The sequence below is a fragment of the Ruegeria sp. AG1 genome (assembly GCF_056541705.1).
In genome coordinates this window covers 56,790-114,460 of the sequence record NZ_JBQFYU010000015.1, presented here as the reverse complement: position 1 = coordinate 114,460, position 57,671 = coordinate 56,790, and the positions used below count along the sequence as shown (strand labels likewise).

Genomic DNA, 57,671 nt, shown 5'->3' with positions numbered 1-57,671 from the left:
ACCGCAGGCTTGCGGCAGACGGTTACGCAGGAGGCCGAATTCGGCCGTGATCGAATTGTCCAATATGCATGTAAGAGCATAGATTTTTTTAAGGATGGCGCTTTGCAAGGCAATGCAATTGAGAATCTGCGCCATGTCGCCAAGAAGATTGGAGTGTCTGAATATAATGATGCCGGAGGAGTGCGAAACACGCGCCAATTAGGCCATGCCGTAATCGAAGCAATCAAGAATCGTACTGAGAGGCGCTAAAGCTATCCGTGGGTCAACATCCGATTTGGTTCCGCCGACGTTGACAGACATTCAGGAACTTTCCGTGAAAGGCAGTTTTGTCCGCATAGCGGCCTTTCAGGATATTCAGGCGAACTTTAGCATCGAGCCCAAAATTGACTGATGCTGCGCGAAGCTCCAATGACAGCAATGCGCAGGAAGCGGACTTTGCAAAGTCTTGATGCAAATCTTCCTGAAACTGACCAAAGCAAAAGAATAAGCGGTAATTCAGCCTCTTGATACGACAACATGACATTTGTCCCGAGATGTCGCATGAAACTCAAACGGGTTTTGGGTTGGTTTTAAGTGGTAGTAGTAGTTAAAGCCATGAATGTCTGGAGTGGACAATCTTAATTCGTAGCCGATAATCCCGCCGCTCAATTCACGGGCCCACCCACCCGTCCGCACGAGACTAGCAGAAAAGTTGGCCTCTGATGTGTTCCGTAGTTTCAACGAATTCACGATAACCATGTTGGGGTATGGACTGTTTTCAGGGCAATGCTCGACCAAACGCCATACGCCGTTTAGAATTTTCGGGTTTTCTGCTCCGCGCACAATTCCTGAACAAGCAAAGCTGGGAAGCTCTCGCAACGCGCTTAAAGTATCAATCGAGAAGGTCGTCGAGAACGTTTCCATGGAGCTAAACTGTTTTACCAACTCCAACAATGCGCCTCTTGTCTTGTTTCCAAGTTTTCCATCGGGTTCTCCTGCACCACAACTCAGCCTGTTGAGTTCCACCTGAATGGAGTAAACAACTTGTTCATCCTCAGACAACCCTGGCGGGCTTCCCGTCAAACCGACGAACCATCCTCTGTAGTTACGCGACAAACATTCCACGTCTTCGCCGCATGCGTCTCTACTTTGCTCATGCTCCAAATTGGTCAGCAACAATTCTCCCCAAGCGTCACCACCACCAAGCTCTTCGAGGCGCTCGTCAAATAGGACCTGAACCTGCTGCTGCTGGGCCAATAATTCGGGGATCGCGCAAATTTGAACATGAGCCGGTTCCTGAGGATTTTGGCACAGATCTGGAACATCAGGGTTTCCCAGGGCTCCGATTGCTTCAACTGGCTGGCCAGAGACTTCACGCGCAGGGGCTGGGGCAGCAACTTTAAGGGGCGGAACCAAGAAAATGTCCTCGCCCGGTAACGATCCGTAAGTGAATGGTTCTTGGTATCCTTCTGTGAGAGAAAATACTGTGTCACGAATTTTCCGGAACATTTTACCTAGTTCTAATCCTGGTTCCTCTATATGAGACAGAATGGCCTGTGCGTATGGGCTGTTGCGCCCCTTTCCATCAAGCGCCAGTGTTCCGTTTCGCGCGGCATATCCCACCAACACACCTCTTGGGTCGATGCGGCCCAACCCGCGTCCAATCGAGCGTGTCGCCGATGTTCGGTTCATGTCAGCGAGAAAAGGATTATTGCGGCAGGCGTCAACAAGGATGATCTTCATGCCTTCCACGCCGGACAACGCATTCACAACAGCATCAAGACGGATGGCCTCGAACTCGACATCTCGATCATTTACCAGTTCCGCGTTCACGGGTATCAAGTAGTTGGTGTTGTCGATCTCAATACCGTGACCTCCAAAATAAACGACAGCCATCGAGGCGCCATCAGCAGCTTCCGCAAAGTTACGAAGTGCCAGGCGCATACCCCGGCCATCCAAGTTTTGGCCGCGGGTCACTGTGAACCCTATCCGTTCTAGCGCCTCCGCTATGTCGGTGGCATCGTTTGCCGGATTCGATAAATTTGAAACGTGAGCATACTCGGAATTCCCGATAACCAGAGCTACGCGTTTGTCCGACGCATAGACAGCACGGCCAAAAGCAACCAACGCTAGAACAATAGCCGTTACCAAAACAAGAAGACGTTTATCCATAGCTAAACCACGGGATGTGTGTTTTGGAAGAGCTTAACACGAGGCGTTTCTATCGCGAAGAATAAGACTTTCACACGATTTTAGCATCAAAAAAGGTGAACAATGCGACCAAAGCAACGTTATTCCGTCCGAGTAGCTTGATTGCAATGGCAGCAATGTGCGCGCCGTTGTGTTCGAAAGCAGTTTGAACAAATGCGTTGGAATATAGACTGTGCTACCGGCTGACTGAGATGATGCATTTCGACCAATCTGAGCCTACAAACTTATTCGGAGAATCACTTGGTTCGAAAAAGTACGATTGTCTGCTTCCATTCGTCGTGACATGAGTGAGTGCAAGCGTGCGGTCAGACAGACGGGCGCCTATCGCTCGCTTAAACGCACCGTTTCCAAAAGCCAGCCGACCTGAATAGACACCGTCGCGTTCATAGCTGAGCTTTACCCGTCGCGAATTTCCTACCCCCATCTCTCCGGGGCATTTAACGGTAACTATTTTCCAAACGCCTTCCAAAAGGTCGGGGTTTTTGACCGCCCGCTTCAGAAACGAACAAGCTGCGGTTGGTTGAGCCCGCAGCAGGTTCAGCGTTTGGGTATCGTCCAAAGCGGCCCCGCCTTCGATCCCAGAAAGCAGAGATGCGGCCAAATCATAGGCGTTTCGTGTTTGGGCACCTATCACGCCATCAGGTTCACCTGCGCCACAGCTCAATCGATTGAGCTCTTCCTGAATCGAGCGGACAACTAAAACTGTTGGCATCACCGCGTCGCCAAACTCTGCTAACGCGATCTTTCGCAGCTTGTACGCCTGCGCGACGCAATTTGGATCGGCACCGCATTGATCGCGCGAATTGCGCCAGTTCATTTGTTCTACGAGGGCTTGCCCGCGGGCCGCGCCACCTCGGACAATCTCGAGACGCTTTTGAAACAGCTTTAAAACCTCGCTGTCATATGCAAGAAGGTCGGGATCGCGGCAGATCAGGGATTGTGTTGCGTTCTTCGGATTTTCGCACCATTTCGGCAGGCCGACGGGTGGAGGCGTCTGAGTTGCGCTTTCGCGATACCTTTCGGCGATAGACAAGGCCAGCGCAGCATAGGCTGTGTCTGGATAGGTATTTGCAAATGCCTCCAAGGCGTTAGGCGATGTGCTTTCGCGAAAACCATCCCAAGCTGCCTCGGCCTTTTCATAGGTTGACTGAGGCGTCGTAGCACTTTGTTCCTTTGCGATGACACGCGTCGGCTTTGGCGGGGACACAAGGTAGATATCATGGCCTGGTAACGACCCATAGGTAAACGGCTCCTGGTAGCCGTCTGTCAACTCGAATACGGTGTCCCGCACTTTGCGGAACATTTTTCCCAATTCCAGACCGGGTTCTTCGATGTGGCGCAGAAGTGCTTGGGCATAGGGGCTGTTCCGACCGCTGCCGTCCAACGCCAGCGTGCCGCTGCGCGCTGCATAACCCACCAAAACCCCGCTCGGATCTATGCGCGCCAGTCCGTGACCAATGGATCGTGTGGCGGACGTGCGCGTCATGTTGGGGACGAAGGGGTTATTGCGGCAAGCATCGATCAGAATGATCTTCAGACCGTCGCTGCCGGAAACAGAGCCGATCAGCGTGTCTAAACGGATCGCCTCAAGATCTATGTCCCGATCACTTTGCAACTCGGCGTCCACCGGTATCAGATAGTTGGCATTGTCAATCTCGATGCCGTGACCAGCAAAGTAGATGAGCACCACTTTGGCTTTTTCCGCGACTTCGGCGAAATCACGGATCGCGATACGCATCTCGCGAAAACTTAAATTCGACCCTCGGGTCACGTCAAACCCGATGCGCTCGAGCGCGTCGGCCAAGTCATGGGAGTCATTGAACGTGTTCGGCAAGCTTGACACACGCTCGTATGAGGAATTGCCAATTACAAGCGCAACACGCCCGTCTTTGGCGTTCGATGCCGCTGGAAAACATAAAAGACAAGCAATGACCAATAATTGCAGAAAAAACCTAGTGTGGCGAAAGACAACAATCATACTACAAAACCTGAACCAATCCCGTCGAACATTGCCATATTACAACATCATATCGCATTTTTCGATGGTGAGCGCTTCGTTGCGGAAACTGGACACTGTTCGAAATCAAATTTACATTGAACAAAATAGGGTTCTTTTGTCGGTAGGTTTTTTCGCGAGGCATCGTGTGTGGTGCACTAGGCTTTCAAAAAACGCGTTAATTGCTCTTTTGATCGCAATTCTTTTGCCTGGCGATAAACTTGCGGCTGCCAATGAAAACAATACCCCAGACACGACCGAGGAGGTCGTATTCGTACCTCCTAAAATGGGAGCTCCCAAAGAGCGTATGGGGGCGGGGACGCGAAACTCTGCTTCCAATGGCGAAAATGCCGGTCTGTTGTTGCTGGCGCCCGAAGACGGCGGTTTGACGACACTAGCGACGCCTCCGCTGGTTTGGCATTTGGAATCCGGCCACCGGGGTGATTTGGTTTTTGCGCTGAATCCGGTTGGGTCGCCGGGCGACCAGGTGCTGATCACCGGGCCATTCCCACCGGGCTATTACGGGTTGGATCTTGTTCGGCTGCAACAACAACTGGAAACCGGCAAGATTTACGAATGGCAAATTCTGCTTCTGGGCAGGAATACAGATACGGTGGAGGCGTGGTCGACGCGTCTTGTAGAACGTGTTTCTGAAGAGGTGAGTTCTGCGAACCCGTCCGCCGATGGACTGTGGTTTGACGCATTGTCGCCGCTGGTCGAAATCAGTCTAAGTGGTCGCGTTCGACCGGTGAATTCCAAGCAATTCGAGCAACTCTTGCGTTCAGCCGGAGTAGGTTATTGATACGTAAGGGCCGAAATAAAGCAGGCTCTATGACTTCATCGCTTTTGCCAAATTGGCAACGTTGGGCGCTGGTCGCATCGATCACATTGATCGCCGGAAGCCTGATAGTGGCCCTTCAGAACAAAGGGGTACTAGAGCCACTTGAGCTTGCTCAGTACGATTGGACCACATCGGCGATTGCGGAAAATACGCAGACCGAAGATGTCTATCTCGTTGCCATTTCAGATCAGGACCTGGGCCAATGGGGTTGGCCTATACCGGACGCTCAGCTTGCAATCCTTATTGATAACCTGCTTGAGGCTGGCGCAGCCGCGATTGGAGTGGATATTTATCGAGATGTTCCCGCTGGTTCTGGTCATGAGAGCCTGCTTGAGACTCTGGATGATCCCAAAGTTGTTGTGATTTCGAAGTTACCGGATGAAAGCGGTTCGGGCATTGCCGCACCACCTGGAGTGCGGACAGGATTTTCCGATATACCCATTGATCCTGACGGCGTCGCCCGCCGCGCCTTGCTGCTAGTCAGCGATGTAGAAGAGATTTTCCTGTCTTTTCCGGTGCTATTGGCGGCCGAATTTTCACGTCAGCCGGTGCTGCAAAGTGATCCGAACAATCCGCGCAATCTGATGTTTGGAAGCACGGTGGCACCCCCTTTGAAACCCGGTTCTAATCTGTTTCGAAATGTCGATACATCCGGCTATCAGATTATCATCGACTTTAAGAACGCGCTGCCAATCGTGAACCGGATACCTGCTTCGGAAGTACTAGCTGGGCGCGATCTGGAACCTGTCCGCGAAAAAGTGGTAATCATCGGCTTGACCAGCCAGTCGGTAAAGGACTATTTCGGGACACCCCTGAACCGCTCGACCGGAGCGAATTTTACCTATGGCGCTGAAATACATGCGGCCATTGTTCAACAACTGGTTGACTACGCAGAAGGCAAACTTTCGCCGCTAAACTCTTTGGGCAGTTCTCTGTCCTCAATACTGATCTTTGCCGCGGTTTTTGTCGGCGCATCAATCGCATTGTTTGTTCGGGTCACAGCAAATTCCATCGGTCTTGCCGTGTTTGGTTGCGCTGCATTGATCGTTGTAATGTCGCTAATTCAAAAAAGTGCCCTTTTGATGCCCGTCGTACCATCCGCGTTAGGTTGGTTCTTGGGATACCTATCTGCATTTGCGATCATCTCGGGGATTTCGCGCAATCAACGACGTGCGATTGTACAGGTCTTTTCCTCTCATCTGTCAGATGAGTTGTCTGCAGAGATTTGGAAGCAAAGGAAAAACCTGTTAACCGGCGGCAAACCGAAATCCCATCGATTGTTCGTTACAGCACTTCTTGCTGACATCGAAGGTTCAACACGGATTGGAAATTCGATGGATGCTGAAAGCTTCATGAATTGGATGTCCCGCATTCTGGACAAACTGGGTGAGATTGCCCGAAGACACGGAGGTTTCGTCGAGAAATATACCGGTGATGGCATTCTTGTGATCTTTGGAGCGCCCATACCCAGTGATACTCACGAGCATAGACAGGACGACGCCATTTCGGCCCTACGATGCGCCCAGGATATGCGCGTTGCTACACTGGATCTGAATCGCAGCGCTGATGAGCGCCAAAAATATAGATTGCGAATTGCGCTGAACAGCGGAGAAGCATTGGGTGGAACGTTGGGAGTAAGCGGCTCTATGCGTTACAACGTTATCGGAGACACAATAAATGTGACTGCAAGACTTGAGAACTGGATAAAAACGCTGGATGCGGAGGCCGACGGAATGCGCCCCGTTTGCATGTCACTACAAACTGCAACGATGATAGACTCTCAAAAAGAATGGCCCGTCTATTCCACTTTTGTGCACGACGACGGTGTCACGAAGATCGGGGTTATCAAAGTTCTTCAGGTTCCAGACTGATTTCCGTTTGACCAAAAGCACGGTCACAGCGGCCAGTTTTCGAAATTTCTGAACCCGACCTACAAATGTGCTGGTTCCGAATTTTATTTTCGACGTGAAGCACATTGTGAGGGATTCGATATGACCTCTTTGAAAGGCTGCCGCATTTGTGCGCCGAACGTCCAAAAAAATGTCACGAACGAACAATCCAGCTCTCTACTCGCTTGGTATTTGCTGATGAAAGCACATGTGCAATTACCGTTTCGAAGAAAGTGTCAGAAGAATTGGGTGTTCGCTACATTGTTGAGGGGAGCGTTCAAATTGCCGGTGAGCGTTTGCGCGTGACGTCCCAACTCATTGACGCGACAACGGGCCAGAACATTTGGGCAGACAGCTATGACCGAGACCTACAGGACATATTTTCAGTACAGGATGAGATAACGCGAACGGTCTTGTCAGAAGAACTTGTCTTGAGGCAGGCAGGACGGTTGCGTAGCTTTTGCCCATGACCAAACCTGCCTCTTTCAAGTACTTCAAAACCAGTCCCGAGGTCATCCGCCTTGCGGTGATGCTGTACATCCGTTTCCCGCTCTCGCTTCGAAATGTCGAAGATCTGTTGCACGAGCGAGGCATCGACGTGAGCCACGAAACCGTCCGATATTGGTGGAACAGGTTTGGTCCAATGTTTGCAGCTGAGATCCGACGGAAGCGTGTGCAGCAGCTGCGCGCGTTCTCGAAATGGAAGTGGCACGTGGACGAGGTTTTCGTAAAGGTGAATGGCAAGCGACATTATCTGTGGCGTGCAGTAGATCACGAAGGTGAAGTGCTGGAAGCAGTTGTCACCAAGCGCCGAAACAAGGCTGCAGCACTAAAATTCCTCAGGAAATTGATGAAACGGCACGGTTGCGCCAAGGAGGTCGTCACAGATCGCTTCGCTTCCTACAAGGCTGCGCTCAGAGAAATAGGCGCGTTCGAAAAACAACAGACGGGCAGGTGGCTCAACAACCGCGCCGAGAATTCACACCTGCCGTTTCGACGACGCGAACGCGCGATGCAGCGTTTCAGGCGCATGCGAAGTCTACAGAAATTCGCCTCCGTCCATTCCTCCGTCTACAATCACTTCAACCAGGAAAGATCGCTCGCCAGTCGAGACACCTTCAAGCTGACCCGCGCCGCCGCTCTTAGCGAGTGGCGTCAGCTTTGTTCCGGATAGGTTCGCGGTTTCCGCGGCAAACTGAGACTGGTTCGAATTCGTCTGACAGCACCCAAATTGGGATCCCAGAAGCCTGCGATTGAATTTTGAGTTCAATGTTGAATGCTATCATCGAGAGCTGTCGGAAGAACTCCATGCCATACTTGACTCAAAAGCACTTGGCGCTCGAGAAATCAGCCTCGAAGAGATCAATGATCTCCCGCTTTTGGCCAAATTGCGCAACGGTTTCGCCCGGCTACTTTCCCCTTACCTGTAGGCAGCCAAACTTAGCCTTACACCCGAACGTCCAAGCGAGCGGTCTGAGAGGTAGTTCTTTTTTGGTATCCGCAACGCCCTTAAAAACTTGACCCAAAATGGACAATGCAGAGGGTTTGTCCGAAATTGAAAGGGAAGGCTGAACGTCCCTTTGTCTATTTCGCCGTGTTGAAAAGTTGCGCCAACAAGCTCGTGTGGCTATCATCTTGATATGGAATTTATTGTGGGTGGCATAGTTACGGTTGTTCTGGTGATTTGGGGCGCGGCCTCATTTTGGCGAGCGCCCTCAAATGACCAAAAAAAGGAAAAAGACAAAAAGTAGCGGCATCGTCTGCAAGCACTTTGAGCACGCCTCATGGGATGCATCATCATCCAATTCACCAAACAAACGTATTCGCCGACTTTATGGATAGCGTTGCAGCGACGACAGGGTGGACATTGCCCCCTTTCTCAATAGACATTACCCATCGAATACTCGCGACCAGGTCTCCTGATCCAAAAGCGAAACGAGTTGATCACGTGAGTCGATTACCGCGCTTATCGCTCGATCTCTTTCCCGATCCAGTTCACTAAAAATGGCTCTTGTGGACGATGCCGATGCTGATTTGTCCGTGGAACCGAGAATGGCATTGTCCGCAGAACCTTCGACCGTGGCACGGAACCGATCAACGGCAACTTCCAAGTCGCTCACAATTTTCAAGGCCGCGGTCCGGACATCGCTGTCTGCGGGCGAAATAGCCTTATCCAAGGCGGGTCTCAGCGTATTGGGCTCCAGAAATGATGGTGCTAAATCAGACGATCCGTCCAAAAAGAAAGTGACCGCCGTTATCGTCGCAATTACTGGCATATCATAACTCCAAGCTGGCTCCCAAAGCGACTAAGTCTGCCTTTTCGTACGAAATTTCAGCAACTTCCGGCCAGTAGTCTTCCGGGACTGCTGCCTGCAATTGCCCCTGCAATACCAGCAGGTTATCGCGTTGCGAACGGCGTTCGGTGTCATATCTGTCTGAAACAGCTACCAACTTGGAACGTTTTACAGAGCGGTTGGCGGACAACCGGTTGAATTCTTCAATAAAGGCCGCGTGCGCCTGGATCATCAGTGTTGAATTCGCCTCAATCTCCCGGGCGACCTGAACCAGATCTGAGCCATCATAAGAAGGTATCCGTTCCAACGCGGCTGTGAGCTCAGAATTTATGTCGCCGATCGAACTACTGCGGTCGAACGGGGCACAACTTGAGATGCAACAAAGAGAAGCAGCAGCGGCCAGATTGAAAAATCTCGCCTCGACAGAGAGGCATTGCAGGTAGCTGCCATCGTGTTTCCCCCTGATCTGTGATCCACCTATTTTTAGATCGCGTCCTTTGTTGCCGTGCTCACTGAAGACGGCCCAATCTTCAGAAAACACTCAGGTATTCAATACATCCGCGAGCCATGCTGGATAATGAGCCGCGCAAGACTGCCTAAATCTTAATCGTTCCACAATGACATTTAAATGTTAGGATGTGAGGCACTGCTTTTCAGACAATTTTATCAATAGGGGGGAAATACGATGGCACCTAATCGGCGCGACTTCATGAAAACTGTTCCAGCAATTGGGGCCGCGTTTGCGGTAAGTCCTACTTTTTTGTCGGAAGAAGCAGCAGCACAAACCACATCGACAGCCGCGCCATTAGAAGGCCACTTTCACCCTAAAGGAAAAGCACCGTCCGAGCACACGCTCAAAATCCTGGCCGAAGCGAAAGAAACACTGCCTTTCTCAGACACTCAGGACTTTGACGAAGTTGCCAAGGGTTTCATTGCCCAGATGCCGGAGCCACAGATCATGGCGGATGCGGGGAATGTTGCCTGGGACCGGGGTGCATTTGATTTCATCGACGAGCAAGACGAGTACGACAGTATCCACCCGTCATTGATGCGTATCAGCAAGCTGAATCAGAACTATGGTCTGTACGAGGTAATACCCGGCATCTATCAGGTGCGCGGGTTTGATTTGTCCGACATCTCATTCGTGCGCGGCAAAACGGGTTGGATCGCCATTGACCCACTGGTTTCGGCCGAAACGGCGCGAGCCGCATGGGAATTGTTCTCGGAACACAAAGGCGAAGGGTTGCCGATTACAGCCGTGATCTATTCACATTCCCATGGCGATCACTGGGCAGGAGTTCGCGGCATCGTTTCGCAGGAGGACGTCGATTCCGGGAATGTCGAAATCATTGCTCCGCGCGATTTCATGGAACACACAATTTCCGAAAACGTGTTCGCGGGCAACGCAATGAACCGCCGGCTATTTTACCAATATGGTCTGTTGTTGCCCGTGGCCCCGCATGGGTTCGTCAATCAGGGTCTCGGCAAGCGCGTTTCAGCAGGTGCCACTGGCCTGATCGCGCCAACCCGGATTGTCGAGGACGACATCGAAGAGTTCGAAGTCGACGGCGTGCGGATGATCTTCCAGAACACACCTAACACTGAAGCGCCGTCTGAGATGAATACTTACATCCCAGACATGAAGGCCCTGTGGATGGCAGAAAACGTGACGGCCACGTTGCACAACATTTATACATTGCGCGGCGCGCCGGTACGTGATGCCCTTCGATGGTCAAAATACATCTCTCGTGCCCTGTTCCTGTTCGGGCAAGAGGCAGACGTCATGTTCGCTTCGCACCATTGGCCGCGCTGGGGCAATGACCGCGTGCAGCAGGTTCTGAGAGATCAGCGCGACCTTTATGCCCATATGAATAACCAGACCCTGCATCTGGCCAATCAGGGCGTGACGATTAACCAGATACATCACCACTATGAACCGTCACAGGGTTTGCAGCAGACATGGCATACACGTGGCTATCACGGCTCACCTCAGCACAATTCGCGCGGCGTTGTTCAGCGGTTCCTTGGATTCTGGGATTGCAATCCCGCGACCCTGATACCGTTAGAACCAGAAGCTTCCGCTCCGCTCTACGTCGAGATGATGGGCGGCAAAGATCCAATTATGGCCAAGGGTTTGGAACTGCACAATGCAGGGCAATATTTCGAAGCGTCCGAGATTCTGAACAAACTGTTCCTGTCGGATCCATCAGATCAGGAAGTAAAAGATTTGTTAGCCGACGTTTACGAACAGCTTGGCTACCAGCAAGAGAACCCGGGCCTGCGGAACAGCTTCCTGTCCGGTGCCTATGAACTTCGCTCAGGCATCCCCACCGGTGAAACGGCCGACACGTCCAGCCCAGAGGTGATACGCGCGATGTCGACTGAGCTCTTCCTTGATTTCCTTGCGATCAAGATGGACAGCCGCAAGGCCGAAGGCATCGAGTTTACGATGAACCTCAGCACGCCCGACAATGGTGAGATGTTTGCGATCGAACTGGCCAAGGCAACACTCACAAATGTCGAAGGTTTCGCCTTCGATGAGCCAGATCTGACTCTGACCTTGAACCGATCCGATCTGGAACTTGTTATGACCGGAGAGGCTGATTTTGAGGATTTGCTGGCCGACGGTCGCGCGACGGCTGATGGTGACGTCAGCGTTCTGATCAAACTCGCTGGCGCCATGGTTGAGTTCGATCCTCTGTTCGAAGTTTTGCCTGGCACAAGTACCGGTCCAACTGAGGTAGCAGAGGCCGAGCCGTTGCAGGCAGTGACTGGTCAGGTCGTTATCGAATGATGTTTTGCGCGGGTCCCTTCGGACCCGCGTTACCCACTTTTACACTCCAATACGATTTTGACGATGTAATCCAAAACACCCGAGGAGACTTTGATGGCTGATCTTGTTGTTCTTTCATTTGATGGTGTCGACAGTGCAGATGCTGTTTTGACAAAACTACGACAACTCAAAAAACAGGAATTGATCGACCTGCTGGATGCCTGCGTGGTTGTGCGGCCCGAAGAGGGAGACATACACATTAAGCAGTCAGTGAACATGACCCGAATTGGCGCCAGTACCGGCCTGAGCACCGGTGCAATAGTGGGTATGTTGGCTGGTATTCTTGTTCTCAACCCACTCGCGTGCATGGCCGTGGGCGGTTTGGCTGGGGCGGCAATGGGCGCGCTTGGCGGATCCCTTTCCGACTACGGCATCAATGATGATTTCATCAAAGAACTGGGCGAGACCATCCAACCAAATTCATCGGCTCTGTTTCTGCTTGTCGCCAAGGCCACACCGGACAAAGTGATCGCCGAGATAGAACAATACGACCCGAAGATACTTCAGACGTCCCTATCGCAGGAACAAGAAGACAAACTTCGCGAAGCACTCGCCGCTGCGCATAGCCAGTAATTTTTTGATTCAGATCGATGGCCAAGCTAAAGCGTGGACGGCCTTCTTCAAATCATAGGGCTTTGGTTGGGAGCACAGCAATATGGCAGAAGAATCAGTTAATTGGCATGACGAAAATTCCGGGCGCGTCGCAGATGCGCTCGTCAAGCTTGGCCAGATTGGTTTCTGGGTTCAACTGGTTTTTTTGATCATTGTCGTTGTACTGGGCGGCGTTGTCCTTGGCGTTGTCGGAGGCGGCGCAGGCGTGGGCAACGTGCTGTCCTTCTTAGGTTTGATCCTGCCCGCTTTCACCACATTTTGGTGTTGGCATTACTTGTCTTTGGGGCGAAAGCTGAAAGAGACTGGAGATGACCCCTCAGCCGCCCGGCTTCAAAGTCGCGTGTGGATCGGCGTTTGGGTCGGCACAATCGGCGCTGTTCTGACAATCGTGTCATTGTTCGGAGCCGCATTTGCGCTTTTGGTCACAATGCTTGCCAACCCTCAAGTCGGCTTGCAGATATCCGCAGCTGAAACCGGTGCCAGCCCCTACACGATTTCGGCGGTTGATGCCGTCAGCATCATGACCCTACTCTTGACGCTGACCGCTGAGCTGCTTGTTGTAGCGATTTCTTTGCGTATCGTTTTCCTGATCTCTCGTTCTCTGGGAGGAGAGGATGCCTGAAACCTTTAGTAAGGGAACAGCATTGGAGCGATGATCACCGCGACAGTGCCGGTCAGTATTGTGAGCGGCACACCGAGTTTGAGGAAGTCAGCAAAACTATACCCCCCGGGAGCAACGACCAATGTGACCACAGGTGTTGAGATCGGAGTCGAAAATGACGCGGATGCAGCGATCAGAACACACAGCGCAACTGGGTATGGTGAAATCCCAAGTGCTTCGGCGGCTGAAATTGCAATCGGCGCAACAAGTACCGCAGAGGCAGTATTGGATAAGACTAAGCCCAATAGGGCCGTTAAAACAAAGATCGCCGCCATGACTGCGCGCGGACTGGCTTCTCCGACAAGGTAAAGCAGTTGGTCGACGATTATGTCCGATCCGCCCGTAGCTTGCAGCGCGTCGGCAAGTGGCAACATCCCGGCGATAAGAACGAGGCTTGGAAGCTTTACGGCGCGATACGCGTCTTCAGCGGAAAGAGTGCGAAGCAAGACTGCCGCTACCGCGGCCATCAGTACTGCAGTAGTTATTGAGACGAGTTCTGAAACTGTCAGGGCAACCATCGTGGCCATGATGGCAATCGAAGCCCAAAAACCCTTAGCTGCCGGTGGGACGGATGTCCGCTCATTTGGGAAGGACAGAAGCACCAACATATCATGCCTTTCAACCGCGCGATCCAAGTCTTCCCATGATCCGGCAAGCATAAGACGATCGCCTGATTGCAAAACTGCAGTGTTGGGGTGTTCGACGGGCTCGCTGTTTCTCACCAGGCCAACAATCTCAATCCCTTTGGATTCGAACCCGGGTGCATCATGCATTTGTCGACCAATCACATTAGCCTCGGGGTGGATCAATACATCCGCAAGACCCAACTGATCGATCCAAACAGCGCTTGATTTCTGAAAACCCAAAGTTTTGGCAAACAACGCATTGGTTGATAACTCCGCCAGTGCGTCTTGGGATCCTCGAATGAAAACAATGTCACCCGGTAGGAGTTCCATACCTTCCCGAAACATGGCTGCGAGGTACTTTCCTTTGGCGCCAGGCCGCAGTCGAACGAGTATTGCCGTGCCACTTCCCGTCAGCTTGCCAACGCCCTCTGAGAGTACTTTGGCAGTGACCTTCAAAGTCGCGGAATGCCTATCCAAACCAAAGGTTTCCCACATACCCGCAAGCGTTGTTCCGGAAATTGCGAACTCTTGCTCATCAGGGGTCGACTTGGTTTTCAACCGATAGCGGCCCCAAAACAAAACAAACAGGACTGCAACAACCAGAACCGACGCACCGATCAGAAAAAAGGAAAACAAACCGAAAGGTTGGTATCCCTGCGCCACCAACTCATCACTTACGACAAGGTTCGGAGGCGTGGCGATCAGGGTCAGCATGCCACTTATCAACGCGGCATAGGACATTGGCATCAAAAAACGAGCCTTGTCGTTTGCCGTTTCTTGAGCAATTCGCAGAATGACCGGTATGAAAATTGCGACGACGGCTGTTGAGCTCATAACGCTCCCCAGAAGCGCCGTGCTGATCATGATAAGCACCAGCAATCCAGTTTCACCACGACCACCGTGCCGCATGATGGCGTCCCCTACTGCGCGAGCAACGCCGGTTCTATCCAACATTTCGCCCAGCACAAGAAGGCAGGCGACAAGGATTACAACGCTGTTCCCAAAGCCCGATAGGCTCTCCCCAATTGTCAGCGTGCCGCTGAGGGCAAGCGCAAGAACAACTATCAAGGCAACGAAGTCATAGCGAACACGGTTGCTTGCCATCAGCACGCCCGCGACGGCAATCAGAGCGAACACAAATCCGGCTTCATTCGTCATTATACTACCCCCTTCAAACGATAGGGCGTCCATCCATGCGTGCAAATTTCAGGTGGTCGCGTCAGCCATATCCACGCCTGCTTCCCGCAGCAGTTCAAACTTCACAGCTGTTGCACTGACCTGTCGATAAAAGGCAATCAGCTGCCGCGTCGGGCCTTGAAGACGTGTCAAACCTACGGTGGCGGCGACGACTGTGCCGACATCCGTATTGCCTTCCAGGACCTGCCAACCGCCCACGACAAGAACACCCACCGTCCCGGCTCCGTTAATGGCGCTGAGTACAAATTTCGAAGACAGCTTCCAGACGAATATCCGGGAACGGGTATCGTATATCTCGTCAAATTTAGGAGTGATCTCCGCGGCCGAGCGATCAGGGTCAACAAGCCAGTTTGTGGCTTTGCGCAATGTGTGAACTCTGTCTGACACAAGGGAGTTCACGCGCGTCTGCACGAGAAGAACAATAAACACCTGCGGGACAATCATGCCAATTGCAATCAGTCCCAGAGAGGGTTGATTGGCCGCAATATACCCAACAATCACAACAAGGGTTCCGGCTTGTACGATGGGTTCAGACAGAGCGCTACCAGAGAACTTTCCTACTTGTTCGGCTTCAGCCGACACCATTGTTGCTTTGGCACCATAGGCAACTTTCTCGGAACCCGCCGGGTTTTCGCGAGACAGATTGCAAATACGCTTGCGCAGCTTGCGGATCATGTCCTCGCCAAGGACGCTCGAAAGATACCCCAGCACCCATTTCAGCGCGAGGCTCAGGGTTATCACCGCGCCCATAGCAGCACCAAGCCACAGTAAGCCTCCGGGGCTTATGTTCTTTTCGGTCAGACCGTTCACGATTTCCTTCTGGTAGTTCAGTGGAAACGCCGCCAGAGCGGCAATGGCCAGAGACAGCAAGATGTTGACCACCTGACGATGTCCCGTTGTTCTCAAGATAGATTTGTAAAATTCGATCACTCGATCCCCCAAAATCCAAGAGCACCTTTGCTTGAAGGTGCGGGTGCATTGTTGTGACTGCACCCTAACACTCAATCCAATCTGAATATAAATCTACCTTTTCTCCGGCCTAAGCGACTACGTTTGTGACGCTCGGCTTCAGGAGTAAACAGATGAGTGCAACACATACAGTGGGAATTGAGAGTGGCCGCTGAAGTCCAATCCTGGAGCAGCGTAGCTGCATTAAATAGTCGAGAGATCTCGAGCACGATTTGTAGAATTAGCCGAATTTCAGGTTGACCAAAATCTGAGATTAGTACGAACGTCGGCTCTTGATCAGCTGCAACGTAGCATGTGATTACACTTTGTATGTCCGGTTTGGGCCGTTGTCACACATCCCGACAAACTGACTTATCGGAAGCTTTGTCCGCAATTCGGACATAAAGCCTATTTTGCTGAATGCCCGGTCTCGGTGAAAGCAGACATCGCACAATATCACCTCGTTTTTCGACTTAAATGTCTGCTGCTGCCGGGTGCGGGCACTGTTGTGCGCTGAGTGGATGGCGGCAAAGTCCGCGCCACGAACCGGTCTAATCGCTAATGCCGTCGGATGACGACTTTGAGCCCAAATTGGATCGGTTCATTTTCTTCCTACTTGGAAGTTAGCCATTTTCGTTTTGGGATGTCGTGACCGGCAGGCGATTTCGGACCAATTCCACGAACCACTCGACGCCCGGCACGATTGCATCGTCGTTAAAGTCGTATTCGGGGCTATGCAATGGGGCGCTATTTCCGTTTCCAATATTGACAAATGCACCCGGAGCTAACCTTAGCGCCTGTGCGAAATCCTCAGAAGCTCCCATGCGATGCGCTCTAGAGTTGGTTTTGCCAGGTCCAAATACTGCTTCTGCAGCTACTATTGCGTGCTGAGTTGCACGATCGTCATTAACTAGGGGGATAAACACCCGATCGTAGCGTATCTCGGCAGAGCAACCATGAGCTTTGGCTGTACCTTCAGCGATACGGCGCATGGTTTCTTCGATCTGCAAACTAACGTCGTCACTGAAATGACGGCAATCGCCCTCTATTGTGGCCTCGCTGGCGATCGCGTTCTTCACGTTGTCACCCTCTATCGACGTAACGGAGACTACAGCAAGTTCAGCTGGGTCAATCACCCGAGCCACGATAGTTTGCAGTTCGCTCACAATCGAACAAGCGCATAAGATTGCATCTTTACAATCGTGTGGACGAGAAGCATGTCCACCACTACCACGCACGACGATCCGGAACCCATCTTCCGCCCCCATGAAAGGCCCGGATCTCACTTCAAACGATCCCACCGGCAATCCGGGTTTGTTATGTAAGCCGTAGATCTCGTCGAACGGGAAACGCGACCCGAGGCCGTCACGGATCATCGCGTTCATTCCCTGACCCCATTCTTCAGCGGGTTGAAACACAAATTTTACGGCACCGTCAAAACCGCCTTCACTGGCCAAGACCGCCGCCGCACCCAGCAGAATGGTAGTGTGCCCATCATGGCCGCATGCGTGCATGAGCCCTGGTTTAGCCGAGGAGTAGGACAGATTAGTGGTTTCCTGGATCTTCAAGCAGTCCATATCAGCGCGAAGCGCGATTGTGCGGCCGCCGGTTCCAAGGCGCAACGTGGCAACAACGCCCGTGTTGCCTACAGCCGTTTCAATCTCCTCGATGCCAATCTCACGTAGTCTTTGGGTAACAAAGCGTGCGGTGTCCTCTTCTTCGAAACCAAATTCAGGGTTTCGATGCAGGTGTTGTCGCCATTGACGCATTGTCTCGTCGAGTTCAGCGGAAACTGAGTAGTCGTTCATGTGATCTATCTTTCGTCACGTTCAGCGAAACAGCAATAGCTTTTAACCAAAGCCGTCTTTGTTCGCATTGTGGTCGTTCGCATGACTTTGGTGATTGTTCGCACCGAGCCTTGGGAAGGCATCATTATCCAAACAGCGCCCAGACCGTTTGCCCAGTGTAAAACACCTAGACATCATGTAGTTTGATCACTGTTGATGGAAGGAGGCACAAATGAAAGTCATTAAGCCAAATCAAAGAAAAGTCGCCAATGTTTACGACGACGCCGCCTTTTCACCTTACGATCCTTCAGGATTGAATGAAACCGGCACCCATTTCATTCAATTGAATCCCGACTCAGAACGAGATGTTGGCTTTTACATCTACCGAATGGCACCCGGTGCTCGGTCGACACCCCATCGACACGGGGGAGCGGAAGAATTTCTTATCGTTGATGGCGAATTGATTGACAACGACGGAACCACCTACAGGCAAGGCGATGTCGTCTGGCTCGCAGCCGGGACGGAGCACTCGTCTTACACGGAAACCGGATGTTTGGTGGCCGTCTATGCAGAAGCTGCGGAAAAAGCGCCGGGCAATGACAATTAGGCCAAGTCAATTTTTGGCGAAAGCAGTTATCGCCGCCAAAAAAAACGGGTTTTACTCAACAACGATCGGCAGCTTGATCCACTGTGCGGCCATGTTATTCATTTAGGATAGTGTATTGAGACCAAAACATCTACCAATGTCTACTCCTGCAGAGGCTTTTTGATATCGGGTCACAATTGCCACCGGATTTCCTGTTTCTGGCCGTTGCCCGACGCAATTTACGAATAGTCCACTTGTGTATGCGCCGTTCGTTGAATTCTTTTTCACCCGTTTTCCAAGCATCTCGTATGAAAAATCCATAGCAGCCAGTCCATTCAAACGTAAGGTCTAGCGAGGCGGGTATCCGCTGTGGCCAAAAACGGGTAGGGTGGTTTCCCTTATTAGTTTTCTTTTCATCGCTTGAGCATAGTCTTCGTATCCATTCGCAATCATTGCAAATGCTGCACTCCCATGGATAACCTCACGCTCAAAATATCTTTGAAGCTCATTTTGAGTTAACCATTCACCCACGTTGCCTTTTTTTTCTGGCTTCGGATCCCCCACTACCAAAGCATTGACTGTTACGTTCGTAAAAATATTGAGTTCGTAAACGCGCTTAGGAGGTGGGCCTATGTTGTTTTTGCCATCTCCCGACACGTCCACGGTCTTTTGCCAGCATTCCTTTTTTTCTTCGAGAAGTTCGCCTGCAAACAATAGTGCAGTGCTAAGCGCCGTCTTTAAGCCTGCACGCTTCTTGCGATACGACCTAATTCGATCAATAGCGGCGTCGATCGCGTTCTGACTGTCTAGTATTGTCCAAGGTTGAATCAAAAACTGATGATTTTGGGAACTCCATTCAAAGACAGCAAGGTGAACCGGGGTTTCAGGTTCCTTCAAAATAGTTGCCCGTACTTCGGCGTTGTTCAGTGCGTAGGAAAGACCATTCAATTGTTGCGCATATTCAACTTCGTCTACGGAGCCAGATACATCCAACGCAAGTACAAGCGCCAGTCGGCACGGTTCTGCTCGTACAAGCGCTGGCATCAGCAACGATGAATACAGTACAAGGATGGTTAGTCTACGCATGCCCGATCTTCGCAGGTTTTTGTTCAATAGCTAGTGGTTTGCATGGACCGGTTTTTTTTTGGTCTTTTTGAAGCCTCTGGGTTTTGACGAAAGTAAACTCGTTTTGACGTCGAGCCGCAGGTTGTGTTTGTCGCTGTCTGTTTGTGGCCGGGAGACACTTGTTGAGTTGGTGGATAACACCCACGACCTTTCGCAACAGGAAAAAATCGTTCTACAATTAAGTTGATCTGAAAAAGGAAGGGCTATGAAGCTTCTAGTATTGCAGCACGCGACCGTCGAACATCCAGGCGTTTTCCGCAATTTCCTTAGAGAGGACGGTCACAGTTATGATGTGGTCGAACTGGATCAGAAACAACAATTGCCTTCGCTGGACGGATACGAAGGTCTGTGGGTGATGGGCGGTCCCATGGACGTTTGGCAGGAAGACGCTCATCCATGGCTGAAAGACGAAAAGGCTTTCATTCGCGAGGCCGTAGAAGTCAGAGGTCTGCCTTTTCTAGGGTTGTGTCTGGGGCATCAGTTATTGGCCGAAGCCTTGGGGGGAAGCGTGGGGCCATCTGAGAAACCTGAGATCGGTGTTATGGACGTTCAGCTTACCGAGGAAGGAGCTTCTGGCGTCATACTAGATGGTTTGCCGGATCGCTTTCCATGTCTTCAATGGCATTCGGCGGAAGTTACGCTAATGCCTCCGGGGGCAACTTGCCTTGCAACTTCACCAGACTGCGCCGTTCAAGCGATGAAATGGGGGACGCGTGCCTATTCTGCGCAATTCCACATCGAAGTAGAAAAAGACACGGTTTCCAATTGGGCCGAAATCCCCGAGTACCGGTCAGCATTGGATGACGCTATGGGCGAGAACGCTACCGGACGTCTTGCTGCCGATGTTTCTAAGCATATGCCGGAGTTCAATGCTATGGCAGAACGACTCTACATCAATTGGATGCAAACGTCTGCGCAGGCTCAGTAATCAGTCAAAGTGTTGTGCTCGACCTGGCTCGAAACGAAGGAAGACGAGCGTTCTGTTTTGGCCAGCCTTGTCTTTGATAGATATAGCATACACACCTTTTTCATGCGCCCATTCCCTTAGGTCGTAGCTGTCGGGGTGGTTCACCTGCTCATCTGGCTTCAAAAGACTGCCATTTCTGCATTTCGTCAGCGTGGTCCACATTGCCGAAGCCTGATCTTCTGCGGAAGGGCTCCTATAGGCGTGGCTCCAGTAACAGGAAACTCCGGTTGTCGAAAAAGACGATAAATAGGTTGCGCAAACTGCGCCTTCGGGTGCCGTACCCGAAGCGGTAAAGCGGTTCAACGCGTCGACTGTCTCGCATTCACTTGCCAGCGCAAGAACGGGTAGTACGCCAAATACTCCGGCGCAGATTGCGCCGAGAGACCTTAGGTTTGGACTGGGCAAGCGCACTACGCTTCCGCTGCACGCATAAGCGACAAACGTGCAGTTTCTAGATGCTCTTTCATTTTGACAGCGGCGCGCTCGGGTTCACGTGAGCGCAATGCGTTGAGAACTTCGCGGTGCTGCGCATTGTATTGTTGGATAATCTCTTCTTCGAGTGTGAGATGACGCATGCGGGTCCACTCGTCCAAGGATCGCACTGTATTAATCTGACTAATCAACCAAATTAGAAGGTTGTTTCTCGTCGACGCGGCCAACCTGCGGTGAAAAGCCGTGTCTGCCTCGGCAAATAAAACAGGATCGGTCTGAGCCGCCTCCATTTGTGTGCAAAGCGCTTCCAGTGCCTCAAAGTCTTCTCGCCTACCGTGCAGAACGCTTAGGCGGCAGATATGTGGTTCCAAAGCAAAGCGGGCGTCGATCAGTTCCAATGGAGTAGCTTCTTCAACGGCCGGTGGAACAACATCCTGTTTTGCGGCCGTAACATAAGTGCCGCTCCCGGCGCGGGTTTCCAACAACCCTTCCTTCTCGAGTTGGTAGAGCGCGTCGCGCAGCGTGTTTCGCGCGACCCCTAGCTTTTCCGCCAATACTCTCGACGGCGGCAACCGCTCGAATCGCTGAAATTCTCCTTCTTCGATCGCACGTCTCAGCTCTGTTGCAACGTCGGAGAAACTTCGTCTTCCCATTTGTGATCCATTTTATAGTCCAATAATAAACCAATTTTGCAGTTTTTGGCCCAAAAGGCAATTATTGGTTCAAAAGTTGTTGATTTTGGTTTGCGGTGCGGCTCTTCTTCCTAGCGTGACCCAATGACGAGGAAACTCATGGCATTCCCTCAACATGCAGACTACGTGATCATCGGTGCAGGTATCCATGGCATATCTACGGCTTGGAAGCTGGCTGAAAGGTTGAAAGAACGTGGCGAAGAAATTGAGGGCCGCATTGTCGTTCTGGATAAAAGCGGTATCGCTGCAGGAGCTTCTGGGATTGCCTGCGGAGTAGTTCGCAACAACTATTTCCAGCCTGCAATGCGCAAGCTCATGGCCCATTCGGTTGATGTCTGGGAAAGTGATCCAGAAGGGCTATCGTACCACCCCGTCGGTTACATGCAAATATCTTCCGAAAGCATGCGCGAAGACGTGGGGTCGATTTATGCACAGCAGCAGGCGATCGGTTATGAAAGCGTCTTCATTGAAGGTGAAAACGCCTGCACGTCGTACATGCGTGGCTATTTTGGGGACTGGCAAGCCCAAAAAATAACATCCGTATTGCACGAAAAGCGTGGTGGTTTTTCTAATCAAACCAAGACAATGTACGCACTTGCGGAAAAAGTCGAAGCGCTTGGTGTCCGTATCATTACCGGGGTCGAGGTCGTCGGCTTCGAAGCCATGAACGGGTCTGTTGCGATTCAGGCCGTTGAAACGGACAAGGGCAAAATTTCATGTGAACGCGTCATCATCGGTGCTGGCCCCTGGGTCCGCAACTTCTGGTCAATGCTCGACTTGCCCGGCCAGATTACTGTTAAGGATCTGCAAGGTGAGGTGCACGAAGGCGTAGATATGTGGCGCTTTTGGCAACTTGAAGAAGGCGTGCTGAATATTGATCCGAACATCGGGCGGGCTGATGACGGTAGCCTTGCGCCAGTCATACATGTGGATACCGATGCGCCCCTGAAATCGACCGTCGATGGTTCCATTATCAAAGAAGAGATGTGGGGCATCTATTACAAGCCCGATTGGCATTTTGGAGGTATCCAGGGAGGGGCGAGCCCCTACAAAGTTGAAACCCCCGTAGACGAAGTGCAAATCGATCCTTACGGACCGTCTTCTCCGGAATTTGTTTCAAGCCATGAATTTGCTCATATGTGGGTGAGTGCACTCGCCCATTGTCAGGCGCGCTATGAAGGTATGATGCCAAAGTACCACAAGGAAGCATCGGGAGGGATCGGCTGTTTCACGGCGGACAGTTTCCCGGTTTTCGATCATTTCCGAGAAAACGTCACAGTGATTGCAGACAGTAACCACGGTTGGAAAATGCTGGGTGTTGGTCACCTGATTGCGGACGAAGTGCTTGGGGAACGACAGGAACTTCTGGAGCCGTTCCGATTTGATCGGTTCGCCAAGGGTGAACTGCACCCTGTGTCCAACAGCCCTTATCCGTGGAGTTAACAGAAATACCAAGTTCGCATTGAAGAGCGCCGGAAGAGTGCTCCGTCAAGCCAGCAAGGAGATAGAAAGTGGCCACCGATCTTGAAAGATTTGTAGACGCGCCGGGACGCGATGAGAAAATCAAGCAGGTACGGGAAATGATCAATGCCAAAGGCATTGAGTATCTCTACCTTCAATTCGTGTCGGTCACTGGAAAGATCATGGGGAAAGGTATCCCAGCTGATCACTGGGAAACCGTTGCCAAGAAAGGGTTCCAGCTTGTCTACGGGGCGACGGTAAACCTCTTCACGGATCGTGCTGGCAACTATCTTGGATATGGTCCGGAAGCAGCTGAACTTGTAGGCATTCCTGAACCGGAAACGTTTATGCAACTGCCCTGGGCTCCTACGATCGGGCGTTTCTATTGCACATTGTTCCGGAACCGAGAGGAAAAAGAAAATCCGGGTGGTTATCTTACTTCAGATTGCCGCGGAAACCTGCGTCGGTTGCATGAAGAATTCACCAAAAAACATGGAACAAAGCTGCGGATCGGCACTGAGCCCGAAATGATGTGGCTGAAGTTTGACGAAGACGGCAAACCACGCGACGGGTTTTCAAAACCATACTGCTATCACATCGACCAGTTCGAGAGTCTAAGACCTGTTTCCATGCAGGTGATCCGATATGCTCGCCAGATGGGCTTGGATATGATCCAAGGCGACCATGAGGATGCGCCAGGCCAGCTTGAACTGAACTGGATGTTCGACGACGTGTTGCGCAACGCCGACAGGTTGACGACATACCGCCAAATCTGTGCGCAGGTGGCGCGCGAGAACGGAATCTTCGCCTGCTTTATGACGAAACCTTTCATGGGTGTTTCAGCCAGTGGCTGTCATCACAACATGAGTCTTTGGAGAGGCGGCGAAGATGAGTTCGTTCGCACCGGCAACGATCCGGACGATTTGCCAGGGATGAAAGAAAACTACATGTACGTGAAGGGTGGTGAGAACACGTTCATGCCCGACACCGATGATCCTCAGATGCCCGGAAAGGAAGGGTTGAAGGCCATCGGTGGGGTTGTCACCCATCTCCAGGCTTTGACGGCCATTGGGTGTTCCACTGTGAACTCCTATCGGCGCTTGTGGGATACAGGTTTTTGGGCTCCTGTATTTGCAGACTGGGGTTTTCAGAACCGAACGACTGGCCTTCGCGTTTCGGCGCCGGGACGTTTTGAGTATCGCTCAGTCGACTCGATGGTGAACCCATACATTATGGGTTCAACTCTATTGGCGGCCATGGATGACGGGCTGGATAACAATCTCGATCCTGGTGAGCCTGAAGAACGCAATATCTATGAGGCGATGGCCGAAGGTAAAGAAGTGAAGAAGCTTCCGATGTCCCTTGGCGAGGCTTTGGATCATCTGGATGCAAACGAGGTGGTCAAGCGTGGCATGCCGGGCGAGATGTACCGCCTTTACGAAGAGTACAAACGCGATGAGTTTGCACGCTTCATGTCCACCGTCACCGAATGGGATAACGAAATGTATATGGAGTGCCTGCCTTAACCGGAGGCTTTTGGGCGAGTCTCGCACGACGCCAGCCCAACCATCAAACCAGCTAGTTGAAGAATTTGCAGGAGGAGCGCAGGTCAAATGTGCGGAATTGTTGGACTAATTCATCTCAAAGGAGCGTCGAATGTCGGCGGTGAGATGACGGCAATGCTTCAGTCGCTTAAGCATCGTGGACCGGATTCAACCGGCTATGCAGTCTATCGCGAAGATGCAGAAGACTATGTGATGCGGGTCAAGATTGCGGAAGCAGAGGACATGGATCGCGGTCGCGGCATCCATGACGTTCTGGAAGAGCGTCTGGCTCAGGTCGACGCGATCCTTGAAGAGCATGGCGCGAACGTAAAGCACAAGGAACGCGTACGTCCTTATGCGCTGCGCTATGTTTTGACCCACGACGGAAATACAGGGGAGATGGCGGAACACATCGAGGAGATCGATGATGTTGAGATCCTCTCGCTTGGAAACGGTTTGGAGCTGATCAAGGATCTCGGCGATGCATCCGTTGTCGCCGAGGCCTATGGCCTGAGTGATTTTCGGGGCACGCATGGTATCGGCCACACTCGGATGGCAACAGAGTCCGACGTCGATATCAAATCCGCGCATCCCTATTGGGCCTTCCCGTACAACGACGTCTCGGTCGTTCATAACGGACAAATTACAAACTACTGGATTATGCGTCGCGAGATGGAACGGAAAGGGCACCGTTTTATGTCGAACTGCGACAGCGAGTTGCTGGCAGTCTACACAGCGCACAACCTTGCCAACGGCGTAACGCTGGAGGAAAGCCTAAGGCGTTCGATTGATGAGATCGATGGTGTTTTCACCTATCTTGTTTGCACCAAGGATCAATTGGGCATGGCCAAGGACACAATGGCTGCCAAACCGCTGGTCCTTTACGAGAGCGACGACCTAATCGCTATGGCCTCAGAAGAGGTCGCGATCCGCGCGATCCTGCCTCATGAAATCGACACTACCGATCCCTACGACGAGGAGGTTCGCGTATGGCAAGCGTAAGCGATGCAGACCTGAAGGGAATGACCCAAGAGGAACGGGTCAAAGCTTTGGGCATGACAACGGATCAGCTAACAGGGCGGTCCATGTATATCGAATTCGACCCGGATGCGACCGAACGGTTTGCCTATCCCTGGGCACCTGACGTTGATTTCAACAAACGGACTGAGCTTGATTGCGACGAGATGACCGCGACGGAGGTCAATGCAAATATCCGGTCGCTGATGGAAGAAGGTTACGGTTCCATTGTTATCAAGAACCCGCGCGGCATGCACAGCCTTGGTGTTGGGATCCTGAATAAACTCAACCTGATCGTCGAAGGTTCGACAGGGTACTTTGCGGTCGGCCTGATCGATGGGCCCAACGTGCGGATCAATGGACGCGTAGGCTGGTCCTGCGGCGAGAATATGATGTCCGGCACAGTGATTGTGGAAAAAAACGCTGGGTCCACATTTGGAGCAGCTATTCGTGGCGGTGATCTTGTGTGCCGAGGTTCTGTTGGATCACGTACTGGCATCGACATGAAGGGCGGGACGATCATCGTAGGCGGTGATACTGGTGCGCTTTCTGGTTTCATGATGCAGCGCGGCCGGATGGTTGTTTGCGGCAATGCCGGAAAGAACCTCGGTGACTCGATGTACGACGGCACGATCTACATCGGGGGCGATATTCAGTCCTTAGGCGTCGATGCGGTTGAGGCTGAACTGACCGACCTCGACAAGGCTTGGTTGACGAGAAAACTCACCCAGTACGGGATGATGCCAGACAACGGTGTCGATCACTTTACCAAAGTAGTCGCGGGCAAACAGCTCTGGAACTACGACAACCTCGAACCGAACGAGAAAAAGCTCATCCTCTAAGGGACGGCCTTGCTCGCCAAGGATGCCCGATAACCCTTTGAAAGGTATAAAACATGGCAGATGGAAACCCGCCAACCAAGAAAGTTCTCGATCGTGATGTGAACCGTATCGGAGACAGCTTCATTTTCCCGCCGCGGGTCATGGACGACATTCACATCAAGTCCGAACTTGGCCGTTACAGAATGCGAGGTTTCTCGCTGTTCAAAAAAATTCCGCACTGGGACGATCTGACTTTTCTTCCCGGCACACTGACGCGCTTTGTTATCGAAGGTTATCGCGAGAAATGCGAAACAAAAACGGTCATCGGACCGCGTGCGAAAAGGCCGTTGGAACTGGATATTCCGGTCTACATAACAGGCATGAGTTTTGGTGCCTTGTCGTATGAGGCGAAAACTGCTTTGGCGCGTGGGGCGACGATGGCGGGTACCGCCACCTGCTCGGGCGAGGGTGGTATGATCCCTGACGAACGTCGGTATTCGTCGAAATGGTTCTATCAGTGTATTCAGTCGCGCTATGGGTTTAATCCTCACCATCTGGTGCTTGCAGATGGTTGCGAGTTCTTCATTGGACAGGGATGTAAGGTTGGTCTAGGTGGCCACCTGATGGGGCAAAAGGTGACTGACCAAGTTGCCGAAATGCGCTCGTTGCCCGCCGGTATCGACCAACGTTCGCCAGCTCGCCATCCAGATTGGTTAGGGCCGGACGACCTCGCGTTGAAAATCCAGGAAATACGCGAAGCGACAGACTGGCAAATTCCGATCCAACTGAAACTTGGCGCTGCCCGAGTCTATGACGATGTGCGAATGGCCGTAAAATGCGATCCGGACTCGATATACATTGACGGTATGGAAGGTGGCACCGGCGCGGGTCCACACCTTGCGACCGAAGATACCGGGGTTCCCGGTATGGCCGCAATCCGCCAGGCGCGCAAAGCGATTGATGATCTTGGAAAGCGGGGCGACATTACTTTGATCTACGCTGGCGGCATCCGCAACGGTGCGGATATCGCTAAGGCGATTGCTCTCGGCGCGGACGCAATCGCGATCGGGCATTCGGCGATGATGGCGCTCAATTGTAACAAGGACATCCCTGAGGCCAACTACCCCGAGGAAATCGGGGCGGAGCCAGGTTATTGCTATCACTGCCACACAGGCCGTTGCCCGGTTGGTGTAGCAACACAAGATCCCCTTCTGCGCCAACGCCTTGACCCTGATGAAGCGGCAGAGCGTGTCTACAACTTCCTGCATACTCTGACGATTGAGGCGCAGCTGTTTGCCCGCGCTTGCGGAAAAACGCATCTGCATTCGCTTGAGCCTGAAGATTTGGCGGCACTGACCATGGAAGCTTCAGCTATGGCCGGAGTCCCATTGGCTGGCACAAGCCACACCGTCGGCGTCGAAGACTATCATCACCTTTAAGGAGACCTGAGCTATGGCCGGAACACAGTATCGAGGGTCTGAAATCAAGGACGTCAACCAGTTCATCAATGATGCGGATGGACTTGAATCAGAGCGTGAGAAAGAAATTGGGCAGCATATTGGCTACCGATACGATGTGAATCTTGTGCCGGATTACAGCCGGCTCACGCCTTTCCTCAAGGACTACATAGAGTTCATGGGCTGGGACGACTTGAATTGGCTCGAAGACATTCACATGGGTTACGAGGAAGGTAAACCTGCGGTCTTTGACCGAAATATCAACGGATGGGTTCGGATACCGGACAGCATCGAACTTCCCGACAATCAGCAGGACCGTGACATGATTGCGCGAGAGCTATTGTTGAAGTTTCAAATGTCCGACCGTCACCCGTTGGTCATGCTTAGAAAGGCTTACAAAAAGTTCTAATTCATGCCGCGCCAGCTAAATATCGCCTGCCTCCAAACCCGGCCCATGCCGACCATGGAGAGTGCTTTGGCCGAGGCTTTGCCGATGGCCGAAGCAGCAGTTCGAGCGGGTGCTCAAATGCTATTCTTGCCCGAGTATTGCGGCGGGTTAGCATCAGATGGCAAACGTTTGTGCCCACCATCTCAGCCGGAATCGAAACACCTTGTACTGAGCAAACTGCAAGAATTTGCGGCCGAGCGGAAAGTTTGGGTGAACATTGGATCCATCGCTGTAGACGGACCGGACGGGAAGATCATCAATCGTGGCTATATGCTCGATCCTTTGGGCGAAATTCTGGGGTACTATGACAAGATACACCTGTTTGATGTAGATCTTGCTGAAAGCGCCACCTATCGCGAAAGCGACACCGTAGCGCCGGGGGATCGTGCCTGCATTTACGAGACCTCTTTGTGCAAAGTGGGTCACACGATTTGTTATGATCTCCGGTTTCCCGGGCTTTTCAGGGATCTTGCTCAGGGAGGCGCGGAAATACTGTGCTGCCCAGCGGCTTTCACCAAAATTACCGGAAAAGCGCATTGGCATGTTCTTAATCGAGCGCGCGCCATAGAAAACACGTCATTTGTTGTTTCCCCATGTGCTGTCGGTCCTGTTCCTGGTGGCGGTGCGAGCTATGGGCATTCACTTGTAATCAGTCCGTGGGGAGAGGTTCTGGCCGACGGCGGCGACATTCCCGGTGTCATCCACGCCCAACTGGATCTTGACCTTGTTCAAGCCACGGCAGCGCGCGTTCCCAGCTTACTTCATGACAGGTCATATCGAACAGAAGACACAATCAAAAAGGATGTCGCATGAGTTCACTGGGTACCGTCCTGGGAGAAGGCTATTCTACTTCGCCGCTGCGCCTTGCGTTTCTCAAGTGGCAGTGCCGAGTAAGGCAGATAGCGATGCGCGACAATCAAGGTCGCCCAGATGATGCGATTACACCGGCTCTTTATTTGCCAAAACAAGACGAACCGCTTGGGCACATCATCACTCTGCTGAACAAGGCTCCGGGTTATTCGGTCACGCCAGAAATGCTGCACATGGCGAAGAAGACGAATGATCCGGCTCAGCGTCGTGATCAGGCGATCCGGTTCTTTTCCGCGACTTACTACCAAAAAGCGGCAGAGTTCTCAGATATCCTGACAGCCACCTTTCCACCGGGTTCACAAGGGGCAGGCTCGATACGTGACGCAAACATGGTTCGCCTACGTTTCGAGGCGTACATGCAGGTGTTTGATCTGTCTTGCAAAGTCTGGCGACTGGCATCAAACAACCCACTGTATCAGGCGACTATGGCGCACAACCGGTTGTTCAATCCGGCCTTACCAGAAGACACCGAGGTTCTGGGCTTTGAGCCGGACTGGAACGCCAGTTCATCGGAACCAGAGGTGCGCTGATATGGTTCCGGGATACGTCATTGCACAGATACGCGTGACAGACGCTGAGACGTATCCTTCCTATGTCGCAATGGTTCAGGCGATCGTAGAAAAGTTCGGCGGTGAATTTCTTGTGCGTGGAGGCCGCAACGAAAGTCATGAGGGTAGCCCCCATGGCGATCGGCACGTCGTAATTAGATTTCCAAGTTATCAGGCTGCAAAGGACTGGTACCATTCCGCGGACTACGCCGAGGCCAAAGCACTTCGAATGTCCGCTTCCAGTAGCGTTCAAACCATAGTCGAGGGGGTAGAATGACCAAACGTATCTGTATTGTCGGAGCAGGTCCGTCTGGGCTTGCACAACTACGTGCATTTCAGTCAGCCGCCGAAAAAGGCGCGGAAATCCCCAACATTGTCTGTTACGAAAAACAGGCAGATTGGGGTGGGCTATGGCGATATACTTGGCGCACCGGACTGGATGAGCACAGCAACCCCTGCCATGGGTCAATGTACCGTTATCTTTGGTCGAATGGACCCAAGGAAGGGTTGGAGTTTGCGGATTACACCTTCGAAGAACACTTTGGAAAACCCATTGCGTCCTACCCACCGCGTGCTGTCCTGTTCGACTATATCGAAGGCCGGGTAAAAAAGGCGGATGTCCGAAAGTACATTAAATTCAACACCGTTGTGCGAGATGTGCGAACGGTTGAAGACGGGTTTGAAGTAACAGTTCGTGATGCCCTAAGTGATACTGAAGAGCGAAGGATCTTTGATCAGGTAGTGGTAGCATCAGGGCACTTTAGTTTCCCGAATGTACCGCATTATCCCGGTTTTGAGTCCTATAAAGGTCGCATCCTGCACGCACATGACTTCAGGGACGCGGTGGAGTTCAAGGACAAGGACATCCTAATCCTAGGAACATCCTATTCTGCTGAAGATATCGGCTCTCAGTGTTGGAAGTACGGATGCAAATCAGTAACGGTGGCACATCGGACAGCGCCCATGGGTTTCAATTGGCCGGATAATTGGGCGGAAGTTCCAGCGCTGGAGAGAGTGGACGGCAAAACCGCGTACTTCATTGACGGAACCTCTCGTGAAGTAGATGCGATTATTCTGTGCACTGGATACAAGCATCATTTCCCATTCCTGCCAGATGATTTGCGATTGAAAACGGCTAACCGACTGGCTGCAAACGACCTTTATAAAGGTGTCGTGTACACAGGAAATCCTGATCTCTTTTATTTGGGCATGCAAGACCAGTGGTATACATTCAACATGTTTGACGCGCAGGCTTGGTGGGCGCGGGACGTGATAATGGGCCGCATAGCATTGCCGGATGCCGCAACAATGGAGGCGGATTGGCAGAAACGACAGGCCGACGAAGACGCTCTTGAAGATGACTATGCCTGCATCGCGTATCAGGGCGCGTACACTGGCGAGCTCATCAATGAGACCGACTACCCTTCATTCGACATCGAAGCAGCAAACCAGGCTTTCTACGAATGGAAAAAGCACAAAAAGCAAGGAATTATGGAATTCCGGGATCATGGCTACACCAGCCCAATGACCGGCACAAAGGCGCCCCCACACCATACGGTCTGGAAGGATGCGCTGGACGACAGTCTTGAGGACTACCTGAAGACTTGAACAGGGCGAGTATACCCTCGCCCTGAACGGGCGTAGCGGCATCGCCGAAACAACTGGGAGAATGAAAATGAAAAGACTGACTTTATTGGCCTCTGCAAGTGCGGTTGCAATATCGGGTGCTGCAGCGCATGCAGCCGACAGCGAAGATCCGATCGTAATCCCGATCCACAATTGGTCCAGCCAAATTGTGATGTCGAATGTCGTTGGTCAGATGTTCGAAGAAATGGACCTGAACGTTGAGTACGTCACTACCGACAGTCAGGCTGTGTACGAGTCGGTCCGCCTGGGCGACGTCGCGTTAGAGCTTGAAGTCTGGGAAGGTGCATTCGGCGCTTCTTTCCGCGAGGCGCTTTCCAAAGGAGGGCTGCATGACGCCGGTGACCATGACGCCGTAACGCGCGAAGACTGGTGGTATCCAATGTGGACCAAGGACGCTTGCCCCGGATTACCGGATTGGGAAGCTTTGAACGACTGCGCTGCAGTGTTTGCGACTGCTGAGACAGGCGACAAAGGACGTTACCTTGATGGCCCGGTCGATTGGTTGAAACACGGGCAGGAGCGGGTCGAGGCGCTGGGTATGGACTTTGTCGTTGTGAACGCGGGTTCTGCTGCGGCACTCTGGGCCGAAATCGGTGCTGCAGAGGCTGAAAAGAAACCCGTTGTTGTGTTCAATTGGACACCAAACTTTGCCGAGGCTGTCTGGCCAGGTGAATTCGTTGAGTTTCCTGCTTGGGAAGACGGCTGTGACACCGATCCTGCAGTAGGCCCAAACCCGGACGCCCTCTATGACTGCGGTAATCCGGCCACCGGCTATCTTAAAAAGGCGGCTTGGGATGGTATGAAAGACAAGTGGCCAACAGCGTATTGCGTGCTGACAAAGATATCTTTCACCAACCCTCAGATCGCTGAAATGGCGAAGTTGGTGGATACTGATGAGCTGGAACCGGATGAGGCCGCGGTCGAATGGCTTGAAGCAAACCGCGACGTTGTTGATCCGTGGGTTCAGGAATGTTCGGGCTGATATTTAGCTAATTTGACAAACACACCTGTCCCGCGAGACCATGTGGGGCAGGTGACCGGACGACAGGGGAATGGCATGGCACCGGTAATTTCGGCCAGAAATGTTTGGAAGCTATTCGGGGCTCACCCAGAAAAGTACCTGCGATCTATGCCGGAGAGTCATGGTTTCGACGATATTCGTGCCGACGGATATATTGCCGGTGTCAAAGATGTATCTGTAGATGTCGGCCAAGGTGAAATGCTTGTTATCATGGGGCTTTCCGGGTCTGGGAAGTCAACTCTGGTTCGTTGTTTCTCCAGGTTGCACGATATAACTGGCGGCACCATCGAGGTCGAGGGTCAGGACATTATGTCATTGGCGGAAAAAGATTTGATTGAATTGCGCCGGTCCAAAATGGGAATGGTGTTTCAGTCTTTTGGCCTGTTGCCGCATCGAACGGTTCTGGAGAACGTTGCGTTTCCATTGGAGATGCGAGGGCAAGACAAACACACGCGGCGCGAACGTGCCTTGGAAGTCGTGCGCTTGGTCGGCCTTGAAGGGCGCGAAGATTATTTCCCGCGCGAACTGTCGGGTGGGCAGCAACAGCGTGTTGGTATTGCTAGATCTCTGGCAATTGAGCCGGACATCTGGTTTTTGGATGAACCTTTCTCGGCACTCGATCCTCTGATCCGCCGAGAAATGCAGGACGAGTTTCTGCGTTTGCAGGAGATGCTGGGTAAGACGATCGTTTTCATTACCCACGATTTCGACGAAGCGCTTCGGTTGGCGGACCGGATCGCAATTATGAAAGACGGCGCGATCGAACAATGTGATACGCCAGACGCGATCGTTATGAACCCCGCAACCGAATATGTCCGGAAATTCACTGAGGATATCGACAAAGCGCGTGTTGTTCATGCCCGCGGCTTGTCGCGACCGATAAATGGTCATGCACTGGAAGGCGAACCGGTTGACTCGAAGGCCACAATTCAGGATCTGGCGCGACAATTGGTTAACGAAACCCGCGAAGAGATTCCGGTGGCGGACAATTCTGGAAAAGTTGTTGGCGTAATGCAGCGCTCAGAAGCACTCGATCTTTTGTTGGGGGCTGGTTGATGGCCGTCACGCACGCCTCCGAAGTCGGCGCAAGCGCCTACGATGGTGGCCGTCGAGATCCGGTTTTGTTGGCATTGATTGGTACTGCACTGGTTTTTATCATGGCGCATGCATTCGGCGTGCTGCCACCTTGGTTACAGCGGATTCCAGAGGCGATGATCCCGCCAACTGCAGAGGCACTGGACGCTGTTTTCGCCTTTGTTCAGAATGATTTGGGCCTTATCTATGTGACCAGATTCATCGCGGAGGGACCACTTGAGTTCCTTTTGGATGCAACTGCAAACCTGCTTTATGGAAAACGCCGCTGGCCCATGCTGGGGCCGATCCCATGGACGGCAATTGCAGCTGCGGCGGCGGTACTTGGCTACTACCTCGGCGGCTGGAGGCTTGCCGCTTTGGCGGGGGGGACGTTTGTGTGGACTGCGCTCATCGGCCAATGGGACATTGCAATGCAGACCATGTCTGTATTGGTCGTCGCGGCTCCGATCGCATTTTTGCTTGGGCTTTTGTTGGGTATTGCTGCTTGGAAGTACGGTTGGGTGGATACCGCGATCAAGCCGATCCTGAGCGTGCTTCAGACACTTCCGTTTTTTACCTATCTGTTGCCAGCGGTGATCTTCTTTAAAGTTGGTCCAACAGCAGGGGCGGTTGCCACCATCATCTATGCTATCCCACCTATGATATTGATGACCACGTTGGGCCTGAAAAAAGTCAGTTCAGAAGTTGTCGAGGCGGGAAAGATGTCAGGCTGCACTCGATGGCAGATGTTGACGCGTGTTTATTTGCCTGCAGCACGCACCGAGATATTGGTCGGTGTGAACCAAGTGATCATGCTGTGTCTCGCAATGGTTGTACTGACGGCGTTTATTGGAATGCCAGGCCTCGGAGCAAAGTTGCTGGCCATGATGGGCAGCTTCAAACTCGGCCGTTCTTTTGAGATCGGTGTGACCATCGTTTTGTTCGCAATAATGCTCGATCGATTGTCAAAGGCGTGGGTTGTCAAACAACCGGAGCACTTTGAGAAAGGTACCCCTTGGTGGAAGCAACATGCTTACTTCTTGGTCGGTCTAGCCGTCTTTTCCGTGTTCTGTATTATCGCGCAATTCGTTGATGTCTTTGCCGAAATCGGCCGACGTCAATCATTCTCTAAAGGAAAAGAGATTGACGCTTTAATTAAAGGTTTTTTGGCAATAGATGCCGTGAATGCCGTGACTGAATGGTTGCGCTGGTTCTTAAATGTCAAAGTTCTGATACCATTCCGAAACTCGCTGCTTTGGATTCCAACACCCGCGTTCATTTTGCTGATTACTGCGCTGGCGTATTGGCTTGGTGGCAAGCGGCCCGCTATTTATGGGTTCGTTTTCTTTACACTTGTCGCGCTTTCGGGCTGGTGGGACCGTTCCGTTATCACGCTCTATACGGTGATCTCTGCCGTCATAATTTCAATGTTGATCGGTATCCCCCTGGGTATATTTGCTGCGCGGTCCGCAAAGTGGTCAAACCGTATCTTGCTGGCTTGTGATACTGCGCAGACATTCCCCAGTTTCATATACCTTATCCCAGCTATTATGCTGTTCGGCGTTAATGACGTTGCGGTTGTGTTTGCGATAGTAATCTTCACTACTGTTCCGCTAACGCGATACACGATTGAAGGGTTGCGCACAGTTCCGCCAGAAATAACCGAAGCGGCTGATATGTCCGGCGCGACACGTCGGCAGAAGCTATGGACGGTTCAGTTGCCAATGGCCCTGCCGACTATGGCAGTAGGATTTAATCAGGCAATAATGTTCGCCTTCTTCATGGTGATCATTGCCGCCTTCATTGGGACCCAGGACCTAGGTCAGGAATTGCAGCGGACGCTGGCAGGCACTGAGCTTGGTAAGAACATCGTACTGGGGATGAACGTTGCGTTTATGGCACTGACATTTGATCTGGCTGTCATGGCGTGGGCCGAGAGGCGCAAAAAACTACTGGGGCTCGGGTGATGATATGAACAAGCCAGAGTTTATCGAGCATCCTTGGGAAAGACGTGGGATTGTCTCACCGGGTCTCCCGATATTGCCACATGGTGTTGAGCGACATCCTGTTCCAGGAGGCGGATCACGAGCGGTTCCGGTCTTTCGCGGCGACGAGATTAGCATCGTCGACAAAGAAGGTCTCCAGCAAGGAGAACTGGTGTTTTTTGCACCCGACCGAACTTCGGATGCGGCGATGCTTGGGGCCATCGGCAAGGGACGGCCCACCTCAACGATTGAAACGCTGGCAAATGGTTCACGCTCCGGTGCAAATGTGCTCAAAGCGCTGGCAGCATCAGGGTTCAACATTGAAACTGGGGATGCGGTAAGTGTTTTTTCCGAAGGATCAAAGCCCGGGGATACGACAAGCTTTACCGCGGAATGCGATGGTTTATTGATCTGCGCAGCTCCGGGCAAGCCGATGAGCCCAGAGGCCCAGAACGCAACGACCGAACTTGTCTTGTACATCCGCCGAGCCGACCCAAAACAGGCCAAAGAAACGGTCGGACCACCCGATCCGCTGGCCGATCCCTTGCAGGACCTTAACATCCAACCAGGGTACGCGTCGGCCTACGAAGTCAAAAAAGGTGAGTACATCCAAATTTTGGACGTGAAGGGCAGGGAATGTTCTGACTTTCAGGCCTTTTCGTTGCGGGCGCTCGACAACGGCCTTGAGCGCGAGATAGACCCGACCACAACCCGTAGCTTAATGGGAAGCCTCTACCCCAACCCGGGAATTTTCTCGAAATACTGGTCCGTTGATCAGGAGCCGCTGGTTGAGATCGTACAGGACACCTGCGGACGTCACGACACGTTTGGTCTCGCTTGTACCGCTCGCTACTATGAGGATCTCGGCTACCCAGGGCATATCAATTGCTCGGACAACATGAACGCGGATCTGGCCAGATTCAACATTCGGCCGCGCGGAGGCTGGCCAGCGATCAATTTCTTCTTCAACACGATGCTCGACGATACAAACGCGATAGGGATGGACGATCCCTGGTCGCGGCCCGGCGATTTTGTGTTGCTCAGAGCATTGTCTGATCTGGTTTGCGTAAGCACCGCGTGCCCATGCGATGTCGATCCGGCAAATGGATGGAACCCGACGGATATCCAGGTCCGCACATACAGAGCCACCGAGGATTTCAAGAGATCCGTTGGCTATAGAAAATCTGCGGAGGCGGATGTGGAAGAGACAAAGAAAACCGCGTTCCATGAGTGCTTTGCACGCCACACCGCAGACTTCGTAGAATATAATGGTTACTGGCTTGCAAACACGATCCCCAAGCTTGGAAGCATTGCAGAGTATTGGGCAGTGCGTGAAAAAGCAGCTGTCATGGATCTGTCGCCACTGCGGAAATACGAAGTGACGGGGCCAGACGCAGAAGAGCTGATGCAGGCCTGCGTTACGCGGAACGTCAAGAAAATTAGTGTCGGGCAGGTCAGTTACACCGCCATGTGCTACAAGCACGGCGGGATGATTGACGATGGAACGATCTATCGTTTGGGGGACAACAATTTCCGTTGGATAGGGGGCAACGACACAAGTGGGTTGTGGCTCAAGGAACAGGCCGCCAAGCGGGGTCTGAACGCCTGGGTGCGGCCATCAACAGATCAGCTTCACAACATTGCTGTGCAGGGGCGCCATTCCCGGGACATACTTACGAAAGTCTTTTGGACGCCGCCAACCCAACCATCCGTAGAGGAACTGCCCTGGTTCCGCATGACAATCGCACGCATTGGCGACTACTCCGGAACTGCGGTTGTGATTTCCAGAACCGGTTATTCAGGTGAGTTGGGCTACGAAATTTTCTGCCATCCAAAGGATGCGGTCGAGGTGTTCGACGCTGTCTGGGAAGCCGGTCGGGAATATGATCTCGCGCCGTTGGGCCTGGCTGCGCTGGACATGATGCGGATCGAAGCAGGACTCATTTTCGCAGGAAGCGAATTTGACGACACGACTGACCCGTTTGAAGCCGGTATCGGCTTTACAGTGCCACTGAAGTCAAAGGAAGATGACTTTATTGGTCGCGCTGCATTGGAAGAGCGCAAAGCGCATCCGCACCGAAAACTTGTCGGATTTGAGATCGAAGGAGGGACGGTGCCCTCGCCCGGCGATTGCGTTCGGATTGGCAAGGCGCAAGTCGGCGAAATCACCTCTGCCGTTAAGTCGCCGGTACTTGGAAAGGTGATCGCACTTGGCCGAGTTGCAACTGCACATTCCGAGATCGGAACCGAAATCCAAATCGGCCAGCTTGACGGCCAGCAAAAGCGATTGAAGGCTCGTGTTGTAACGTTCCCTCATTTCGACCCCGAAAAAGAGCGGGTGAAAGGTAACTACGGTTGAACCTGTTCACACAGGATGCTGTTCCGGGGCGTCCTTATTGGTGGGATGGTGTGGCGTGGCCCTCTCCTGAAGGCAGGCTACCAAAGAAAACGGATGTTCTTGTAATTGGTGCCGGATACACTGGATTGTCTGCGGCCATTGCGGCCATTGCGGCGCATGATGCAGGCGCCCGGGTTTTGGTCATAGACAGCGGTCAGCCAGGACAGGGTGCTTCGACCCGAAACGGAGGTATGCTAGGAGCCCACCCGCGTGTCGGCTGGGACACGTTGGCAAAACGCTATGGCCCGCTGGTCGCTGACGCTCTGTTCTCGGAGGCTTCAGATGCGCTGAGGTGGGTCAAAGACCTGTTAAATAAAGAGCAAATTAGTTGTGACTACGAAGAATGCGGGCGCATTCAATTGGCCTACACTTCGGGCCAGTTCGCGGCGCAACAAAGGTTGGCTAAGCAGGTTTCGGAAAAAGGCGGTGGGCCGTGTATGATTCTGAGCCGCGATGAGTTGCCGAGCAATATAGTGACGCCGCTCTATAAGGGAGCGATCCTGTTCCCAACACACGGCGCGTTGCATCCTGCGAAGTATCTGCTCGGTTTGTTGAGTGCTGCATCCCGCCGGGGCGTTCCTGTCCTTTCGAATTGCCCGGCGGTAGATATTCAAAAGGCAGGAGCAACTTGGCGGGTTTCAACACCGCAAGGGAGCATCTCCGTCGACAAAATTATCCTCGCAACCAATGGCTATACAGGTTGGCAGTTCAAATGGTTCAACCGTCGTGTCTTTCCAGTGCCGAGTTTTATCATAGCAACAGAAGCGTTGGCGCCTGAGATAATACAGGCGCTAGCACCCGGTCGCCGCATGATGGTAGAAACAAGAAGACACCACTGCTACTTCCGGGTGTCATCTGACGGATCCCGTTTTTTGTTTGGTGGTCGCGCAGCATTGGTGGATATCGACCTTTCTACGGCCGCGCGCCGTCTGCACAGGAAAATGATTGAGATATGGCCTAAACTACGGGGAGTTCGATTATCCCATGTCTGGACCGGCAACACGGGTTTTTCCTTTGGCCAGTTACCACATGTCGGCGAGCGAAACGGTATTCATTATGCTATGGGATACTCCGGCGGCGGAACTGTTTTGGCCCCATGGCTGGGTCGCAAGGCAGCCCTACGCGCCGTGGGCGCGCTAGACGGTGAAACAGCATTTTCACAAACGAGTCTTTCTTCGCGTTGGTTCCATCGTGGTGGTCCGCCTCATTTCTTGCGTCCAGTTGATCTGTGGTACCGTCACTGGGTAGATCGAAGTGAGGACAGAAACGCATACCGCTAATTCGCCCAGGTGGGTAAGACGGACATCCGTAGCGGGCTGGTGTTGCCGCTGTCAGGCAAAAAAACCGGTTCTTCCGCAAGTTCAATAGTTTCCCAGTGACGCAACCAGACGTTCAGCGCCGCCATCATGTCTGTTCTTGCGACCAAGTGTCCAAGACAGTGGTGCGCGCCCCCTCCAAAACCAAAATGCGACTTTCGACGGACGCGAACATCGAATTGGCCATTGTGACCAGTTCTCGGGTCAGTCGCAGAAGCATGTACTAAAATGTGAACGGTTTCACCCGAACGAATTGAGACATCACCAATAGTGACATCCTCCAAGGCTTCGCGGGTCGCCCAAGTCGTTGTAGGGCGCATCCTGATTATCTCGTCGATTGCGTCTGAAACCGCTTTCGGATTGTTCCGTAGCCAGGCCCACTGCTCTGGATACAGCGAGAACAGATGCGCTGCGAATGCCAATTGGGCGCGGGTAGTATCCACACCGCCAAAGATGGAAATTACGGTCAGATCAACTAATGCCTGACGATCTTCGTATTCTTCTGACATCAGGCGAGCTACAAAACTGTCGCGCGGGGGTGCATCGATTAATCTGATTGCCTGTTCCGTTAACCGATCTACCGATGCGTTAACCTCAGTTTGGTAGCGGACTGCTTCAGGGCCCATCGCAAGCCCAAGACACGTTGCATCTGCCGCAAGTCGTTCAGACATATGCATCGGTAGTCCCAGAAGCGCCGTAATAGCCTGTCCCGCGAACGGCTCGGTGAAGCGATCAATTATTTCAAAAGGACCTGATCCCCGTAGGGATTCACATAGTGTTTCAGCGATTTTGGTGAATGTGGGCTCCAGTGCGAGGATATGTTCCTTTGCAAGAGCATTCTGGGCGATTTTCCGTAACGCGGCGTGGTCTTCACCCTCCAGCGAGATGATACTGCGTTTCCAGAACTCTGCAAAACTGCCTTCAAGCCCAACCGTTTCTGGCCAAGCGTGGCTGCCTTGACGGAACCTACGGTCTCGCAAAATCATACCGGCTTCGCGGTGCCGAAGAACTGCATAGCCGAACGGCGTTTCAGCGCACCAGGATGCTTCACGCGCGGTATGTACTTCTGAAGATCTTGTGGAAAACCCCGGCTTCTTGACGTCAAGAAAGGGAAGAGTTCGATCCATTGATTCCCAATCAGAAAGGGCCGCACACTTCGTGCGGCCCTCCGTTTAGCAAGGTTGCGTTTATTCCTTTAGTCTTTTGTAAGCATCGTGTTCGTGCTTTTGCCCGCTCCACAAGGCAAACAAGCAAATTAGAACCGCAAGTACGAACCAGAGCATCGGTGTGGAACCTCCAGCACCCATAAAGATCGGACCGCTCATTTCATCCACGTTTGCTAGGCTAAATCCCATTACTTCGTCTCCCTATTGTAAACATTACTCGGCAGGGTTGGCCGAAGGTGTAATACCTTCGGGGTACGCCTGCATTGGCACTTTCGTTAGGTCGAGGCCCGCTATCTCGGCTTCCTCAGTGACGCGCAGCATTCCCATTTTGTTGAGTACCCAACTGATGACGTACCCGGGCACGAAACCCACGAGGAAAAAGACCACGGCGCCGACTATTTGGCCAAGCAGCGAAACGGTCGCGACGTCGTCTCCTTGAATTGCAGGCAGTCCTGCACCCCAGATGCCAAACATGATGAGACCGAACAGGCCAATGGTGCCGTGAACGGTCACCGCTCCGACAGCGTCGTCGATGCCCCGGTTCTCAAGCCATGTATAGCAAGGCTTAAGCAGAGCACCGCCAGCAAAGCCCATCACAAACGCCAGTGATGGGTCATATACGTCTAAGCCTGAGGCGGTTGCGATGATGCCTGCGAGGGCGCCTGACATCATGAAGAACGGGTCCCTAGCGATTGCCCATGCACCAATGATTCCGCCTGACATGCCCATCAAAATGTTGAAAGCCAGCGAGCTCAGTGTCATCGGCGTGCCATAGATGGTAGTGGCTTTATCAGCATACCAACTCCAGGCCTCGCCTGGAACGATTACGCAGGCCATCAAGAATCCCCAGAAGCCAACGATGATCAGCATCAGGCCTGTAACTGTGAACGGCATGTTGTGACCGCCGATATGGTTGGCCGTTCCATCCTTATTGAATTTGCCAATTCTCGGACCGAGGTTGATGAGCACACCAAGAGCAAAGAAACCTGCCACTGCGTGAACCAACCCTGCCGCGCCAAAGTCGTGTACACCCCATTGGGTGACCAACCAACCGTCTGCGTGCCAGCCCCAAGCCGCAGCGACAACCCACGCGAAAGAGCCCAGAACGACTGCTAGGATTACAAATCCCACGACTTGGATCCGTTCGATAACCGCGCCCGAGAAAATCGATGCTGTGGTTGCCGCGAACAAAGCGAATGCGCCCCAGAACACACCGGTTGACTGATCGTCTAGGTTGGGGCCAGCACTATCGGACCATGGCCAAGCGAACGACGCGTATGTGGCGCCTGAGATCCCCATGGCACCTTCGGAGAAAGTGATCCCGGTTGGGAAGCCCCAGTAGACCCACCACCCGAAGAAGTAGAAGGTGGGCATCATGAACGCAAAGGCGAGAATGTTTTTTATTCCCGAAGCAAGCACGTTCTTTTGGCGCGATGCGCCCATCTCATATGCCAAAAACCCTGCATGGATGATGACCATCAATGGTATCGTGAGGTAATAGTAGGTTTCTGCAAACATCGTGTTCGTTACAGAAGTCGATGCTTCCAGTTCCGCGACCTTGGCCGCCAGTTCTGCTAGTTGCTCTTCCATGTTCCCAACCTTGCTTGGTTCCCGACCGTGCTTGTTCACCGCAGACAAGTTTCAAGAGTCTGCGACAAAATGCTACACTAAACCAATTCGAAACCAGAAGTAAAAAAATTGATCCAAAACTAAACCAAATAACAGCGGGCAGAATGACGCTTGGGAACAGGTGACCGTAAATTCTATGTCTATTGTGAATCCTTGTGGCGTTGTGAATTCAAGTCTTGCTAACCCGATTGGGTTTATCTCCAAGCTACAACGTTCCCGAATTTTGTGATTTTTCAATCCGCGCTAGCAGTCAATTTTTCGGCACAAATTGGACATACCCGATGCCGTTCCTTCAGGCTAAATTGACTTCATGTTTTGAGTGCAACGTTGTCATTTGGAAGAACTCAGATAAAACGATTGCGCGAACTAAAACTGTGTCTTTGGGTCGGCGATGGAAGAAATACTTTTTAGAATCAGCGCGTTAGAAAGAAAGCGGCTGGAAGGTGAACGGATATTTCAGAGCATCCGAAAGTCTTTGGCTCTTGAAAAGCTAGACATCTCAGTTGTGCGTGCCTCACCGAAGCCCGGAGAAATTAACGAAAAAAATCACTACGCAACGGAGATTGGGGCTCCCACGATACCTGATGTAGAGGAGCAGGTCGCTGAATTATTGGTTCAATTAACTGCAATGGTTTCTGATTGCATTGACATCCTGCTGGATTCTCGAGGGATTTCCAGCGCGAAAGGAGACAGCGAGTTTCGAGAATTGAAACCAAGAAGTCTTGAGCTTTTGATGGCGCTCATAAACGACAGCACATGTGAGGAAAACAAAAAACTATCGGCAAATTCGGCATACCAGAAAGTGAAGGAAAGCGAGATTGCGCTGGAACAAAACCGGCCACCTGCCCTAAGAATTTTGCCCATTGTCTTGGCGATTGAGGAAGTTGAGGTCCTAGTCTACGAAAACGCGCGGCTTCTGAGAAAGAGAGTCTCTGTGGTTGTGGAAAACGGGATTCTTAAATTCGGAAGTCTGGAGGTATCCAGCGTGGAGAGTGTTGGTGGGGGGGCTTTGTATCGGTTTTCACTTGAAATAGGTTCAAAAAGACTGCCGGGAGACTTTCTCACGCTCATCGAAGGCGCTTTTGAGCTTGTTGATATCTCAACAGTTGCAGCCCGATATGAACTAGGATTCGAACTCGATGGTACACGTTACCGCTTTGGAGTCGTAGACGTTCATTAGGTTTTGTCAGAAGAACTTTGCTTGAGGCGGGCAGGGGTGTTGCGTAGCTTTTGCCTATCACCAAGGTCTTGTCAGAAGAACTTGTCTTGAGGCAGGCAGGACGGTTGCGTAGCTTTTGCCCATGACCAAACCTGCCTCTTTCAAGTACTTCAAAACCAGTCCCGAGGTCATCCGCCTTGCGGTGATGCTGTACATCCGTTTCCCGCTCTCGCTTCGAAATGTCGAAGATCTGTTGCACGAGCGAGGCATCGACGTGAGCCACGAAACCGTCCGATATTGGTGGAACAGGTTTGGCCCGATGTTTGCTGCTGAGATCAGACAGAAGCGTGTTCAGCAGCTGCGCGCATTCTCAAAATTTAAGTGGCACGTGGATGAGGTTTTCGTGAACGTGAATGGCAAGCGGCATTATCTTTGGCGGGCTGTTGATCACGAAGGCGAGGTGCTGGAAGCTGTTGTCACCAAACGCCGAAACAAGGCTGCAGCACTTAAATTCCTCAGGAAATTGGTGAAGCGGCACGGTTGCGCCGAAGAGATCGTCACAGACCGTTTCGCATCGTACAAGGCGGCGCTCAGAGATTTGGGTGCTCTCGAAAAACAACAAACGGGCAGGTGGCTCAACAACCGCGTCGAGAATTCACACCTTCCTTTCCGACGACGCGAACGCGCGATGCAGCGTTTCAGGCGCATGCGAAGTCTACAGAAATTCGCCGCCGTCCACTCATCTGTCTACAACCACTTCAACCAGGAAAGATCGCTCACCAGCAGAGACTCCTTCAAGCTGACACGCGCCGCTGCTCTCGCCGAGTGGCGTCAACTTTGTTCCGGATAGGTTCGCGATTTCCGCGGCAAAATGAGACTGGTTCGAATTCGTCTGACAGCAACTTTTTGTTGGTTAGCTACTTTCATCGAAGCACGTGAGATAATGTCAATTTGCTATAACACTGAAGTATGTGGGTGCTTAGCGTTAAAGTTTTCGCTCCCTTAGCGAATGGCAGCTTCGAAGGGATGCGTCGCAGCATCACCAACAGGCAGCCAACAGCAGCTTAGGGCCGGGCGTGTAGCCTTAGATTGGAGGCACGGCACGCACGGCGACCAACTGTCTGGCCGCCACCCTTTCACGATGTATCATATACAGCCCCGCACCGATGATGATGGCAATGCCAAGCAGACTAAGCGTGTTCGGGAAGTCATTGAAGACAAGATAGCCGAACAAGGTCGCGACCGGCAGCTCAAAATACTGCAGCGGTGCCAGCGTGACGGAAGGCGCAAAAGACAGCGCATAGGTCATCATCATGTGGCTCACCGTCGCGAAAAAGCCAGCGCCCAAAAGCCACAACAACGCGATGTCTGTCGGCCAAACGGGATCAAACAAATCAGAGCCGGAATCTTGCGCAAAAAATAGAGCAGGAATGCAAAGCAGGCTGGCGATCAGGCCGGTGTGGAATTGCAGGGTCACAGGGTGCACCCGACGCGACAACCCCCGGGTCAAAAGAATGTAGAAAGCGAAGGCAACTGCTGTGCCAAGCGGAATAACGGCAACCGCGCCGAAAGCTGCGAAACTGGGTTGGATAACGAACAACACCCCGACAAACCCCACAAGCGCCGCGCCAACGCGACGCGGGCCGACATCTTCACCAAAATAGAACTTGCCGACCAACAATACGATGAAAGGAGCAACGAACACGATTGCCAGCGCATCGGCAAGGGGCATCACCCGGATCGCGGCAATGAAGCAAAATGTTGCGAACACCAACAGCAATGAGCGGAAAACCAGCACCATCACCTGACCTTTCGCCACGCGCAACGACAGTCCCATTATCCAGATGAAGGGCGCCATTAGCGCGCATTGCACCACAAACCGCGCAGCCGTAATCTGCCCAACCGGCACACTGGTCGACGCGAGTTTCGCAGACACATCCAGCAAAGGAGCGGTTAGGCAAAACCCCAGCATCAGCGCAACGCCAACAAGGGTGCGATCCGGAGATTGAGGTATGGGTTCATCAGAGGTCATCGTTTCATTTAGAGATGTCGCCAAATGCGTGTCTGTTCTCAATACGACGACAGGCAAAAGTCCCGCAATCCAAGAGTTCGAGTTGAATTGGATATAGCGCTCGTGGCGAATGTCTCCTCTGAAGGGCCGCACAGCCGCATCAGGTGGCCCGGCCAAAGGGCAGCTAGCTTACCCTGAATTGGCCGCTGAGCACGCGAAAGATGAACTTGGACTTGCAACTTATAGTGATAGGTTCATTCGAAATTCTATGATTTTTCCACTTTCTGGAGCAAGTTGATCGCCAAGTGTTCAGCGTAGCTGCGCCAACACATCTTCCGCGGCCCGTACTCCTTCTAGGTGGGCTCCGCTGACCGAGCATTGTTGGCTAGGGTGCGTCGCTTCACCGGCGAAGTGCACCCGCTCAGCATGAGACTGGCGCAAGACAGCGCGTTTGTCGTGGCCTCCTGGTCTGGCTCCAGCGTAAGAACCACGCACGTAAGGTTCATTTCGCCAAGCGGTGGCGTGGCCTTTGATGAAGGCTTTTCTGACTGTTGTGCCGAAGAAGCCAACCAGTGTTTCGAGCGCATGTTCGATGGCGCTCTCAGGTCCGACATCCTGCAACTCTTTGGAAAAGCTGCCAGAACTTTCAAAGCTAGTTAGACCGGTGTTTGAGATGTCGCAAAGAAAACCACCCCCACGGGCTACCCCTTTGGCGTCGGGTTCTAAGTGGTATGTTAGCCAAGTATCGGGTTGCACTGGCAAAGCTCCGGGACGGAAAAGGAGGCCTGCGTGATTGTAATCCCCCATGGTGATAAGCTCGAGCGCCGCGCGTCGATCGGATTCTAGCGGGGGATCAAAGTGGATGATGTCTTCGGCTAGGACGCCGACGGAAACTGTTACGATTGCGGTGCGAGCTGTGATCTTCCCAGTAGCCGTGGTTATAAGAACGCCTTCAGTGAGAGATTTTATTTCTGTGACCGGAGTGGCCAATTTAATTGGCAGCCCTTGTGCGGTGCATTCAATTAGGTGTCCGAAGCCTTCGCGGCAAAACCAATCGTCTCCGCCCTCCCAAGCACTGATGTCTCGCAGAGATGTATCCGGCAAATCTCTGGCAATCGACAAGGCAAATGTCATCGCTGCCGTGAACGACCAATGCCCTTTGTTCTGCCAAATGTCCGCCAAGGACCGGTCTGTTACAATTCCGGTACTTGCTTCAATTTCTGCATCGATGCGCGCCGCTTCTTTTATCGCGCTATGAAGCTCGTCGACCTCGTCCCACAGAACAGCGTCATCCTCCAAGCCATACGTCACCGCGTTGTCCGGAGCCGCATAGAGATCAAGACCAAGTGCTAGACCCGGAGCTTTCAGAGCGTTTGCATGTTCGGTGTGCATCCAGTGCGCACCCATGTCGAACGGGACGCCAAAGATTTCCGTGTCCGTGTGTGTGCGCCCCCCGACGCGGTTGGATGCCTCGATGCAGACTACTGAGAGTCCCGCGGATTTGAGAGCGTGAGTAGCTGCAATTCCTGCTGCTCCGGCGCCAACGACAACGACGTCAAAGTCGTGAACTTTCAATGCTTTCGCTCCAGAAATGAGATTGGCATGAGAGATGGTTTTCGGAGTGGGTTTGCGCTTTCCTTACATTTTGAGAATTTACAAGGATTTGAGTTATCCAAGGATTTTGTCGTTTGCGCGGAAGCAGTCATTGATTGGTTCTTGAGTTTAGATTGCAAACGAATTCTGGAATTGAAACGCCCTCGTATCCAGCCAGATCGAGCGGATCTTCCGTGTCAAGCTTGCTGCATCTTCGGTAGATTTCCAGCATCTCGGCAGAAAGCTCGCCGCTCTTAAAAAAATACATCGCGGCAGCATATCTTGTGGCGCCAGAGCCAGGTTTTCCGATGGCTGTTACCAGGAACTGCGTTTGAGCTTCTGCTTCCTCCACTTTGAATATACCTTTAGTCACGATTTCGGCTCAGCGGACATCGCATCATTCAACGCGGCAACTTCATCTTCTCCAGGCGCTGATTCAGAGTTGTAGATTGGCAGAATGTTCCTGAGATGGTCATGATGAGAGCGCACGCCGTACTCGAGATCAGAAAGATAGAAGCCTTCAAACGCCTCCGAAGCCATGGCTTCGTTGGACCATATCGTGAGCTGAATATCTTCTTCCACTGTCTCTCGATCAATCCGGGCGGCAAGGTAGCGTGCCGCTCTTTGTTGGCGGTCTTCGTTCGGGTTTCGGTATGTCGCGCTCCGTAGAATGGATTTATCCGTCGTGATCGGAAACTCTTGATAAAAGAGGGTCGTCTCAGGTGTGACGGCTATGACCGCATTTGGAAAAATGCCGTAGTAAAGCCAAGTTTTGTGCAAGTGTTCTGGCAGGTGAGGCTGTGGTTTAGTGAATTTCTTGTAGTTGCGAACGGCCCACCTCCGGCCCTTTGTCGGAGTGAATTTTCCGTCAGAACGTGAGATACCATCGACATATGGTTCGTCTGAATAGGTCGAGCCATACAGATCCTGAAGGGCAGGGTGCGCGAGCGGGACATGATACCCTTCGTTGTCGACATCTCTGATCGATTTCCAGTTTACAGGAGTCTCCTCGGTCCAGATTCCGTCCGTCGGGACATGTTCGGCCATTTTGTAGGCAGAGACTTCCTGTTCAATCGGGGCTAGCAGTTCGGCTACTGATGGCTGGGGTCCAGGTTTGAATCGGACGAAGACAAAACCCTGCCAGATTTCCATTTCAATCTCTTTCAGGCCAAACTCGTGCTTGTCTAGATCGGGGAACGACTCCGGACGGGCGGCGCCGCGTAGCGTTCCATCAAGATTGTAAACCCAGCCGTGAAATGGGCAGACTAGAGCGTTTGCACATTTTCCTTGCTCTTTCGAGACCAGCCGAGAACCGCGGTGACGACAAACGTTTAGAAACGCGCGGATGTCCGAGTTGCTGTCCTTCAAGATCAGGGCGCGCTCACCGCACATGTCAAAACATAGAAAATTACCGGGTTCCGGAACATCCGAAACATGGCACGCGATTTGCCAATGCGTTTTGAAAAGTTCGCTCTTCTCAAGTTCAAGAAGGGCATTGCTGTGATAGCACCAACCGGGCAACCCGCGACGGTCCCAATTGGTAGGAATTTCTGTGTTTCTTACTTCGTCGCGCATCGGAACAACCCGCATAGTTTTGGTTTGGTCAGTTTGGGTCTCAGATGGGGACAGTATCCAGGAGTGAAAATTTGGCCTTGCTGGATCCGCCACTCTTCGACTGAGTGTAGGTGTCGCTTAAATTGACTTGCTCGTCAACTTTTTCTGACTGAATGATCATTCAGAAATGTGCTGCTAGTCACGCCTGTGAGGTTTCCTTGGTCGATGGTTTTCGATTTACCTGCTCAAATCAGGTGCAAAACCAGTGATACGTAGAGATATGATCAAAATTCATTCAGCCAAGCTTGACAGTGCAGATTTCAGCGGACTACCGTTCTGAATGACCAATCAGATAAAAACATAGCGACTTGGGGGAATGGGGTGCTTGGTGATCGCGCCCGCAACGCAGGCGCGATCATTCGAGAAGACAGACTAGCAAACAAGGCAAGACAAATTCAGCCACCACTCAGGGAGAGGAAGCGAAGTTATGAACTCAATCAGGAAAATCGCCGGAATTACAGTTATAGCAGCAACTACTACTGCAGTTTCGGGATCGGCTTACGCGCAAGAGCGTGTGTTGAAGGTTACGAATTGGGGAGAATACATCGCTGAAGACACAATCGAGAACTTCGAAAAAGAATACGGTATCAAGGTGATCTATGATCCGTATGACTCTGCCGAAGCAATTGATGCCAAGCTACTCGCGGGAAACAGCGGATATGATGTGGTTAGTCATGCCGGCAGTGATACGGCTCGTCTGATTAAGGCGGGAATTGTTGCACCGTTGGATATGTCGAAGCTGGACAATATCAAGCACATCGACCCGGCAATCATGGAGCAGTTGTCAAGTGAATGGGATCCAGGCAACCAACACTTCATTCCTTATATGTGGGGAACGCACGGCGTCACATACAACGAAGAATTGGTGAAAGAGACGTATCCAGATGCCCCCATAGGCTCGATGGATATGGTTTTCGATCCTGTTCACATGAAAGAGCTGTCCAAGTGTGGAGTTTCATTCCTGGATTCCCCGGGCGACATCATTCCGATGGCTTTAGCGCATATGGGCCTGGATGCGAACTCCACAAACAAGGAAGACTATGAGAAGGTTGGGGAGATGTTGGCGGAAATCAGGCCATACATCAAAACCTTCGATAACTATGCTTATCAACGGATGCCTCAGAAAGAGTTCTGTGTCTCAACCACATGGGGCCCTGACGGTCTCCTTGCCATGTCTGGCGCAGCGGAAGCCGACACTGGTGTAGTGCTAGACTTCTTCCTGCCCGAAGGTGATCGTACAGCGCAGCTGTGGATTGATGGTTGGCTGATCCCGGAAGACGCCGCGAACAAAGAAGACGCTCATCTTTTCCTGAACTATATGATGCGCCCCGAGGTTGCGGCCAATGATAGTAACTTCACCTGGTATGCGACCGCCAACCTGACGGCCAAGCCCATGGTTGATGAGGCTGTAACCTCCAGCCCAGCCGCGTTCCCAACATCGGATCAGGTTGCCAAGATGTACACGACTGCCGTTCTTCCTCCCAAGGTCGAGCGCTTGCAGACACGTACCTGGACTGACTTTAAGGCCGGAAACTAAATCCACTCACACTGGCAAATGAAGTAGCGGACCAGACCGGTTCGCTACTGCATCCCCAGATCCCGACTGGCAGACTAAGAGGCCCAAATTGACTGTTTCCACGGCTGTCAGCCCAGAACCATGGCTCGATCAAAAAGAACAGGAACCTCTGGTCAAAATCAGAGGCGTAACCAAAAAATACGGTGCAGTGACTGCTGTCGATAACGTTGATCTGGATATCTACAAAGGAGAGTTATTCTGCCTTTTAGGCGGATCTGGATGTGGAAAGTCGACACTACTTCGAATGCTTGCTGGGTTTGAGGATTTGAACAGTGGTACAATCACTATCGACGGAGTCGATATGGCCGATGTGCCAGCTTACGAACGTCCGACCAATATGATGTTCCAAAGCTATGCGCTGTTTCCGCATATGACCGTCGAAAAAAACGTGGCTTTCGGGTTGGAGCAAGACCATGTCCCCAAGCTAGACATTGCGGACAGAGTTCACGACATCCTCAAGCTTGTTGAGTTGGAAGATTTTAAAAAGAGAAAACCTAAACAATTGTCCGGTGGGCAACGCCAGCGTGTTGCATTGGCGCGGGCCTTGGTCAAACGTCCCAAGTTGCTGCTCTTGGATGAACCTTTGGCTGCTCTGGACAAAAAACTGCGTAAGCAAACGCAGTTTGAGCTTGCCAACATTCAGGACAAGGTCGGCGTCACGTTCATCGTCGTGACTCACGATCAGGAAGAAGCAATGACCCTGTCTTCGCGAATGGCCGTTATGGACGCGGGTCGCTTCAAACAGATTGGAACTCCGACAGAGATCTACGAGTTTCCAGAATCCCGCTTTGTGGCTGACTTTATCGGATCAGCAAATATTTTTGAGGGCAGGGTGACCGAGGATGGGGTCGACCATGTTCGGGTCGAAACCGAGTTCTGCGAAGTTTATATTGATCACGGTCATTCTGTTAAGGCTGGCAGCAAGATTTGGGTTGCGCTGAGGCCCGAGAAAATTCGACTTGAGAAATCTGATACAATTGCTGAGGGCGCGAACCAGACAGCGGCCGTTATCGACGATGTTGGGTATTTGGGAGAGACATCGATCTACAAGGTAAGGCTTCCAAATGGCGAAATCTTCGACGTCACTCAGCCCAACCAGTCACGTCCGACGCATGCTGCGCAGCGATTAACCTGGGAAGACAAGGTAAATGTCAGCTGGGATCCGTCTAGCGCCATGTTGCTCCACTCATGACGGATTTCACCGAGGATATGTTCGAACCGCCGCAGGTTGAACGACAACCCATGATCCGTTTAGTGATGCGGCGTATCCATAGCAGATGGCGTCAGATCGTCACCGTCATACCGTTCTTCTGGTTGCTTGTATTCTTTCTGGCACCGTTCTTCATTGTCGCAAAGATAAGCTTAGCTGAACTGGCGATTGCTAGCCCGCCATTCACAAGTTTAATTGAGTGGACAGGTGACGGGATCATGACAATCCGCCTGGTCTTCGACAATTTTGTCTACATCTGGGAAGACAGCCTGTACTTTGACACTTACGTAAATTCACTCAAGATTTCAGTGACGTGTACGTTCTTGTGCCTCTTGTTTGGCTACCCTATTGCCTATGCAATTGTACGATCGGGGCCGGTCGCGAAGCCGCTCTTGTTGTTTGCAATCATTCTTCCGTTTTGGACGTCTTTCTTGTTGCGGGTCTATTCGTGGATGGGCCTGCTTGCGGATCAAGGCACGATCAACAACCTTCTGATAGCGCTGGGGGTGATCGATGAGCCGATCCGCATGCTTTACACGGAATTCGCCGTCTATATCGGGATCGTCTACACCTATATGCCGTTCATGATCCTGCCGCTGTACGCGAATATGGAGAAGCTGGACAACAGCCTGAACGAGGCGGCCGCCGACCTTGGTTCCAAACCAACGAACACTTTCTTCAAAATCACATTGCCTCTGACGATGCCTGGAATTGTCGCTGGTTCACTGCTGGTCTTTATCCCTGCGACCGGCGAGTACGTTATCCCCGATCTGTTAGGTGGCGGCAACGTGCAGATGATTGGGCGGGTTCTCTACAATGAGTTCTCTAGAAACAGCGATTGGCCAGTGGCCGCCGCAGTTGCGATTGTTCTGCTGTTCATACTGGTGCTGCCAATCATGGTTTTCCAGCACTACCAAGGCAAAGCAGCGGAGGAGCAATAGATGTACGCCAAACGCTCCCGTTTCTTAACCATCATGCTGACCTTGGGACTGGCATTCTTTTACATCCCAATGATCCTGTTGGTTATTTACTCATTCAACTACTCCAAGCTGGTACCGGTTTGGGGTGGATGGTCGTTGCGCTGGTACAAAGAGCTTTTTCAATCTGCGGAAGTCTGGAGCGCTGTTTCACTCAGTCTTCAGATTGCCGTTGTCAACGCTACTTTTGCCACGGCGCTTGGCACCTTGGCAGGTCTGGCTATGGTGCGCTTTGGACGGTTCAAGGGGCGGACCTTGTTTGGTGGCATGTTGGTCGCGCCCTTGGTGATGCCCGAGGTGATAACCGGATTGTCCTTGCTGGTTTTCTTCATCTCGCTGAACCAGCTGATCGGATGGCCTGCTGAGCGCGGTTTTGCGACGATTACGATCGCGCATATTACCTTTTCCATGGCCTATGTGGCGGTAACAATTCAGGCACGCTTAACCGGTGTGGGGCAAACACTGGAAGAAGCCGCCGCCGATCTTGGCGCAAAACCGTTCAAAGTTCTGACTGCCATAACGATCCCACAGCTGACGCCGGCACTAATTTCAGGATGGTTGCTGGCCTTCACGCTGTCTCTCGATGACTTGGTCATAGCAAGTTTTGTTACCGGCCCAGGCGCAAATACCTTGCCAATTTTGATCTTTTCGCGCATTCGACTGGGCCTCAGGCCGGACATCAACGCGCTAGCAACCATCATGATTCTTGTGATCGCTATCTGTGTCGCTATCGCAGCAATAATTATGTTCCGGCAACAGAGAGCGGATTTGTTGGACAGGCAAATGGCTGAACGAGAGGAGAGTTAAATTGGAGACGCATGAGCTTCAGAAAAAACGACGCACCGAACCTCCCGAAGTTCGTCGCTTACAGTTGATCATGGCCGCCATAGACTCGATCTCGAAACGCGGGTTTTCTGACACGACGCTTAAACACGTGACAGAAACAGCCAATCTGTCCCATGGCGTGGTGAATTATCACTTCGACAGTAAGGAAGCTTTGTATGACGCCGCGCTGGGTTTCCTTGCACAAGAACACTATGAAAATTGGCTCAAATACTATGAGGCTGCGGAACCTAAAGCCGCACATCGGCTGGCTGCGATTATTCAAGCGGACTTTGACAAGAGCATCTGCACTCACAAGCGCTTAGCTGTCTGGTTTGCCTTTTGGGGGCAGGCAAAATACCGGCCGAATTATCTGAAGATTCACAATAAATACGACAACGAAAGATATGATCGAATTTTGCACCTATGTGGTGAATTGATTGCCGACGGCGGCTACGACGATCTTGATCCAGAAAAAACAGCCCGTGCTGTAGAGGCGATGTCAGACGGGGCCTGGCTGAGTTTGATGCTGTATCCAAAGGTGGCTGATCGTCGGGAATTCAGGGAAGTTTGCATGCTTTCGCTGTCGCGGTTTTTCCCAAAACACTTCCCGGTCTGAGGGAAAGCAACGAACGGGTACTTCAGCACTTTATTTTGTGCATGCCGGGGTCATAGAGCGGCTTTAACGAGGCTGCCGCGTCGTATTTCTCGTCTGCGATTTCGATCTGCCAATGCCCAGTTGCGACTATGTTTGCGGTCAACGGTTCGTCAATCTCGGCAAAACCAATACCGACGGCAGCACCGAGCGTGTGCCCATACCCACCAACTTGAATATATCCGACTTCCTTGCCGTTTAGATAAATCATCTCATTGCCGTACATGAGAGGCTCTGGGTCTTTTAGCAGGAACTGCAACATCCGGTTGTTGGGCGTGCCTTTCGCCTTGATCGTGGCGAGTGCTTCCCTGCCGATGAAGCCACCGGGTTTGTCCAATTTGACGGCAAAACCAAGCCCGGCCTCAATTGGGTTGTCCGTGTTGTCCACGTCAATTCCGAAATCACGATAAGCCTTCTCTAGCCGTAGGGAGTTGAGAGTTTGCATTCCAGCATTGCGAACACCTAGATCTCGACCTGCTTCCATAATCAGATCGTAGGTCTGAATGGCCTGAGTGGCCGGTACGTGAAGTTCCCAGCCGAGTTCGCCAATAAACGTCACGCGATAGGCCATAACTACGGCGTACCCGATGTCGATTTCACGCGCCGTCATGAAGGGAAAACCTTCGTCCGACAAATCAGCTCCGGATATTCTGCTCAATAGTTCACGCGACTTTGGGCCGTGAACGTTGATTTGGCAGCGCCCTGCGGTGATGTCTGTTATAACAACGTTCTCGTTGTCCAGGACGTGCCGTCGCATGCGCATCTCGGTATGACCCGCCGAGTTTTCTCCCACGATGACCCAGTATTTCCGATCGGATAGCCGGGTAACCGTAAGGTCAGCCTCAAACCCACCCCGTTCATTTACCCAGGCCGTGTAGACGACGCGACCGGGTTCAACATCAACGTCATTGCAGGAAAGGCGAGAGAGGAGGGCGCAGGCATCCGGTCCTTCGACGCTGAAACACGCCATTGATGTCATGTCCATTACGATGACATCCTCGCGTGCTGCCCGGTGTTCTTCAGCGTGCCATTCAAACCAATTTTGGCGATGCCAACTGTATTTCTCGACTTTGGCCTCTTCGGGCGTCGGAGCAAACCAATCAGGTTGTTCCCAACCATTTCCTTCGCCGAAAAAGGCTCCGGCCGCTTTGAGACGGTCATAGAGCATTGAACGCTTAACGTTCCTGGCCGTTTTGTAGTTCTCATTGTGGTAGTGCTGACCAAAGAGCTTTCCCAGCAACTCAGGTGTTCTGTCGCGTCGAAAGGCCGGTGTCGCCATTTCACGGGAAAAGCGATTGACGTTGATGCCGGTAACATCGATGGGCGGCAAGCCGTCCACCATCCAATGGGCCAAAACCATTCCCGTACCCGCGCCATTCAGGATGCCAAGTGAGTTCATCCCACATGCAACCCAGAGATTGCGCAGTTCAGGCGTCGGGCCAACAAGCGGCGCAAGATCAGGCGTAAAGCTCTCAGGGCCGCAGAATAGTTTTTTTACACCGTAGTTCATGGTGTCAGGCACGCGCGAATAGGCTTTCTCCAGGTCGGGCCCAACACGTTCCCAATCTGGTTCAATCTCTCCGAATTGCCATTCATCCGGGATACCATCGAGCTTCCAAGCCGCAGCGCCGGGCTCAAAAAGCCCTAACATCATCCCGCCGACTTCTTCACGGTAATAAGTGTAGGTGGAAGGGTCTTCGAGAACGGGTAGATCGCGAGGTAGGCCCGGGATACTTTCCGTTATCAGGTAGTAGTGTTCAGCCGCCTGGAGCGGTAGATTTACACCGTGTTTTGCACCAAGTTGGCGAGACCACATGCCTCCGCAGATCACAACGTTTTCGGCTGTTATAGTATGACCGTTCGCAGTGCGGACCCCGGTCGCAGTGCCGTTCCTGGCTAAAATCTCTTCAACCCGCACACCTTCAAAGAAACGTGCGCCTCTGTTTTTGGCTCCCTTGGTCAGAGACATTGTCACGTCCACCGGGTTGGCCCGACCGTCCTCCGGAATGAGGAACGCTCCAACGACGTCTGAGAGGTCCCCTATAGGGAACATATCCTGCGCTTCTTTTACTGAGACTTCGTGGTTGTTTATCCCAAAACGCCGCATGAAGGCTGCGACGCGACGCATCTCATGCAGGCGTTCTTCATTGGTTGCAATCTGCAGATATCCAACGTCGCGGAAACCTGTGGATATACCGGTTTCCTTCTCTAGTTTCGCATAAAGGTCTCGACCGTGCGTGTAGATAGCGCACTCAGCTTCGGATTTGAGAAGGCCGGCTACTATCAGGCCGGCGGCATGCCAAGTGGTCCCTGATGTCAGTTGTCCCTGTTCCAGAACGACAACATCGGTATGGCCAAGCTTAGTCAAGTGATAGGCCGTGTTCGCGCCGATCGACCCCCCACCAATAATCACGGTTTGGGCATGCGTCGGTAGGGTGTCAGCCATTGCGAGAAAATCCTTTTAGGCGTTCTTTTCTCCGAATACCAGCCAAATCACTTGCTGTCTACTGACTGAATGATCATTCAATTATAGCTGAATCTATGACCTGCGATTTCGCGATAAAGCTTGTCTGAGATGAGAGAAAAGGTTTCACTGCAGTGACTGACTGACAATCAGATGCGGGGGAAACCTATGTCAGACGAGATCCTATATGACCAACAGGCAATCAGCTTTCTGGAGGAGCTCTGGGGAGAGGGGTTTCTTTCACCGGGAGGCCCTGAAGAAGTTGCGCGTGTTGTTAAAGGGATTGATCTGAAAGATAAGCATATCCTTGATATCGGATGCGGATCTGGGGCCATTGCAGTGTTGATGGCACGGGAGTTCGGCGCCGCTAGAGTTACGGGGATTGATGTAGAGGCCCCGGTTTGCGCGGCTGCGAAAGAGCGAGTTGGGCAGGCGGATCTGGAGAGAAAGGTCGATATCAAACAGGTCACTCCAGGTCCAATGCCATTCGAAGATGGTACTTTTGACGTAGTGTTTTCGAAGGACTCGATCATCCATATCACCGACAAAGTAGCGATGGCTGCGGAAGCTTATCGTGTGCTCAAACCAGGCGGTTATTTCGCTGCTTCTGACTGGCTGACCAATCATGATGGTGAGATGTCACCGGAAATGGCGCACTACGTAAAGATGGAAGCCTTGGAGTTTCAGATGGCGTCGCCCTCTAAGTACCGCGCTGCAATGGAGCTGGCTGGCTTTGAAGACGTAGAGTTAGTCAACCGCAACGCTTGGTATGCTCAGGTATCAGCTGCTGAGCTGGAGGAATTAACCGGGCCAAACCGAGTCGACTGGGAAGCTCGTCATGGTGCGGAGTTTATTGAACATCAGATCGAGATCTGGGACGCAATGCAGCCAGTGCTGAAAACCGGAGAGCATTGCCCGCATCACATCCGTGGTCGGAAACCAGCCTGATCTGACTGGAACTTTGAATGGGCGCGATGACCGTTATGCGTCGTAGTCCTTGCTGACTTGTGCCATACCAGCTTCCATGATGTCGAACATTTCGTCTATCTGCGACGGAGTTATGATCAGAGGGGGCGAGAACACGGCCATGTTTCCAAATGGTCGCAAGAGGAGTCCCATCTCCTCGCACGCATCGTCCAGTTTCTGTCCAAACTTCACATGTGCTTCGTAACTCACGACGTTCAGTCGAGGGCGACATTCTATGCACCCGAGGAGCCCGTCACCGCGCACATCCCCAACTATCGGGAACTTTTCCTTTATTTGATTTAGGCGGTCCTGGAAATGCGGTGTGACGCGTTGAACGTGTCCTAGAATGTCCTCGCGCTCCATGATTTCAATATTCTTGATGGCAGCCGCGCAGCTCACAGGGTGCCCGGAGTATGTGTAGCCGTTGTAGAAAACATCGTCGCCCGGTGCGTCTGAAATGCGTTTCATTACTGCGTCCGAGATTATGCAGGCACCTAGCGGCAGATAGCCCGAGGTTAATCCTTTTGCGCATGTGATAATGTCAGG

Annotated in this window: 49 protein-coding genes (2 of these 49 cut by a window edge); 32 read left to right on the top strand and 17 right to left on the bottom strand. The window is 52.3% G+C overall.

Going from position 1 to position 57,671, the window contains the following annotated elements; genetic code table 11:
* A protein-coding gene (locus tag ACR0B5_RS20590) for a hypothetical protein (protein ID WP_480543029.1) crosses the window boundary here: on the top strand, positions 1-249 show its end. The gene continues 474 nt to the left of window position 1, outside the view; the window shows 249 of its 723 coding nt (coding positions 475-723); its start codon lies off the left edge, out of view; it ends in the stop codon at positions 247-249.
* 246 nt (positions 250-495) lie between these two features.
* Here the strand turns inward: ACR0B5_RS20590 and ACR0B5_RS20585 are convergent, their stop codons facing one another.
* Both ACR0B5_RS20585 and ACR0B5_RS20580 read right to left on the bottom strand, forming a co-directional pair.
* Positions 496-2,151 (bottom strand): caspase family protein, encoded by a 1,656-nt coding sequence (locus ACR0B5_RS20585; protein ID WP_480543027.1) that lies wholly within the window; start codon positions 2,149-2,151, stop codon positions 496-498.
* A gap of 214 nt (positions 2,152-2,365) precedes the next feature.
* On the bottom strand, positions 2,366-4,126 hold the full coding sequence (locus tag ACR0B5_RS20580) for a caspase family protein (RefSeq protein WP_480543025.1): 1,761 nt from the start codon (positions 4,124-4,126) through the stop codon (positions 2,366-2,368).
* On the opposite strand from ACR0B5_RS20580, the gene ACR0B5_RS20575 reads away from it, so the two are divergent.
* From ACR0B5_RS20575 to ACR0B5_RS20565, 3 genes are all read left to right on the top strand, one after another.
* Positions 4,014-4,988, top strand: coding sequence for a DUF928 domain-containing protein (locus ACR0B5_RS20575; protein ID WP_480543023.1), 975 nt, complete (start codon positions 4,014-4,016; stop codon positions 4,986-4,988). The two genes, ACR0B5_RS20580 and ACR0B5_RS20575, sit on opposite strands and share 113 nt — an antisense overlap.
* Entirely contained in the window at positions 4,985-6,898 is a 1,914-nt protein-coding gene (locus ACR0B5_RS20570; protein ID WP_480543021.1) for a CHASE2 domain-containing protein, read from the top strand. Before ACR0B5_RS20575 ends, ACR0B5_RS20570 begins: the two co-directional genes overlap by 4 nt.
* Positions 6,899-7,382: 484 nt before the next feature.
* The gene (locus ACR0B5_RS20565; protein ID WP_010442732.1) at positions 7,383-8,090 is read left to right on the top strand and encodes an IS6 family transposase; all 708 of its coding nucleotides are present in this window, start codon (positions 7,383-7,385) and stop codon (positions 8,088-8,090) included.
* A 715-nt stretch (positions 8,091-8,805) separates the two neighbouring features.
* On the opposite strand, the gene ACR0B5_RS20560 is transcribed toward ACR0B5_RS20565, so the two are convergent.
* Entirely contained in the window at positions 8,806-9,192 is a 387-nt protein-coding gene (locus ACR0B5_RS20560) for a hypothetical protein (protein WP_170768924.1), read from the bottom strand.
* Between the two features lies 1 nt (position 9,193).
* Positions 9,194-9,751 (bottom strand): hypothetical protein, encoded by a 558-nt coding sequence (locus ACR0B5_RS20555; RefSeq protein ID WP_480543019.1) that lies wholly within the window; start codon positions 9,749-9,751, stop codon positions 9,194-9,196.
* Between the two features lie 168 nt (positions 9,752-9,919).
* On the opposite strand from ACR0B5_RS20555, the gene ACR0B5_RS20550 reads away from it, so the two are divergent.
* The 3 genes from ACR0B5_RS20550 to ACR0B5_RS20540 all read left to right on the top strand — a co-directional run bounded on the left by ACR0B5_RS20550 (position 9,920) and on the right by ACR0B5_RS20540 (position 13,277).
* A complete protein-coding gene (locus ACR0B5_RS20550; RefSeq protein ID WP_425085755.1) occupies positions 9,920-12,004 on the top strand; it encodes an alkyl/aryl-sulfatase in 2,085 nt (694 codons plus the stop codon).
* Positions 12,005-12,097: 93 nt separating this feature from the next.
* A complete protein-coding gene (locus tag ACR0B5_RS20545; protein WP_480543017.1) occupies positions 12,098-12,616 on the top strand; it encodes a DUF1269 domain-containing protein in 519 nt (172 codons plus the stop codon).
* Positions 12,617-12,698: 82 nt separating this feature from the next.
* Positions 12,699-13,277: a DUF3611 family protein gene (locus ACR0B5_RS20540; RefSeq protein WP_170768926.1), complete on the top strand. Its 579-nt coding sequence runs from the start codon at positions 12,699-12,701 to the stop codon at positions 13,275-13,277.
* A 5-nt stretch (positions 13,278-13,282) separates the two neighbouring features.
* On the opposite strand, the gene ACR0B5_RS20535 is transcribed toward ACR0B5_RS20540, so the two are convergent.
* The 3 genes from ACR0B5_RS20535 to ACR0B5_RS20525 all read right to left on the bottom strand — a co-directional run bounded on the left by ACR0B5_RS20535 (position 13,283) and on the right by ACR0B5_RS20525 (position 17,895).
* Entirely contained in the window at positions 13,283-15,100 is a 1,818-nt protein-coding gene (locus tag ACR0B5_RS20535) for an SLC13 family permease (protein ID WP_480543015.1), read from the bottom strand.
* A gap of 48 nt (positions 15,101-15,148) precedes the next feature.
* Positions 15,149-16,045: an ABC transporter ATP-binding protein gene (locus ACR0B5_RS20530; RefSeq protein WP_480543013.1), complete on the bottom strand. Its 897-nt coding sequence runs from the start codon at positions 16,043-16,045 to the stop codon at positions 15,149-15,151.
* 665 nt (positions 16,046-16,710) lie between these two features.
* Positions 16,711-17,895, bottom strand: a complete 1,185-nt coding sequence (locus ACR0B5_RS20525; protein WP_170642939.1) for an amidohydrolase — start codon at positions 17,893-17,895, stop codon at positions 16,711-16,713.
* Positions 17,896-18,106: 211 nt separating this feature from the next.
* Between ACR0B5_RS20525 and ACR0B5_RS20520 the strand changes: the two genes are divergently transcribed.
* Positions 18,107-18,481 carry a cupin domain-containing protein gene (locus ACR0B5_RS20520; RefSeq protein WP_170375224.1) on the top strand — a complete coding sequence of 125 codons (375 nt, stop codon included), beginning with the start codon at positions 18,107-18,109 and terminating at the stop codon, positions 18,479-18,481.
* 327 nt (positions 18,482-18,808) lie between these two features.
* Here ACR0B5_RS20520 and ACR0B5_RS20515 read toward each other — a convergent pair whose 3' ends face one another.
* A complete protein-coding gene (locus ACR0B5_RS20515) occupies positions 18,809-19,546 on the bottom strand; it encodes a DUF1194 domain-containing protein (RefSeq protein WP_170375226.1) in 738 nt (245 codons plus the stop codon).
* 244 nt (positions 19,547-19,790) lie between these two features.
* Between ACR0B5_RS20515 and ACR0B5_RS20510 the strand changes: the two genes are divergently transcribed.
* Positions 19,791-20,513 (top strand): type 1 glutamine amidotransferase, encoded by a 723-nt coding sequence (locus ACR0B5_RS20510; RefSeq protein WP_170555561.1) that lies wholly within the window; start codon positions 19,791-19,793, stop codon positions 20,511-20,513.
* 449 nt (positions 20,514-20,962) lie between these two features.
* Here the strand turns inward: ACR0B5_RS20510 and ACR0B5_RS20505 are convergent, their stop codons facing one another.
* Positions 20,963-21,637, bottom strand: a complete 675-nt coding sequence (locus tag ACR0B5_RS20505; RefSeq protein ID WP_170375230.1) for an FCD domain-containing protein — start codon at positions 21,635-21,637, stop codon at positions 20,963-20,965.
* A gap of 138 nt (positions 21,638-21,775) precedes the next feature.
* On the opposite strand from ACR0B5_RS20505, the gene ACR0B5_RS20500 reads away from it, so the two are divergent.
* From ACR0B5_RS20500 to ACR0B5_RS20430, 15 genes are all read left to right on the top strand, one after another.
* Positions 21,776-23,119, top strand: a complete 1,344-nt coding sequence (locus tag ACR0B5_RS20500; RefSeq protein ID WP_480543012.1) for an NAD(P)/FAD-dependent oxidoreductase — start codon at positions 21,776-21,778, stop codon at positions 23,117-23,119.
* Positions 23,120-23,187: 68 nt separating this feature from the next.
* The gene (locus tag ACR0B5_RS20495; protein ID WP_170375234.1) at positions 23,188-24,663 is read left to right on the top strand and encodes a glutamine synthetase family protein; all 1,476 of its coding nucleotides are present in this window, start codon (positions 23,188-23,190) and stop codon (positions 24,661-24,663) included.
* A gap of 87 nt (positions 24,664-24,750) precedes the next feature.
* On the top strand, positions 24,751-25,683 hold the full coding sequence (locus ACR0B5_RS20490; RefSeq protein ID WP_170375236.1) for a class II glutamine amidotransferase domain-containing protein: 933 nt from the start codon (positions 24,751-24,753) through the stop codon (positions 25,681-25,683).
* A gap of 83 nt (positions 25,684-25,766) precedes the next feature.
* Positions 25,767-26,540, top strand: coding sequence for a GltB/FmdC/FwdC-like GXGXG domain-containing protein (locus ACR0B5_RS20485; RefSeq protein ID WP_480543010.1), 774 nt, complete (start codon positions 25,767-25,769; stop codon positions 26,538-26,540).
* Positions 26,541-26,593: 53 nt separating this feature from the next.
* On the top strand, positions 26,594-27,958 hold the full coding sequence (locus ACR0B5_RS20480; RefSeq protein WP_170555555.1) for an FMN-binding glutamate synthase family protein: 1,365 nt from the start codon (positions 26,594-26,596) through the stop codon (positions 27,956-27,958).
* Between the two features lie 13 nt (positions 27,959-27,971).
* Complete coding sequence (locus tag ACR0B5_RS20475) at positions 27,972-28,385, top strand: hypothetical protein (RefSeq protein WP_170375242.1); 414 nt, start codon at positions 27,972-27,974, stop codon at positions 28,383-28,385.
* A gap of 3 nt (positions 28,386-28,388) precedes the next feature.
* Positions 28,389-29,237: a carbon-nitrogen hydrolase family protein gene (locus tag ACR0B5_RS20470; protein ID WP_480543008.1), complete on the top strand. Its 849-nt coding sequence runs from the start codon at positions 28,389-28,391 to the stop codon at positions 29,235-29,237.
* A 92-nt stretch (positions 29,238-29,329) separates the two neighbouring features.
* Positions 29,330-29,824 (top strand): hypothetical protein, encoded by a 495-nt coding sequence (locus ACR0B5_RS20465; protein WP_480543006.1) that lies wholly within the window; start codon positions 29,330-29,332, stop codon positions 29,822-29,824.
* Position 29,825: 1 nt separating this feature from the next.
* Positions 29,826-30,119 carry a DUF1330 domain-containing protein gene (locus ACR0B5_RS20460; protein ID WP_170713681.1) on the top strand — a complete coding sequence of 98 codons (294 nt, stop codon included), beginning with the start codon at positions 29,826-29,828 and terminating at the stop codon, positions 30,117-30,119.
* Complete coding sequence (locus tag ACR0B5_RS20455) at positions 30,116-31,450, top strand: flavin-containing monooxygenase (protein ID WP_480543004.1); 1,335 nt, start codon at positions 30,116-30,118, stop codon at positions 31,448-31,450. Before ACR0B5_RS20460 ends, ACR0B5_RS20455 begins: the two co-directional genes overlap by 4 nt.
* Positions 31,451-31,517: 67 nt before the next feature.
* A complete protein-coding gene (locus ACR0B5_RS20450) occupies positions 31,518-32,471 on the top strand; it encodes an ABC transporter substrate-binding protein (RefSeq protein WP_170375252.1) in 954 nt (317 codons plus the stop codon).
* A gap of 75 nt (positions 32,472-32,546) precedes the next feature.
* Entirely contained in the window at positions 32,547-33,566 is a 1,020-nt protein-coding gene (locus ACR0B5_RS20445) for a quaternary amine ABC transporter ATP-binding protein (protein ID WP_480543002.1), read from the top strand.
* On the top strand, positions 33,566-35,551 hold the full coding sequence (locus ACR0B5_RS20440) for an ABC transporter permease (RefSeq protein ID WP_480543000.1): 1,986 nt from the start codon (positions 33,566-33,568) through the stop codon (positions 35,549-35,551). Before ACR0B5_RS20445 ends, ACR0B5_RS20440 begins: the two co-directional genes overlap by 1 nt.
* Positions 35,552-35,555: 4 nt before the next feature.
* A complete protein-coding gene (locus tag ACR0B5_RS20435) occupies positions 35,556-37,928 on the top strand; it encodes a trimethylamine N-oxide demethylase (protein WP_480542998.1) in 2,373 nt (790 codons plus the stop codon).
* A complete protein-coding gene (locus ACR0B5_RS20430; protein WP_480542996.1) occupies positions 37,925-39,247 on the top strand; it encodes an NAD(P)/FAD-dependent oxidoreductase in 1,323 nt (440 codons plus the stop codon). Before ACR0B5_RS20435 ends, ACR0B5_RS20430 begins: the two co-directional genes overlap by 4 nt.
* Here ACR0B5_RS20430 and ACR0B5_RS20425 read toward each other — a convergent pair.
* Both ACR0B5_RS20425 and ACR0B5_RS20420 read right to left on the bottom strand, forming a co-directional pair.
* Positions 39,244-40,410 carry a cytochrome P450 gene (locus tag ACR0B5_RS20425; RefSeq protein WP_480542994.1) on the bottom strand — a complete coding sequence of 389 codons (1,167 nt, stop codon included), beginning with the start codon at positions 40,408-40,410 and terminating at the stop codon, positions 39,244-39,246. The two genes, ACR0B5_RS20430 and ACR0B5_RS20425, sit on opposite strands and share 4 nt — an antisense overlap.
* A 252-nt stretch (positions 40,411-40,662) precedes the next feature.
* Entirely contained in the window at positions 40,663-42,039 is a 1,377-nt protein-coding gene (locus ACR0B5_RS20420; RefSeq protein WP_170375263.1) for an ammonium transporter family protein, read from the bottom strand.
* A 430-nt stretch (positions 42,040-42,469) separates the two neighbouring features.
* Here ACR0B5_RS20420 and ACR0B5_RS20415 point away from each other — a divergent pair, with 430 nt between their 5' ends.
* Together ACR0B5_RS20415 and ACR0B5_RS20410 are read left to right on the top strand one after the other, a co-directional pair.
* Complete coding sequence (locus ACR0B5_RS20415) at positions 42,470-43,258, top strand: hypothetical protein (protein WP_480542992.1); 789 nt, start codon at positions 42,470-42,472, stop codon at positions 43,256-43,258.
* A gap of 121 nt (positions 43,259-43,379) precedes the next feature.
* Entirely contained in the window at positions 43,380-44,087 is a 708-nt protein-coding gene (locus tag ACR0B5_RS20410) for an IS6 family transposase (RefSeq protein ID WP_480542990.1), read from the top strand.
* A 234-nt stretch (positions 44,088-44,321) separates the two neighbouring features.
* Here the strand turns inward: ACR0B5_RS20410 and ACR0B5_RS20405 are convergent, their stop codons facing one another.
* The 4 genes from ACR0B5_RS20405 to ACR0B5_RS20390 all read right to left on the bottom strand — a co-directional run bounded on the left by ACR0B5_RS20405 (position 44,322) and on the right by ACR0B5_RS20390 (position 48,416).
* A complete protein-coding gene (locus tag ACR0B5_RS20405) occupies positions 44,322-45,269 on the bottom strand; it encodes a DMT family transporter (protein ID WP_480542988.1) in 948 nt (315 codons plus the stop codon).
* Positions 45,270-45,557: 288 nt separating this feature from the next.
* Entirely contained in the window at positions 45,558-46,823 is a 1,266-nt protein-coding gene (locus tag ACR0B5_RS20400; protein ID WP_480542986.1) for a flavin monoamine oxidase family protein, read from the bottom strand.
* A gap of 127 nt (positions 46,824-46,950) precedes the next feature.
* Positions 46,951-47,214 carry a hypothetical protein gene (locus ACR0B5_RS20395; RefSeq protein WP_256367988.1) on the bottom strand — a complete coding sequence of 88 codons (264 nt, stop codon included), beginning with the start codon at positions 47,212-47,214 and terminating at the stop codon, positions 46,951-46,953.
* Entirely contained in the window at positions 47,211-48,416 is a 1,206-nt protein-coding gene (locus ACR0B5_RS20390) for an aromatic ring-hydroxylating oxygenase subunit alpha (protein WP_170352661.1), read from the bottom strand. Before ACR0B5_RS20390 ends, ACR0B5_RS20395 begins: the two co-directional genes overlap by 4 nt.
* Positions 48,417-48,882: 466 nt before the next feature.
* Here ACR0B5_RS20390 and ACR0B5_RS20385 point away from each other — a divergent pair, with 466 nt between their 5' ends.
* From ACR0B5_RS20385 to ACR0B5_RS20365, 5 genes are all read left to right on the top strand, one after another.
* Positions 48,883-49,992 (top strand): extracellular solute-binding protein, encoded by a 1,110-nt coding sequence (locus tag ACR0B5_RS20385; RefSeq protein ID WP_170352662.1) that lies wholly within the window; start codon positions 48,883-48,885, stop codon positions 49,990-49,992.
* An 88-nt stretch (positions 49,993-50,080) separates the two neighbouring features.
* The gene (locus tag ACR0B5_RS20380) at positions 50,081-51,223 is read left to right on the top strand and encodes an ABC transporter ATP-binding protein (RefSeq protein WP_480542983.1); all 1,143 of its coding nucleotides are present in this window, start codon (positions 50,081-50,083) and stop codon (positions 51,221-51,223) included.
* Between the two features lie 65 nt (positions 51,224-51,288).
* Positions 51,289-52,182, top strand: coding sequence for an ABC transporter permease subunit (locus ACR0B5_RS20375; RefSeq protein WP_216599185.1), 894 nt, complete (start codon positions 51,289-51,291; stop codon positions 52,180-52,182).
* On the top strand, positions 52,183-53,025 hold the full coding sequence (locus tag ACR0B5_RS20370; RefSeq protein ID WP_170352665.1) for an ABC transporter permease subunit: 843 nt from the start codon (positions 52,183-52,185) through the stop codon (positions 53,023-53,025).
* 1 nt (position 53,026) lies between these two features.
* A complete protein-coding gene (locus tag ACR0B5_RS20365; RefSeq protein ID WP_170658900.1) occupies positions 53,027-53,659 on the top strand; it encodes a TetR/AcrR family transcriptional regulator in 633 nt (210 codons plus the stop codon).
* Between the two features lie 22 nt (positions 53,660-53,681).
* Here the strand turns inward: ACR0B5_RS20365 and ACR0B5_RS20360 are convergent, their stop codons facing one another.
* Positions 53,682-56,141 carry a GcvT family protein gene (locus tag ACR0B5_RS20360; protein ID WP_480542981.1) on the bottom strand — a complete coding sequence of 820 codons (2,460 nt, stop codon included), beginning with the start codon at positions 56,139-56,141 and terminating at the stop codon, positions 53,682-53,684.
* Between the two features lie 186 nt (positions 56,142-56,327).
* On the opposite strand from ACR0B5_RS20360, the gene ACR0B5_RS20355 reads away from it, so the two are divergent.
* Positions 56,328-57,107: a class I SAM-dependent methyltransferase gene (locus tag ACR0B5_RS20355; protein WP_170664933.1), complete on the top strand. Its 780-nt coding sequence runs from the start codon at positions 56,328-56,330 to the stop codon at positions 57,105-57,107.
* Between the two features lie 33 nt (positions 57,108-57,140).
* Here the strand turns inward: ACR0B5_RS20355 and ACR0B5_RS20350 are convergent, their stop codons facing one another.
* A protein-coding gene (locus tag ACR0B5_RS20350) for an aminotransferase (protein ID WP_480542979.1) crosses the window boundary here: on the bottom strand, positions 57,141-57,671 show its final stretch. 849 nt of this gene lie beyond the right edge of the window; 531 of the gene's 1,380 nt are visible here — the last part of the coding sequence; the start codon falls outside the window, past its right edge — the gene reads right to left on this strand; its stop codon occupies positions 57,141-57,143.

Excerpts from the sequence above, each read along its gene's own strand:
- ACR0B5_RS20585 (WP_480543027.1), bottom strand. The coding sequence starts at position 2,151 with ATGGATAAACGTCTTCTTGTTTTGGTAACGGCTATTGTTCTAGCGTTG.
- ACR0B5_RS20565 (WP_010442732.1), top strand. The coding sequence starts at position 7,383 with ATGACCAAACCTGCCTCTTTCAAGTACTTCAAAACCAGTCCCGAGGTC.
- ACR0B5_RS20560 (WP_170768924.1), bottom strand. The coding sequence starts at position 9,192 with ATGCCAGTAATTGCGACGATAACGGCGGTCACTTTCTTTTTGGACGGA.
- ACR0B5_RS20550 (WP_425085755.1), top strand. The coding sequence starts at position 9,920 with ATGAAAACTGTTCCAGCAATTGGGGCCGCGTTTGCGGTAAGTCCTACT.
- ACR0B5_RS20545 (WP_480543017.1), top strand. The coding sequence starts at position 12,098 with ATGGCTGATCTTGTTGTTCTTTCATTTGATGGTGTCGACAGTGCAGAT.
- ACR0B5_RS20540 (WP_170768926.1), top strand. The coding sequence starts at position 12,699 with ATGGCAGAAGAATCAGTTAATTGGCATGACGAAAATTCCGGGCGCGTC.
- ACR0B5_RS20535 (WP_480543015.1), bottom strand. The coding sequence starts at position 15,100 with ATGACGAATGAAGCCGGATTTGTGTTCGCTCTGATTGCCGTCGCGGGC.
- ACR0B5_RS20525 (WP_170642939.1), bottom strand. The coding sequence starts at position 17,895 with ATGAACGACTACTCAGTTTCCGCTGAACTCGACGAGACAATGCGTCAA.
- ACR0B5_RS20520 (WP_170375224.1), top strand. The coding sequence starts at position 18,107 with ATGAAAGTCATTAAGCCAAATCAAAGAAAAGTCGCCAATGTTTACGAC.
- ACR0B5_RS20515 (WP_170375226.1), bottom strand. The coding sequence starts at position 19,546 with ATGCGTAGACTAACCATCCTTGTACTGTATTCATCGTTGCTGATGCCA.
- ACR0B5_RS20510 (WP_170555561.1), top strand. The coding sequence starts at position 19,791 with ATGAAGCTTCTAGTATTGCAGCACGCGACCGTCGAACATCCAGGCGTT.
- ACR0B5_RS20505 (WP_170375230.1), bottom strand. The coding sequence starts at position 21,637 with ATGGGAAGACGAAGTTTCTCCGACGTTGCAACAGAGCTGAGACGTGCG.
- ACR0B5_RS20500 (WP_480543012.1), top strand. The coding sequence starts at position 21,776 with ATGGCATTCCCTCAACATGCAGACTACGTGATCATCGGTGCAGGTATC.
- ACR0B5_RS20490 (WP_170375236.1), top strand. The coding sequence starts at position 24,751 with ATGTGCGGAATTGTTGGACTAATTCATCTCAAAGGAGCGTCGAATGTC.
- ACR0B5_RS20485 (WP_480543010.1), top strand. The coding sequence starts at position 25,767 with ATGTATATCGAATTCGACCCGGATGCGACCGAACGGTTTGCCTATCCC.
- ACR0B5_RS20480 (WP_170555555.1), top strand. The coding sequence starts at position 26,594 with ATGGCAGATGGAAACCCGCCAACCAAGAAAGTTCTCGATCGTGATGTG.
- ACR0B5_RS20475 (WP_170375242.1), top strand. The coding sequence starts at position 27,972 with ATGGCCGGAACACAGTATCGAGGGTCTGAAATCAAGGACGTCAACCAG.
- ACR0B5_RS20470 (WP_480543008.1), top strand. The coding sequence starts at position 28,389 with ATGCCGCGCCAGCTAAATATCGCCTGCCTCCAAACCCGGCCCATGCCG.
- ACR0B5_RS20465 (WP_480543006.1), top strand. The coding sequence starts at position 29,330 with ATGCGCGACAATCAAGGTCGCCCAGATGATGCGATTACACCGGCTCTT.
- ACR0B5_RS20460 (WP_170713681.1), top strand. The coding sequence starts at position 29,826 with ATGGTTCCGGGATACGTCATTGCACAGATACGCGTGACAGACGCTGAG.
- ACR0B5_RS20455 (WP_480543004.1), top strand. The coding sequence starts at position 30,116 with ATGACCAAACGTATCTGTATTGTCGGAGCAGGTCCGTCTGGGCTTGCA.
- ACR0B5_RS20450 (WP_170375252.1), top strand. The coding sequence starts at position 31,518 with ATGAAAAGACTGACTTTATTGGCCTCTGCAAGTGCGGTTGCAATATCG.
- ACR0B5_RS20445 (WP_480543002.1), top strand. The coding sequence starts at position 32,547 with ATGGCACCGGTAATTTCGGCCAGAAATGTTTGGAAGCTATTCGGGGCT.
- ACR0B5_RS20440 (WP_480543000.1), top strand. The coding sequence starts at position 33,566 with ATGGCCGTCACGCACGCCTCCGAAGTCGGCGCAAGCGCCTACGATGGT.
- ACR0B5_RS20435 (WP_480542998.1), top strand. The coding sequence starts at position 35,556 with ATGAACAAGCCAGAGTTTATCGAGCATCCTTGGGAAAGACGTGGGATT.
- ACR0B5_RS20425 (WP_480542994.1), bottom strand. The coding sequence starts at position 40,410 with ATGGATCGAACTCTTCCCTTTCTTGACGTCAAGAAGCCGGGGTTTTCC.
- ACR0B5_RS20420 (WP_170375263.1), bottom strand. The coding sequence starts at position 42,039 with ATGGAAGAGCAACTAGCAGAACTGGCGGCCAAGGTCGCGGAACTGGAA.
- ACR0B5_RS20415 (WP_480542992.1), top strand. The coding sequence starts at position 42,470 with ATGGAAGAAATACTTTTTAGAATCAGCGCGTTAGAAAGAAAGCGGCTG.
- ACR0B5_RS20410 (WP_480542990.1), top strand. The coding sequence starts at position 43,380 with ATGACCAAACCTGCCTCTTTCAAGTACTTCAAAACCAGTCCCGAGGTC.
- ACR0B5_RS20405 (WP_480542988.1), bottom strand. The coding sequence starts at position 45,269 with ATGACCTCTGATGAACCCATACCTCAATCTCCGGATCGCACCCTTGTT.
- ACR0B5_RS20390 (WP_170352661.1), bottom strand. The coding sequence starts at position 48,416 with ATGCGCGACGAAGTAAGAAACACAGAAATTCCTACCAATTGGGACCGT.
- ACR0B5_RS20385 (WP_170352662.1), top strand. The coding sequence starts at position 48,883 with ATGAACTCAATCAGGAAAATCGCCGGAATTACAGTTATAGCAGCAACT.
- ACR0B5_RS20375 (WP_216599185.1), top strand. The coding sequence starts at position 51,289 with ATGCGGCGTATCCATAGCAGATGGCGTCAGATCGTCACCGTCATACCG.
- ACR0B5_RS20370 (WP_170352665.1), top strand. The coding sequence starts at position 52,183 with ATGTACGCCAAACGCTCCCGTTTCTTAACCATCATGCTGACCTTGGGA.
- ACR0B5_RS20360 (WP_480542981.1), bottom strand. The coding sequence starts at position 56,141 with ATGGCTGACACCCTACCGACGCATGCCCAAACCGTGATTATTGGTGGG.
- ACR0B5_RS20355 (WP_170664933.1), top strand. The coding sequence starts at position 56,328 with ATGTCAGACGAGATCCTATATGACCAACAGGCAATCAGCTTTCTGGAG.